The sequence below is a fragment of the Labrenzia sp. 5N genome, assembly GCF_012395805.1.
Lineage (GTDB): Bacteria > Pseudomonadota > Alphaproteobacteria > Rhizobiales > Stappiaceae > Roseibium > Roseibium algicola.
Genome location: NZ_JAAZTM010000014.1, coordinates 342291 through 399449, shown reverse-complemented (window position 1 = coordinate 399449; position 57159 = coordinate 342291). Strand labels below are relative to the sequence as shown.

52 protein-coding genes and 2 tRNA genes (2 of these 54 running past the window's edge) are annotated in these 57159 nt (G+C 59.5%); 26 read left to right on the top strand and 28 right to left on the bottom strand.

The window, feature by feature from the left end; all coding sequences use genetic code 11:
• From HEP89_RS15420 to HEP89_RS15410, 3 genes are all read right to left on the bottom strand, one after another.
• Positions 1-174, bottom strand: partial view of a permease gene (locus HEP89_RS15420; RefSeq protein ID WP_197923223.1) — the start only. Its footprint begins 936 nt before the window's first position; only the first 174 of its 1110 coding nucleotides appear in the window; the start codon lies at positions 172-174; the stop codon falls past the left edge of the window.
• Positions 167-499 carry a metalloregulator ArsR/SmtB family transcription factor gene (locus HEP89_RS15415; protein ID WP_075284283.1) on the bottom strand — a complete coding sequence of 111 codons (333 nt, stop codon included), beginning with the start codon at positions 497-499 and terminating at the stop codon, positions 167-169. The genes HEP89_RS15420 and HEP89_RS15415 overlap by 8 nt, the downstream gene beginning before the upstream one ends.
• A 144-nt stretch (positions 500-643) precedes the next feature.
• On the bottom strand, positions 644-1309 hold the full coding sequence (locus HEP89_RS15410; protein WP_168692424.1) for a TetR/AcrR family transcriptional regulator: 666 nt from the start codon (positions 1307-1309) through the stop codon (positions 644-646).
• A 147-nt stretch (positions 1310-1456) separates the two neighbouring features.
• Between HEP89_RS15410 and HEP89_RS15405 the strand changes: the two genes are divergently transcribed.
• The 5 genes from HEP89_RS15405 to HEP89_RS15385 all read left to right on the top strand — a co-directional run bounded on the left by HEP89_RS15405 (position 1457) and on the right by HEP89_RS15385 (position 7282).
• On the top strand, positions 1457-2365 hold the full coding sequence (locus HEP89_RS15405; RefSeq protein WP_168692423.1) for a shikimate dehydrogenase: 909 nt from the start codon (positions 1457-1459) through the stop codon (positions 2363-2365).
• A 73-nt stretch (positions 2366-2438) separates the two neighbouring features.
• The gene (gene dctP / locus HEP89_RS15400) at positions 2439-3446 is read left to right on the top strand and encodes a TRAP transporter substrate-binding protein DctP (protein WP_031268177.1); all 1008 of its coding nucleotides are present in this window, start codon (positions 2439-2441) and stop codon (positions 3444-3446) included.
• 121 nt (positions 3447-3567) lie between these two features.
• Positions 3568-4101 (top strand): TRAP transporter small permease subunit, encoded by a 534-nt coding sequence (locus HEP89_RS15395; protein ID WP_022997926.1) that lies wholly within the window; start codon positions 3568-3570, stop codon positions 4099-4101.
• Positions 4098-5372 carry a TRAP transporter large permease gene (locus HEP89_RS15390; RefSeq protein WP_168692422.1) on the top strand — a complete coding sequence of 425 codons (1275 nt, stop codon included), beginning with the start codon at positions 4098-4100 and terminating at the stop codon, positions 5370-5372. Before HEP89_RS15395 ends, HEP89_RS15390 begins: the two co-directional genes overlap by 4 nt.
• A 17-nt stretch (positions 5373-5389) precedes the next feature.
• Positions 5390-7282: a bifunctional sugar phosphate isomerase/epimerase/4-hydroxyphenylpyruvate dioxygenase family protein gene (locus HEP89_RS15385; protein WP_168692421.1), complete on the top strand. Its 1893-nt coding sequence runs from the start codon at positions 5390-5392 to the stop codon at positions 7280-7282.
• A gap of 206 nt (positions 7283-7488) precedes the next feature.
• Here HEP89_RS15385 and HEP89_RS15380 read toward each other — a convergent pair whose 3' ends face one another.
• From HEP89_RS15380 to dctP (HEP89_RS15355), 6 genes are all read right to left on the bottom strand, one after another.
• On the bottom strand, positions 7489-8214 hold the full coding sequence (locus HEP89_RS15380) for a ribonuclease activity regulator RraA (RefSeq protein ID WP_168692420.1): 726 nt from the start codon (positions 8212-8214) through the stop codon (positions 7489-7491).
• Between the two features lie 7 nt (positions 8215-8221).
• Positions 8222-9955, bottom strand: coding sequence for an L-arabinonate dehydratase (araD, locus tag HEP89_RS15375; protein WP_077292213.1), 1734 nt, complete (start codon positions 9953-9955; stop codon positions 8222-8224).
• Positions 9956-9959: 4 nt separating this feature from the next.
• On the bottom strand, positions 9960-10124 hold the full coding sequence (locus HEP89_RS15370) for a hypothetical protein (protein ID WP_168684698.1): 165 nt from the start codon (positions 10122-10124) through the stop codon (positions 9960-9962).
• A gap of 10 nt (positions 10125-10134) precedes the next feature.
• Positions 10135-11451 carry a TRAP transporter large permease subunit gene (locus tag HEP89_RS15365; protein WP_022997933.1) on the bottom strand — a complete coding sequence of 439 codons (1317 nt, stop codon included), beginning with the start codon at positions 11449-11451 and terminating at the stop codon, positions 10135-10137.
• Complete coding sequence (locus HEP89_RS15360; protein ID WP_167579666.1) at positions 11441-11962, bottom strand: TRAP transporter small permease; 522 nt, start codon at positions 11960-11962, stop codon at positions 11441-11443. Before HEP89_RS15360 ends, HEP89_RS15365 begins: the two co-directional genes overlap by 11 nt.
• Before the next feature lie 157 nt (positions 11963-12119).
• Entirely contained in the window at positions 12120-13142 is a 1023-nt protein-coding gene (gene dctP / locus HEP89_RS15355) for a TRAP transporter substrate-binding protein DctP (RefSeq protein WP_022997935.1), read from the bottom strand.
• A gap of 132 nt (positions 13143-13274) precedes the next feature.
• Between dctP (HEP89_RS15355) and HEP89_RS15350 the strand changes: the two genes are divergently transcribed.
• Positions 13275-14000, top strand: coding sequence for a GntR family transcriptional regulator (locus HEP89_RS15350; RefSeq protein WP_022997936.1), 726 nt, complete (start codon positions 13275-13277; stop codon positions 13998-14000).
• A 91-nt stretch (positions 14001-14091) separates the two neighbouring features.
• Here HEP89_RS15350 and HEP89_RS15345 read toward each other — a convergent pair whose 3' ends face one another.
• Positions 14092-14679 (bottom strand): TetR/AcrR family transcriptional regulator, encoded by a 588-nt coding sequence (locus HEP89_RS15345; protein WP_168692419.1) that lies wholly within the window; start codon positions 14677-14679, stop codon positions 14092-14094.
• An 86-nt stretch (positions 14680-14765) separates the two neighbouring features.
• Here HEP89_RS15345 and HEP89_RS15340 point away from each other — a divergent pair, with 86 nt between their 5' ends.
• The 3 genes from HEP89_RS15340 (at position 14766) to metK (ending at position 18998) form a co-directional block, all read left to right on the top strand.
• A complete protein-coding gene (locus HEP89_RS15340; RefSeq protein WP_168692418.1) occupies positions 14766-15557 on the top strand; it encodes a crotonase/enoyl-CoA hydratase family protein in 792 nt (263 codons plus the stop codon).
• Between the two features lie 476 nt (positions 15558-16033).
• Positions 16034-17725, top strand: a complete 1692-nt coding sequence (locus HEP89_RS15335; RefSeq protein ID WP_077292207.1) for a methyltransferase domain-containing protein — start codon at positions 16034-16036, stop codon at positions 17723-17725.
• 85 nt (positions 17726-17810) lie between these two features.
• A complete protein-coding gene (metK, locus tag HEP89_RS15330) occupies positions 17811-18998 on the top strand; it encodes a methionine adenosyltransferase (protein WP_062487810.1) in 1188 nt (395 codons plus the stop codon).
• Positions 18999-19055: 57 nt separating this feature from the next.
• Here metK and HEP89_RS15325 read toward each other — a convergent pair whose 3' ends face one another.
• The 4 genes from HEP89_RS15325 to HEP89_RS15310 form a co-directional block, all read right to left on the bottom strand.
• Positions 19056-19745, bottom strand: coding sequence for an SDR family NAD(P)-dependent oxidoreductase (locus tag HEP89_RS15325; RefSeq protein ID WP_168692417.1), 690 nt, complete (start codon positions 19743-19745; stop codon positions 19056-19058).
• Positions 19742-20623 (bottom strand): SDR family oxidoreductase, encoded by an 882-nt coding sequence (locus tag HEP89_RS15320; protein WP_055656727.1) that lies wholly within the window; start codon positions 20621-20623, stop codon positions 19742-19744. The genes HEP89_RS15325 and HEP89_RS15320 overlap by 4 nt, the downstream gene beginning before the upstream one ends.
• Before the next feature lie 2 nt (positions 20624-20625).
• Positions 20626-21228 (bottom strand): TetR/AcrR family transcriptional regulator, encoded by a 603-nt coding sequence (locus HEP89_RS15315; RefSeq protein WP_055655691.1) that lies wholly within the window; start codon positions 21226-21228, stop codon positions 20626-20628.
• Between the two features lie 263 nt (positions 21229-21491).
• Complete coding sequence (locus HEP89_RS15310; RefSeq protein WP_022997944.1) at positions 21492-21932, bottom strand: ketosteroid isomerase-related protein; 441 nt, start codon at positions 21930-21932, stop codon at positions 21492-21494.
• 370 nt (positions 21933-22302) lie between these two features.
• On the opposite strand from HEP89_RS15310, the gene HEP89_RS15305 reads away from it, so the two are divergent.
• The 5 genes from HEP89_RS15305 to HEP89_RS15285 all read left to right on the top strand — a co-directional run bounded on the left by HEP89_RS15305 (position 22303) and on the right by HEP89_RS15285 (position 26347).
• Positions 22303-22377: transfer RNA gene (locus tag HEP89_RS15305), tRNA-Thr, on the top strand.
• A gap of 1 nt (position 22378) precedes the next feature.
• Positions 22379-22442 (top strand) — tRNA-Lys (locus HEP89_RS15300).
• Positions 22443-22836: 394 nt separating this feature from the next.
• On the top strand, positions 22837-23991 hold the full coding sequence (locus HEP89_RS15295; RefSeq protein WP_168692416.1) for a slipin family protein: 1155 nt from the start codon (positions 22837-22839) through the stop codon (positions 23989-23991).
• A gap of 164 nt (positions 23992-24155) precedes the next feature.
• Positions 24156-24710 (top strand): RNA 2'-phosphotransferase, encoded by a 555-nt coding sequence (locus HEP89_RS15290; protein ID WP_168692415.1) that lies wholly within the window; start codon positions 24156-24158, stop codon positions 24708-24710.
• A 167-nt stretch (positions 24711-24877) separates the two neighbouring features.
• Positions 24878-26347: an MFS transporter gene (locus tag HEP89_RS15285; protein ID WP_168692414.1), complete on the top strand. Its 1470-nt coding sequence runs from the start codon at positions 24878-24880 to the stop codon at positions 26345-26347.
• Between the two features lie 9 nt (positions 26348-26356).
• Here HEP89_RS15285 and HEP89_RS15280 read toward each other — a convergent pair whose 3' ends face one another.
• A complete protein-coding gene (locus HEP89_RS15280; protein ID WP_168692413.1) occupies positions 26357-27832 on the bottom strand; it encodes an MFS transporter in 1476 nt (491 codons plus the stop codon).
• A 250-nt stretch (positions 27833-28082) separates the two neighbouring features.
• On the opposite strand from HEP89_RS15280, the gene HEP89_RS15275 reads away from it, so the two are divergent.
• Both HEP89_RS15275 and HEP89_RS15270 read left to right on the top strand, forming a co-directional pair.
• Entirely contained in the window at positions 28083-29177 is a 1095-nt protein-coding gene (locus HEP89_RS15275) for a PAAR domain-containing protein (protein ID WP_168692412.1), read from the top strand.
• A 56-nt stretch (positions 29178-29233) separates the two neighbouring features.
• Entirely contained in the window at positions 29234-30217 is a 984-nt protein-coding gene (locus HEP89_RS15270) for a hypothetical protein (RefSeq protein WP_168692411.1), read from the top strand.
• A 20-nt stretch (positions 30218-30237) separates the two neighbouring features.
• On the opposite strand, the gene HEP89_RS15265 is transcribed toward HEP89_RS15270, so the two are convergent.
• The 4 genes from HEP89_RS15265 to HEP89_RS15250 all read right to left on the bottom strand — a co-directional run bounded on the left by HEP89_RS15265 (position 30238) and on the right by HEP89_RS15250 (position 36765).
• Positions 30238-31524, bottom strand: a complete 1287-nt coding sequence (locus tag HEP89_RS15265; protein WP_168692410.1) for a DUF930 domain-containing protein — start codon at positions 31522-31524, stop codon at positions 30238-30240.
• 106 nt (positions 31525-31630) lie between these two features.
• A complete protein-coding gene (rpoD, locus tag HEP89_RS15260; RefSeq protein ID WP_031268185.1) occupies positions 31631-33619 on the bottom strand; it encodes an RNA polymerase sigma factor RpoD in 1989 nt (662 codons plus the stop codon).
• 530 nt (positions 33620-34149) lie between these two features.
• Positions 34150-36096 carry a DNA primase gene (gene dnaG, locus HEP89_RS15255; protein WP_022997953.1) on the bottom strand — a complete coding sequence of 649 codons (1947 nt, stop codon included), beginning with the start codon at positions 36094-36096 and terminating at the stop codon, positions 34150-34152.
• Positions 36097-36270: 174 nt separating this feature from the next.
• Complete coding sequence (locus HEP89_RS15250; protein WP_168692442.1) at positions 36271-36765, bottom strand: GatB/YqeY domain-containing protein; 495 nt, start codon at positions 36763-36765, stop codon at positions 36271-36273.
• Between the two features lie 245 nt (positions 36766-37010).
• On the opposite strand from HEP89_RS15250, the gene carA reads away from it, so the two are divergent.
• A complete protein-coding gene (gene carA / locus HEP89_RS15245) occupies positions 37011-38195 on the top strand; it encodes a glutamine-hydrolyzing carbamoyl-phosphate synthase small subunit (protein ID WP_031268189.1) in 1185 nt (394 codons plus the stop codon).
• A gap of 151 nt (positions 38196-38346) precedes the next feature.
• Here carA and HEP89_RS15240 read toward each other — a convergent pair whose 3' ends face one another.
• Positions 38347-38784 carry a MerR family transcriptional regulator gene (locus tag HEP89_RS15240; RefSeq protein WP_022997956.1) on the bottom strand — a complete coding sequence of 146 codons (438 nt, stop codon included), beginning with the start codon at positions 38782-38784 and terminating at the stop codon, positions 38347-38349.
• A gap of 870 nt (positions 38785-39654) precedes the next feature.
• On the opposite strand from HEP89_RS15240, the gene HEP89_RS15235 reads away from it, so the two are divergent.
• The 4 genes from HEP89_RS15235 to HEP89_RS15220 all read left to right on the top strand — a co-directional run bounded on the left by HEP89_RS15235 (position 39655) and on the right by HEP89_RS15220 (position 44776).
• Positions 39655-39933: a helix-turn-helix transcriptional regulator gene (locus HEP89_RS15235; RefSeq protein WP_209014716.1), complete on the top strand. Its 279-nt coding sequence runs from the start codon at positions 39655-39657 to the stop codon at positions 39931-39933.
• A gap of 171 nt (positions 39934-40104) precedes the next feature.
• Positions 40105-43467 (top strand): carbamoyl-phosphate synthase large subunit, encoded by a 3363-nt coding sequence (gene carB, locus HEP89_RS15230; protein WP_062487795.1) that lies wholly within the window; start codon positions 40105-40107, stop codon positions 43465-43467.
• Between the two features lie 114 nt (positions 43468-43581).
• Positions 43582-44055 (top strand): transcription elongation factor GreA, encoded by a 474-nt coding sequence (greA, locus tag HEP89_RS15225; RefSeq protein WP_022997960.1) that lies wholly within the window; start codon positions 43582-43584, stop codon positions 44053-44055.
• 259 nt (positions 44056-44314) lie between these two features.
• Positions 44315-44776 (top strand): hypothetical protein, encoded by a 462-nt coding sequence (locus HEP89_RS15220; RefSeq protein ID WP_022997961.1) that lies wholly within the window; start codon positions 44315-44317, stop codon positions 44774-44776.
• Between the two features lie 41 nt (positions 44777-44817).
• On the opposite strand, the gene HEP89_RS15215 is transcribed toward HEP89_RS15220, so the two are convergent.
• Both HEP89_RS15215 and HEP89_RS15210 read right to left on the bottom strand, forming a co-directional pair.
• Positions 44818-45168, bottom strand: a complete 351-nt coding sequence (locus HEP89_RS15215) for a VOC family protein (RefSeq protein ID WP_022997962.1) — start codon at positions 45166-45168, stop codon at positions 44818-44820.
• A gap of 34 nt (positions 45169-45202) precedes the next feature.
• On the bottom strand, positions 45203-45670 hold the full coding sequence (locus tag HEP89_RS15210; protein WP_031268195.1) for an Lrp/AsnC family transcriptional regulator: 468 nt from the start codon (positions 45668-45670) through the stop codon (positions 45203-45205).
• A 201-nt stretch (positions 45671-45871) separates the two neighbouring features.
• Between HEP89_RS15210 and HEP89_RS15205 the strand changes: the two genes are divergently transcribed.
• The 3 genes from HEP89_RS15205 to HEP89_RS15195 are packed head-to-tail and all read left to right on the top strand — an operon-like array spanning position 45872 to position 48820.
• A complete protein-coding gene (locus HEP89_RS15205) occupies positions 45872-46903 on the top strand; it encodes a mitochondrial fission ELM1 family protein (RefSeq protein ID WP_168692409.1) in 1032 nt (343 codons plus the stop codon).
• A 21-nt stretch (positions 46904-46924) separates the two neighbouring features.
• On the top strand, positions 46925-47893 hold the full coding sequence (gene trxB / locus HEP89_RS15200) for a thioredoxin-disulfide reductase (RefSeq protein ID WP_022997965.1): 969 nt from the start codon (positions 46925-46927) through the stop codon (positions 47891-47893).
• A 30-nt stretch (positions 47894-47923) separates the two neighbouring features.
• On the top strand, positions 47924-48820 hold the full coding sequence (locus HEP89_RS15195; RefSeq protein WP_022997966.1) for a LysR family transcriptional regulator: 897 nt from the start codon (positions 47924-47926) through the stop codon (positions 48818-48820).
• 663 nt (positions 48821-49483) lie between these two features.
• Here the strand turns inward: HEP89_RS15195 and msrP are convergent.
• Entirely contained in the window at positions 49484-50446 is a 963-nt protein-coding gene (gene msrP, locus HEP89_RS15190) for a protein-methionine-sulfoxide reductase catalytic subunit MsrP (RefSeq protein ID WP_055655710.1), read from the bottom strand.
• Between the two features lie 170 nt (positions 50447-50616).
• Complete coding sequence (locus HEP89_RS15185) at positions 50617-52680, bottom strand: elongation factor G (RefSeq protein ID WP_168692408.1); 2064 nt, start codon at positions 52678-52680, stop codon at positions 50617-50619.
• Between the two features lie 500 nt (positions 52681-53180).
• Between HEP89_RS15185 and HEP89_RS15180 the strand changes: the two genes are divergently transcribed.
• The gene (locus HEP89_RS15180; RefSeq protein ID WP_145903515.1) at positions 53181-53474 is read left to right on the top strand and encodes a hypothetical protein; all 294 of its coding nucleotides are present in this window, start codon (positions 53181-53183) and stop codon (positions 53472-53474) included.
• A 34-nt stretch (positions 53475-53508) separates the two neighbouring features.
• Here the strand turns inward: HEP89_RS15180 and HEP89_RS15175 are convergent, their stop codons facing one another.
• From HEP89_RS15175 to HEP89_RS15160, 4 genes are all read right to left on the bottom strand, one after another.
• Complete coding sequence (locus HEP89_RS15175; RefSeq protein ID WP_168692407.1) at positions 53509-53988, bottom strand: DUF992 domain-containing protein; 480 nt, start codon at positions 53986-53988, stop codon at positions 53509-53511.
• Between the two features lie 106 nt (positions 53989-54094).
• Positions 54095-54697, bottom strand: coding sequence for a hypothetical protein (locus HEP89_RS15170; protein WP_168692406.1), 603 nt, complete (start codon positions 54695-54697; stop codon positions 54095-54097).
• Positions 54698-54841: 144 nt separating this feature from the next.
• The gene (locus tag HEP89_RS15165; protein ID WP_022997972.1) at positions 54842-56041 is read right to left on the bottom strand and encodes a pyridoxal phosphate-dependent aminotransferase; all 1200 of its coding nucleotides are present in this window, start codon (positions 56039-56041) and stop codon (positions 54842-54844) included.
• Between the two features lie 95 nt (positions 56042-56136).
• Positions 56137-56853 carry an MBL fold metallo-hydrolase gene (locus HEP89_RS15160; protein ID WP_168692405.1) on the bottom strand — a complete coding sequence of 239 codons (717 nt, stop codon included), beginning with the start codon at positions 56851-56853 and terminating at the stop codon, positions 56137-56139.
• 128 nt (positions 56854-56981) lie between these two features.
• Between HEP89_RS15160 and HEP89_RS15155 the strand changes: the two genes are divergently transcribed.
• Positions 56982-57159: the 5' portion of a helix-turn-helix domain-containing protein gene (locus HEP89_RS15155; RefSeq protein ID WP_077292189.1), read on the top strand. The gene runs 182 nt beyond the window's last position; only the first 178 of its 360 coding nucleotides appear in the window; it begins with the start codon at positions 56982-56984; its stop codon lies beyond the right edge, outside the window.

The window sequence follows — 57159 nt, the reverse complement described above, 5'->3', positions numbered from 1 at the left end:
CAGCACCAGCAACGGACCGCCGACGACAATCGTCCAGGTCGACAGAAGGTATTTCGAAACGGCGAGAGACTTCAGGGACCATTTCGAAGCCGGCGTGCTGCAGCAGGCGGTCTTCGGAGCGCAACAGCTTGCGCCGCCGCCACTCGGCCGAAGGTTGTTCATCGCATCAGACATCGGCGGGCTCCTTTTGCGAGGATGGGCACTCACAACCCTTTTCGTCCACGCAGCACTCTTTCAGGATGTAACCGGCAAGGTTTTCCAGATGGCCATAGGCTGCCCGGTTGATGACCGAGCGGCCGTCCTTTTCCTGGGACACCAGGCCTGCCGAGGCGAGAAACTTCAGATGATGCGCAAGCGTTGACGCAGGCATGCCCGTGCGGGTCTGAATATCGCCGACCGTCAAACCACCCTGCCCGGCTTTCACCAGGGTCAACACCACCTGCAACCGGGCTTCCGAGCCCAGTGCCGCGAACCCTTGCGCTGCAATTTCCAGATCCATCTGCGCCTCATTTAATATAACTATATTTCTAGTTATATAGTTTCTTTGGCGCTGTCAATTGCCGCCACAGGCTGAGCAGCCTCCGGATCAGGGGAGGAAACTAGAAGGTGGGTACAGAAGAAGAGCCTTGCTGGCGCTCGCGCATCAGGCAGCGACGAAACGCATTACCGTTTCGCAGACATCGCCCTTGAGGGAAACCTGACCGGATGCCGACTGCAATTCCGGACCAAACAGCATGGAGAAGGTCGTTGCGTTGGAGACGTTGAAAAAGCTCATGGCCGAGATCAGCCAATGGATCCTCAAAGGCGTCAGGCCATCGCGGAAGACGCCTTCGGCCACCCCTTTTGCATAAATGCCGGCAATTTGGGAAATCGCCGCTTCGTTCAGGCTTTTGATCTCGTCCGACTGCTCGAGATAGCGGCCATGATGAATGTTTTCGATCATGACCAGACGGATGAACGCCGGGCTTTCGCGATGATGATCGAAAGTGAAGGCCACAAGCCTCGACAATGCATCCCTTGGCGGCAAATGGTTCAGCTCCAGCTGTTCTTCGCCTTTGCGCACCTTCTTGTAGGCCGCTTCCAGAGCCTTGAGGTAGAGGCTCTCCTTGTCGCCTAAATAGTAATAGATCATGCGCTTGGACGAGCGTGTCTTGGCCGCGATTTCATCCATGCGCGCACCGGAAAGACCGTTCGCGGAGAACTCCTCCAGGGCGACGGCCAGGATATTCGCACGCACTCCCTCCGGGTCCTGCTTCCAGCGACCCCGTGAAGAATTTTTTTCCGGCAGCTCAGATTCATTGATCGACATGCCTTTTTCTAAACCAGCCCGGACCGGGTTACCAGCCTAAATTAACCGGACAGTACATTTCGCTTGACTGAATTAACTGGTTAGTACATTTTGAAACTCAGGAGATGCGGTCTCCAGCCATACAGACCCCGACAACGGGGCTGCCAAATGAGGTTTCTGGGAGGAACCTGGGTGGAAGCAGCAAGCAACATCGTACTGGCCGGCCTGATCGGAAGGGGTATTACCCGTTCCAGGACGCCGGAAATGCACATGGCCGAAGCAGCAGCACAGAGTCTGCGCGGCGTCTATCGCATTATCGATGTCGATACGCTTCCCGAGAACGAACAGAACCTGAAAGCTATTGTGCACGCGGCCGAAGTGACTGGTTTCAACGGTCTCAACGTGACCTACCCGTTCAAGATGGAAGTTATCCCGCTGCTCGACCAGCTATCGCCCAACGCGGCGGCTGTCGGCTCGGTCAACACCATCGTGTTCCGGGATCGAAAGCGCATTGGCCACAACACCGACCTGTGGGGATTTGCCGAGAGTTTTCGCCAGAACATGATCGGCGTGTCCCTGAAGACGGTGCTTCTCATCGGCGCTGGTGGAGCCGGCGTTGCAGTTGCCCACGCGCTGGCGGATTGCGGTGTCCAGCACCTGAAGATCTTCGACGTCGACACCGTGCGCGTGGAGCAACTTGCCCGGCAGGTCCGCTCAAATCGTCAGGGACTGACCGTGGAACCGGTCACGACCGTTGATGCTGCAAGCTGCGCCAACCTGTCCGGCATCGTCAACGCAAGCCCGGTCGGCATGGCCAAGACACCAGGAACACCGTTCCCGCTCGCGCTGCTCAAGCCCGACATGTGGGTTGCGGACATCGTCTATTTCCCGCTCGAAACGGAACTCCTGGCTGGCGCGAGAAGGCTCGGCTGCCGGGTGCTCCCCGGGTCAGGCATGGCGGTGTTCCAGGCTGTACGGGCCTTTGAACTCTTTACCGGTCGGCGTGCCGATCCGGTCCGAATGAAGGCGACGTTCGACGCCTTCGACGAAATGCCGCGGGAGACCGCGGACGCTTAACCCCTTCCGGTTTCGCATCATCACGAAAGCGGAAATGGTCATTTTGAAAATGTTACGCAAACGGGAGGAAGTCATGCGTTTCAAATTCTCATCCCTGGCAGCTACTGCCCTTCTCACAGTCGGCCTCGCCGCCGCGGCCCAGGCTCAGACTATCCGTCTGGCCCATGTCGACCCGGACGAATGGACCGCCTCCAAGAAAGGTGCTGCCGCTCATATCTTCAAGAACATCGTTGAAGGCGAAACCGATCTGACGGTGGAACTGTTTCCGGCCGGTGCGCTGGGCAACGAAGACGAGCTGGTCGCCCAGGCCCAGGACAACCTGACCCAGGTCGTGCTGGTGTCCGGCGCCATGTCCAAGGCTTGCCCGGCCGCGTCCGTTCTGGACATTCCCTACACCTTCTCTTCGGCAACCATTGCCTGGGACGTGCTGGATGGTGACTTCGGTGATGCACTTGCCGAACACTGCCTTGCACAGACCGGCCTGCGCACGCTGGCTTATGGCGAAACCGGCTTCCGGAACTTCACCAACGGCACTCGCGAAATCCGGACGCCAGCGGACATGGAAGGCCTGAAGTTCCGAGTGCAGCCGATCCCGCTTTATGTGGAAATGGTGAAAGGCCTCGGCGGCGAGCCGACCCCGATCGCCTGGACCGAACTGCCCAACGCGCTTTCCACCGGTGTCGTTGACGGCCAGGAAAACCCGGTCGGCGTGATCTACAACAACGGTCTGCACAAGCTGCAGAAATACATGACCCTCGACGGCCACGTCTATGCCGCCGACTTCATCCTGATCTCCGACGAGTTCTACCAGTCGCTCACTCCGGCCCAGCAGGCCGTGGTTGCCCGTGCGGCGCGCATTGCCGGCAACATGGGCCGTTCCATCCAGCAGTGGAGCACGGCTGAAGGCGTCAACAAGGTTCAGGCAGAAGGCATGCAGGTCTATTCTCCGACCGCTGACGAAATCGCAGCCTTTGCCGAAAAGGCACAGCCGGCGGTTGTTGAATATCTGCGCGGCGAACTGGGTGAAGATGCGGTCTGGATCGACCGCCTGCAGGAATCCGTTGCTGCTGCGAGCCAGTAATCCGGTCAAGACCCCGGGCGGATTGCCGCCCGGGGTTCTGGAATGTTGGAAAAGATCAGCTTTTGGCTGTTCAATCAAAGTCAGTTGAATAGCCAAAAGCTGAACAAGCAGGACCTGGAACATGAAAACGGTCAATGAATTTGCCCGGCGCCTCTTTGCGCTCGGAGCCGGCCTGTCGATGGCCCTCGTCTTTGCCATCATCTTCGTCAATTCGCTTCGCCGTTACACGGTCGGCCAGTCGGTATCCTGGGGCGAGGAACTGCCGATCTATCTGACCATCTACGGTGTCATGTTCGGTCTCGCGCTTGCCTATCTGCAAGACAGGCATATCCGCTTCACGGTGCTGACCGATTTTCTCTCCGTCTCCGTTCGTGAAAAACTCTTCGCGGCCGTCGACCTGGTCAGTTTCGCAACCGGTGTTGCCCTCGCCTTTTCCGGGCATGCCTTCGCCGTTCGCCGAGGCAACCTTGACGCTTCGGGCTTGAAATCAGCCGGCAACTGGCTTGCGGAAACCACAGGCATCGACTCGCTGGTCTGGGTCGCCAAGGTCGGCACCTGGCAGTATGCGATCGCTATCGGCGGCGCATTGCTGGCCGTGGCCGCCGCTCTCAAGTTCTTTGAACGCATCTCGGCCATCAAGGCGGTGCAGGCATGATCTACGCAATCCTTCTCATCGGGCTCGCCACCGGCGTTCCAATCGCTCTTGCCATCATTGCAGCCTTGCTGGTGTTCATGGGCTATGGCGAAGCACCCTATTCCCTGCGCGTGGTCGCAACGGAAATGTTCAAGGGAATGAACTCCTTCCCCCTGCTTGCCATTCCGCTGTTCGTGCTGGCAGGCGAGGTCATGAACGAAAGCGGCATCACAAGCCGCATCATCGCCTTCGCCAATGTGCTGGTCGGCCGGCTGCGCGCCGGACTGGCGCTCGTCAACATCTGGGCATCGGTGATCTTCGCCGGTCTTTCCGGGTCTGCGGTTGCCGACACATCCGCCATCGGCCGGGTTTTCATTCCGGAGATGGAAAAACACGGCTACTCCCGCCCCTTCGCTGCTGCATTGACGGCGGCCTCCTCCGTGATCGGGCCCATCATTCCGCCGTCCATTCCAGTGATCATCTACGCGCTGATCGTCTCCGGCGTTTCGGTGCCGGCGCTGTTTCTTGCCGGCATCGTCCCGGGCATTCTGCTGGCGATTTTCCTCTCCGTCTTCGTAATGCTGACCGTGAAGGTCGATCACGGCGATCAGGCAATAGGGCTGACCGCGGAACCGGCCAGCAAGGCTATCTTAGGCGGCATCTTGCCGCTGCTGATGCCGGTGTTCGTGGTCGGCTCCATCCTGCTCGGCGTCGTCACACCGACAGAGGCGGCAAGTTTCGCTGTCGCCTATGCGCTTTTCCTCGGCATCTTCGTCTATCGAAACATCAAGCTGTCTTCCCTGCCACGACTTTTCTCCGAAGCCATGCGCGACAGTGCGGTCATCCTGATCATCATTGCCGCGGTCTCTGCCGCCAACTGGTTGCTGACCTACAACCGCGTTCCGAACATGCTGACCGACTGGGTGCTGTTGAATGTGGACAGCAAGACCACGTTCCTGATTGCCACCATTCTCCTGTTCCTGTTCGTCGGACTGTTTCTGGAAGGCATCGCCGCCATGCTGGTGCTGGTGCCCATTCTGCACCCGATTGCAGTCGGCATGGGCGTGGACCCGGTCCACTTCGGCATCCTTGTCATCTTCAACCTGATGATCGGCCTGATCACCCCGCCACTCGGCCTTTGTCTGTTCGTCGCAGAAGGCATCGCCCAGGTCGGCATGGCCCGGCTGACCATGGCCATCCTGCCGTTCTTCTTCGTAGAAGTTCTGGTGCTGCTCCTCCTCACATTTGTACCGGAAACGGTCATCTGGCTGCCCCGCATAATGGGCTATTGAACCCACGGAAGGTCCCCATGAAAACCGCCATCGCCACAGTCTCCATCGCAGGTGACCTAGCCGAAAAGCTCAGCGCAATCGCGGCTGCAGGCTTCGATGGCGTCGAGATCTTCGAAAACGACTTCCTGGCGTTTGACCGCAGTCCGAAGGATGTCGGCCAGATGGTCCGCGACCATGGCCTGGAGATCTCGCTGTTTCAGCCCTTCCGCGACTTTGAAGGCATGCCCGAGCCACAGCGCAGCCGGACCTTCGCCCGCGCAGAACGCAAATTCGACCTCATGCAGGAAATGGGCGCGGATCTTGTTCTGATCTGCTCCAACGTATCTCCCATCGCGCTTGGTGGCATAGATCGTGCCGCCAATGATCTTGCAGAGCTGGGTGACCTTGCCGCCAAGAGCGGTATCCGCATCGGCTATGAGGCCCTCGCCTGGGGCCGTTTCGTCAACGATCACCGCGATGCCTGGGAAATCGTGCGCAGGGCAGACCACCCCAACGTGGGCCTGATCCTGGATTCCTTCCACACCCTGTCGCGCAAGATAGACCCAGATTCGATCCGGGCCATTCCCGGCGACAAGATCTTCTTTGTACAGCTGGCCGACGCGCCGAACTTCAACATGGACCTGCTCTACTGGAGCCGCCATTTCCGCAACATGCCAGGCGAAGGTGATCTGGACGTGACCGGTTTCATGCGGGCCGTTGCGGCAACAGGTTATGACGGCGTGCTGTCGCTGGAGATTTTCAACGACCAGTTCCGTGGCGGTTCGCCGAAATCCATTGCGGTCGATGGCTACCGCTCCCTGCTCTACCTAATGGACCAGGTACGGCGAACCGAACCCGGCATCCGGATCCCCGTTCCCGAAATGCCCGACAGGGTACCGGTTGCAGGTATCGAGTTCGTTGAATTTGCCGCCGACCGCAAGGAAGCAACCGACTTGTCGGCCATGCTGACGACGCTCGGCTTCCACAAGGCCGGCAAGCACGTCTCCAAGGAGGTCGAACTCTGGCGGCAAGGCGGCATCAACATCGTCATCAACACCGACCCGCGCGGCTTCGCCCATGCGTCCTACATCTCGCATGGCACCAATGTCTGTGACATCGGCCTTAAGGTTGCAGACGCTTCGGCAACTGTTGCCCGTGCCGAGACCCTGGGGGCCAAAACCTTCGAACAGCCGGTCGGGCCGGGCGAATTGAAGATCCCAGCGATCCGCGCCCTCGGCGGCAGCGTCATTCATTTCGTCGACGACAGCAAGGATCTGTCACGGGTGTGGGAAATCGAGTTCGAACCAGTTGGCCAGGGTGGGGCGACAGGTGATGCCGGCCTGCTCCGCATCGACCACCTGGCCGAGACGATGAACTATGACGAGATGCTCACCTGGCTTCTGTTTTACCGGTCGATCTTCGACACGGAGAAGACTGCCATGGTGGATGTCATCGACCCGGCGGGCCTCGTCCGCAGCCAGGCCATCGAAAACGATGACGGCAGCCTGCGGATCACGCTGAACGGGGCGGAGAACCGAAGGACCCTAGCCGGGCATTTCATCTCGGAAGGTTTCGGATCGGGTGTGCAGCATATTGCCTTCGAAACCGCCGACATCTTCAAGACGGTGAAGGCACTGCAAGCCAACGGTTTCACCCCGCTGGTGATATCGCCGAACTACTACGACGATCTGGATGCCCGTTTCGGGCTGGAAGAAGACTTCCTCAACGACCTGAAAAACTCGGGCATTCTCTATGACCGGGACGAGAACGGCGAATATTTCCAGCTGTACAGCCCGACCTACGGCGAAGGCTTCTTCTTCGAGATCGTCGAACGCCGCGGCGGCTACAAGGGCTATGGCGCCGCCAACGCCCAGTTCCGCATCGCCGCCCAGAAACGCCATTTCCGCGCGAAGGGCACGCCGGCAAGGTAGGCTGGCCCGCAAAGAACGCGAGGCTAATTGGGGTTATGTTCAATCGAACTCCGCAGCCCCACACACGCAACCTCATCCTGAGGAAGCGCTTCAGCGCTGTCTCGAAGGATGGGCTGCTCGCTCGGAATGTGCCGCCCATCCTTCGAGACGCCGCATTGCGGCTCCTCAGGATGAGGTTTTGGGTTGGTTAGAGCATACGCCCCCCCCTACCGCCCGGTTTTCTGTCGCCAGGCGTCGTATTTCTGCACGTTCTCTTCCTTCGTCGGCGGATAGAGACCGATGATCGGCGTTCCGGCCTTTACTTCTTCCAGCACGAAATCCTCAAAGCTCTCCATGCCGGTGCATTCGTCCGCAAGCTCGTCGGCCAGATGTGCAGGGATCACCATGACGCCATCCTTGTCGCCGACCAGAACGTCACCGGGGAAGACCGGAGCATCGCCGCAGGATATCGGGACGTTGATGTCCAGCGCCTCATGCAGGGTCAGGTTGGTCGGAGCTGACGGCTTGGCGTAATAGGCAGGCATGTCGAGTGCGCCGATACCTTCCGCGTCCCGGAAACCACCGTCGGAGACAACACCGGCAGCGCCGCGTAGCGCCAGCCGGGTGATCAGGATGGAACCGGCCGTTGCCGCGCGCGCATCCTTGCGCGCATCCATCACCAGAACGTGGCCCGGCGGGCAGGTTTCCATCGCAACCCGCTGCGGATGGTCCGGATTGCGAAAAACCGTGATCGGATTGCGGTCTTCCCGAGCCGGAATATAGCGCAGCGTGAAAGCCTGACCGACCATTTTTTCGTCTTTCGGAGCTACCGGCACCACACCCTGAATGAACTGGTTGCGCAGGCCGCGCTTGTAGAGCGCCGTCGCGACGGAAGCCGTCGAGACCTTTTTCAGTTTCGCGCGGGTGTCGTCGGAAAGTGTGTAGTCGCTCATGATGTCCTCAGTAGATATCGGGTTCGCCGGCGGTGCGGCCGAAGTCGGATTGCAGGAAGTCGAAGTCGCAGCCCTTGTCGGCCTGGGTGACGTGTCGCTGGAAGAGATAACCGTAGCCGCGCTCAAACCGTGGCACGGGGGCCTGCCAGGCGGCCCTGCGGGCCTCCAGTTCCACCTCCCCCACCAGCATGTCGAGGCGGCGGTTGGCGAGATCCAGCCGGACGATGTCACCGGTCTTCAGCAGCGCCAGCGGTCCGCCGACATAGCTTTCCGGCGCGACATGCAGCACGCAGGCACCATAGGAGGTGCCGGACATGCGCGCATCGGAGATCCGCAGCATGTCGCGATGGCCCTGCTTGATCAGCGCCTTGGGGATCGGCAGCATGCCCCATTCGGGAAAACCCGGCCCGCCCTGAGGCCCGGCATTGCGGAGCACCAGGACGTGGTCCGGCGTGACCTCCAGGGTCTCGTCATCGATGGCCGCCTTCATTTCCGGGTAGCTGTCGAAGACCAGGGCCGGTCCTTCGTGGAAATGGAACTTCGGATCGCAGGCCGCCGGTTTGATCACGGCCCCGTCAGGGCAGAGGTTCCCGCGCAGAACGGCGAGCGAACCTTCCTCGTACACCGGGTTGGAGAGAGGTCGGATGACATCGTCGTTATAGACGACCGCGCCTTCCAGGTTTTCACCGAGCGTCTTGCCGGTGATGGTCAGCGCGGAAAGATCCAGCCGGTCCTCGATCTGTTTCATCAGCGCGCGCAGGCCGCCCGCATAGAAGAAATCCTCCATCAGGTAGTCCCTGCCGGAAGGTCGCACATTGGCGATCAGCGGTGTCACCCGGCCAAGGGCGTCCAGATCGTCGAGCGACAGCTCCACACCGGCCCGGCGCGCCATCGCGATAAGGTGGACGACCGCATTGGTGGAACAGCCGGTGGCCATCGCAACGACAGCGGCGTTCCGGCAGGCGGCATCCGTGATGATCCAATCCGGTGTCAGGTCTTCCCAGACCATCTCAACGATGCGACGGCCACAATCGGCTCCCATGCGTTGATGGCCCGCATCAACCGCCGGAATGGAAGATGCTCCCGGAAGGGTCAGCCCCATTGCGTCGGCAATGGCCGTCATGGTCGAAGCCGTCCCCATGGTCATGCAGGTGCCGGCCGAGCGGGCGATACCACCCTGGATCCCGAGCCATTCATCGTCGGAAATGTTGCCGGCCCGGCGCTCGTCCCAGTATTTCCAGGCATCGGACCCCGACCCCAGGATCTTGCCGGCGTAGTTGCCGCGCAACATCGGGCCTGCCGGCAGATAGACCATCGGAACACCCGCCGAGATCGCCCCCATGACAAGACCTGGTGTGGTCTTGTCACAGCCTCCCATCAGCACCACGCCGTCCAGCGGGTGAGAACGGATCATCTCCTCCGTCTCCATGGCCAGCATGTTGCGGTAGAGCATCGAGGTCGGCTTGGTGAAGCTTTCGTCGACCGAGAGCGACGGCATTTCGACGGGAAAGCCTCCCGCCTGGAAGACGCCGCGCTTCACGTCCTGCACCCGCTCCTTGAAGTGGGAATGACAGGTGTTCAGCTCCGACCAGGTGTTGAGCACGCCAATGACCGGCTTGTCACGGAAGTCCTCTTCCGAGTAGCCGAGCTGCATCATCCGCGAGCGATGACCGAAGCTGCGCAGATCGTCAGGAGCGAACCAGCGCGCGGATCGTAAGTCTTTTGGGGCTTTGTGCGTCATGATTTTATCCGGTGAAGGCAAAGGTCAGCCAGATGACGATGAGGGTGAAGACGAGGCCTGCAACCTCCGGCCAGTTGCCGAAGCGGTCGTCGCGGCGTTCTTCGTCCGCGAATTCTCCCGGTGCGATATCCTCATCCTGGCGGGTGAGATCCTTGTCGGTGATTTTCATCTCAACCTCCTCAATCCAGCAGGTTCGGCAGCCACAGGGCCAGATCGGGGAAGAACAGCACCAGGAACAGGCCGACAGCCTGCAGGGCGATGAACGGCAGCACAGCGGCGAAGATTTCCTGCAGCTGGATATCTTTTGGCGCCACGGATTTCAGGAAGAAACAGGCTGGCCCGAAAGGTGGCGACAGGTAGTAGATCTGGATGTTCATGGCAAAGAGCACCCCGAACCAGACCGGATCAAAGCCGAGATCCACCACCACCGGTGCAAAGATCGGTACGGTGATGAAGATGATCGCGATCCATTCCAGGAACGTGCCGAGCACCATGACGATCAGCATCATGACGACGATGACGAGGATCGGTGCGATATCAAGGGATGTCAGCAGGCCGCGCAGGAATTCGCCGCCGCCGATCCGGTTGTAGATGCCGATCAGCGAGACGGCCCCCAGCACCAGCCAGATGATGGACCCAACCGTCAGCACCGTCTGGCGCATGGCGTCACGTGCCATCTTCCACGAAAGCTCATTGCGGACGGCAGCAACCACGAGAGCACCCACGGCTCCGACAGCCGCGGCCTCCGTTACGGTGGCGATACCGGAATAAATGACCCCGAGCACGGCACCGATCAGAAGCCCTGGCAGAACAACCCCTTTCAGGAACTTGACGCGCTGGAACAGCGGCAACCCGGTTTCGGGAATGTCATAGATCGGTGCCAGCGCCGGATTGAAGCGCACACGGATCAGGATGTAGATGATGAACAGGCTGGCGAGGATCAGCCCCGGCACGGCGGAGGCGGCGAAGAGCTTGGTGATCGAAACCTGGGCCGCAAGACCGTAGACGATCAGAACGACCGAGGGCGGGATCAGCGTTGCCAAGGCGCCGGCAGCGCAGATGATGCCGATAGACAGCTTGCGGTCATACCCGAGCCGCAGCATCTGCGGCAGCGCGATCAGGCCGAGCATGACGATCTCGCCGCCCATGATGCCGGACATTGCCGCCAGCACCACCGCGACCACACAGGTCTGTACTGCGACCGAACCGCGGAAGCGCCCGCCCAGGATCGCCATGCTGTCGAACAGTGACTGTGCGATCCCCGATCGCTCGAGGACGTTGGCCATGAAGACAAAGAAAGGAACGGCGATCAGCTCGTACTTGTGCAGAACCTCGCCGACATTGGCAGCAACGATGAAGAAGCCGGCACGTTCGCCGAAATAGAGGATCGCCGTTGCCAGCGACACCGTCAGTGTGGTGATGCCGAGCGGAACGCCCAGCGCCATCAGCGCCAGCAGCGCGACGACGATCAGAAGGGTAATGAGTTCAATGCCCACCGGCGATCTCCCCTTCGGTGCGCTGGCACCAGCGAATGATGTTGGCGGCAAGCTGGAGGATGTAGAGAACGCAGCCAGCAACAAGCAGGATCTTGAGATAGGTCGGCTGGATCGAGTTCAGCGCGGTTCCCGAGTGCTCGGTGCGCTTCAGAACTTTCAGCATCGGATCCCACAGGGCCATGGTCAGGACAAGTACCGCGCCAGCCGCAATCACCATCTGCAACAGGCGCATTACGCGCCAGACCCGTGGACTGACCAGCGTTTCGATCATGGTGATGGATATATGGCGGTGCCGCTGGGTGACATAACCAACGGCAAGCACCCAGGCCGAAGCACAGAGCGTCATGGCAAGTTCCGTCGACCAGACAGTCGGGCTGTCGAACCCGTACCGCATCACCACCTCGAGCGCGGAAACCGCGATACAGGCGAAAAACAGAACGGAACAGCCATGACCGATGAACACACTGACACTGTCCATGACATCGGCATAACGCGCGAATAGGCGTTTCATCATCTCTCCCTGAATCCAGACCTGAAGCGGACAGGCAAATCCGGCCGGGCACAAGGCCAGGTCATCGAGACTGTGCGCGCGCAGGAGCTTTGGCAAGAAAGCTGCGTGCCCTCACCTTGCAAGGTGGAAAGCAAGGGCACGCGTCACTGGCCGGGTCCTAGTTTTTGAAGAGACCGATTTCGGTCATGTAGGAGAGGTTCGCGTCAAGCGCTTCCTTGGCAAGGTCCGACTTCTGGGCGTAGTTCTCCCATTCCTTCCGGGCGATCTCGCGCAGTTGGTCGCGATCTTCCTGGGCCCAGTTGATCACTTCGATCTTCTCGCCAGCCCCATCCCGTGCGGCCAGTTCCTGGTCCTTCTTGTCGACTTCAGCTGCCATTGCGAACATGGCTTCGTACCACCAGTCGCGCAGGGCTTTCTGGTCTTCCGGGCTCAAAGCATCCCACTTCGCCTTGTTGATGGTGAACTGCATCGACGGCATGGAGTGAATGCCGGGATAAAGCGGGTAAGGAGCAACGTCATGCAGACCGGTCGCGTCGTTGTTGACGTAGGCCGAGGCGTCTGCTGCATCGACAATGCCCTTTTCCAGAGCGCCATAGACTTCGGAGAAAGGAATGGATACCGGCGACGCGCCGGCAGCCTGGAAGACCGCGGCGGCAAGCCCTTCCGGAGAGCGGATCTTCTTGCCTTCCAGATCTTCGAACGTGCGGATCGGTACGCGGGCCGGCAGTGCTTCGCGAGAATAAGGCCCGCAGGCAACGACCTGCACTTCTCCCCCGGTCACGGCATCGGCTGCTTTCTGCATCACGGCTTCGCCGCCGCCATCCTTGCAGAAACCGATCATCTGCTGCGGCGTGTCATAGCCGGAGATGAGGTCGCCCATGATGGCGTAGGCCGGCTCGCGGCCTGCAAAGTAGTTCACGGAAGTGAAGTCGCCATCCAAAACGCCGGCTGCGACAGCATCAGGCGTTTCTCTTGCCGGCACCACGGATCCGTTCGGCGTCAGCTGGATCTCGACGCGGCCATCGGTCATTTCCTTGATTTTCGGAAGCCAGGTTTCCGTCAGATACTGGGTCGAAAAGTCCCCTGCATTGAATGAGGTCTGAATGCTGAAGGTCTCGGCCTGCGCCATTGTTGCGATGACGGAGACCGAAGCTGCCAGGGCAGCGGCGGTGAATTTCATGGTGTCCTCCACTCGATTGCGCGGGGAGCTCCTCCTCCCGCTATCTGATGCATTAATATATTAGTGCATTTCTTGCAAGTCTGTTCTATCTTCTCCCGAGAAGAATCGTACGTTTGAATGAGAGGATCAGCGATGACGGTTGAACTGGCTCGGTTGCTGGACGACCCGAACAAAGCGGCAGACGCCGGCAGCGGTGAAAGGATCCGGCGGATCTCCGTCAGCCAGCAGATCCAGGAATCGCTGCGCGCGCGGATCATCTCGCTGGACCTCAAGCCCGGGCTCAGCCTGTCGCGGACGGATCTGGCTACCCACTACGGTGTTAGCCAGACCCCTGTGCGCGATGCGATGATGAAGCTGGAAGAAGAAGGGTTGCTGACCATCTATCCGCAATCCAAGACCGAAGTCTCCAAGATCGATGTCGACCATGCCCGCGAAACCCAGTTTCTGCGCCTGTCGCTGGAACTGGAGGTGACACGCACCCTGGCCAGACAGGAAGACAAATCCTCCATCGCCCCTGCCCGTCAGATCCTCAAGCTTCAGGAAACGGCACATGCCGAGGGCGATCTTGGCCTCTTTGCCACCTTCGACAAACGCTTTCACCTGTCGCTGTTCAAGGCGGTCGGGCTTGCCAGCCTGTGTCAGCTCGTAGCGTCGCGCTCCGGCCATATCGACCGGCTGCGCAATCTCAACCTACCCGACCCCGGTAAACCCGCCAGCATCCTGCGATATCACGGCCTCATCCTGGCTGGTATCGAGGCAAGTGACGAAACGGCCACGGAAACCGCTGTCCGCGAACATCTGTCAGGCACGTTGCAGCAGGTCGATCAAATCGTCGCCCGCAATCCTGCGTTCTTCTAGGCCGAGGCTCAGCAAGGCAAGAGATCGAGTGAAAGCCCAGTGCCCCAGCAAGACTGGCGGAGCCAGGCTTTCATGGGGACGGAACTGATCGTCAGCCTGCCTGATTGAGCATCAGCGATGCTACCAGTGCCCGCGCCGCCTCTCCTGCAGCTTCCGCATAAGCAGGATCGCGGTGAACCAGGATGGTTGAAAACGCGCCATCCAGAAGCAGCACGATATGGCGGGCCAGGTGCGGCGCCCCGCCGACACCTGCAGCCTCGAACTCTTCCGCCATCCATGCCTCGAATTTCTTCTTGTGACCGGCACCAACCTTCATCGCCGGATGCCCGGGCATATTGGCAAGTTCCGCCGCCGTTCGCAGGAAACCGCAGCCTTTCCATTTCGGGTGCCTTGCAGAAAGCGCTATCTGGCGGAAGATTGCCTCCACCTTGTCCGGCAGATCACCTTCGGCCTCCCCAAACCACTTCCGGAACTGATTGAGGTTGGGCTGATCTCGTGAGGCCAGATAAGCTTCGATCAGGTCGTCCTTGCTCTTGAAATGGTAATAAACCGTCTTCTTGGTGATACCTGCCTTCTCCGCGATCGTGTCGAGACTGACGGCACGGATTCCCTCCGCATAGAAGAGCTTGTTGGCAGCGGTCAGGATCCGCTCTCTGGCTGTTTCGGCAGATTTGATCATCGATCAAGTATACTCACCAGTGAATATACTTCAATGCGCGTCATCGCTAGCGTCCTGCCATCGACTTTCAACCAAGGACAAAGCCCATGACTGCCCCTGTTCTTCTGGACCGCCACGGCCCCATTGCGCTGCTTACCCTCAACAGGCCCGAGAAGCTGAACGCGCTCAACTACGCTACGAACGACCTCATCCTGGCACATCTGAACGAACTGGAAGCGGACGACGGCATTCGTGCTGTCGTCATCACCGGCGCAGGCAGGAGCGCCTTTTCGGCGGGTGGAGACATTCACGAGTTTTCGCGCACCATCGCGGAGGGCATAGACGTCGCGGTACGCGAATTTTGCCAGCGGGGCCAGCGCATGACTGCGCGCCTGGAAAACTTTCCCAAGCCGGTCATCGCCGCTGTCAATGGTCTGGCCTACGGCGGCGGTTGCGAGATCACCGAAGCGGTTCATCTTGCCGTCGCCTGCGAAAGCGCACTCTTTGCCAAACCGGAGATCAATATCGGCATCCCGCCGACCTTCGGCGGCACGCAGCGTCTGCCGCGCCTTGCAGGCCGCAAACGGGCCCTGGAACTGCTTCTCACCGGTGACAGCTTTTCCGCGCACAAAGCTCATGAGCTCGGACTGGTCAACCAGGTCGTCACCGACGGCAGCGAACTGGAGGCGGCCTTTGCCCTCGCAGAGCGCATCCTTCGTCACTCGCCGCTGGCTGCTTCCAGGATCCTGACTGCCGTCACGCGCGGGCTCAACACGACCATTTCCGAAGGCCTGCAAATCGAACAGGAGCAGTTTGCACGCATGGCAGCCACGCGGGACGTTCACGAGGGCCTCACCGGATGGATCGAGCGGCGCATGCCGGACTATCAGGGCGCATGAAGCCAGCTGAAAAACAGTGGGCAGCACGCCTGGAGTGTGCTGCCCACGAATGTGTCAGAAAAGTTTTACAAAAAATATTTATTTAATTACAAATACTTAATCAGCACTTTTCGGTTCATTCCCGATTTTTCCGAGACCGGCTGTTGTAATGAAACCGGTGTTTGTTAAGGTCCCGGCACCCAATGAGTGAAAGGCGCACACCGCTTCACCAGCGGATGTACAGGGCTTCCAACAGCCCATCTTCCGCACCTGCAGCACCCATTCGCTGCCTTGTGCGCCTTCCTGAAAAGTCCGGCACTCGACCCTTCGCGCAAAGGGTCGGCTAAATTCCGCCCAGTGCACCTATGCACCTCCCGCCGGGCTTGCAACAGAACCATTCCGACGCTCGCTGCCCGACCTCCGGGCGGTGCATGAGCGCGTGCACGCTGCGGCCTGTTCCGTGCGGCATCGCGCGCCTTAAAAAGGAGACGCTATCCATGCAGGCTCAACAGCTGTCCGCCAATGCCGAATTGCAACTGGACGAGCAGGCTTACGGCCGGGATCCGATCGCAGACCGGGAAACGGATCTCTACCGCGGCGAATACATCATGTCGTTCGTGGAAAAGTGGGACGAGTTGATCGACTGGGACGCGCGCGCCGACAGCGAGGGACAGTTCTTCATGGACGTGCTGCGCGCCCGCGGCAAGGAAACCGTGCTCGATGTCGCAACCGGAACCGGCTTCCACTCCGTGCGGCTGACCCGCGCAGGCTTTAACGTGACCTCGGCCGACGGCTCCGCTGCCATGCTGGCAAAGGCGTTCCAGAACGGCCAGAAACGCGGCATGATCCTGAAGACGGTACAGGCTGACTGGCGTTGGCTGAACCGGGACATTCAGGGCAAATACGACGCCATCATCTGCCTCGGCAATTCCTTCACCCACTTGCACGACGAACTGGACCGCCGCCGGGCGCTTGCCGAATTCTATGCCGCGCTCAAACACGACGGCATCCTGATCATCGATCAGCGCAACTACGATGCGATGCTAGATCAGGGCTATTCCAACAAGCACAAATACTATTATGCCGGAAAGAAGGTGAAGGCCGAACCGGTGCATATGGACGAAGGCCTCGCCCGCTTCAAATACAGCTTTCCCGATGGGGCCGAGTACACGCTCAACATGTGCCCCATCCGCAAGAACTACATGCGCCGCCTCCTGTCGGAGGCAGGCTTCGAGCGGGTCCGCACCTATGGTGACTTCCAGGAGACCTTTGCGGAAAACGATCCGGATTTCTTCATTCACATTGCCGAAAAATCCAGCCTGCACCTGGTTCGCTGGGGTGGCGCGCGCCCTGAAGACGGCAAAACGGATATCCGCGAAGTTGCCGAAAGCTACTACGACAGTGACGACGCCGACACGTTCTACAGCCTTGTCTGGGGCGGCCAGGACCTTCACATCGGCCTTTACGACGACACCAGCAACATTCGCGAAGCGTCGGACCTCACCATCGACGAGATGGCCGGCATGCTGCCCAATCTGGGTGCGGATGCCAAGGTTCTCGACATCGGCTCCGGTTATGGCGGTGCGATGCGCAAGCTGGTCAAGGCCAGTGGCTGCAGCGCGGTCTGCCTGAACATTTCCGATGTCCAGAACGACACCAACCGGCACCGCAACATCCAGCAGGGCTTCAAGGACAGGATCCGCGTCGAGCACGGCGTCTTCGAGGATATTCCGGAACAGCCGGAAAGCTTCGACATTGTCTGGAGCCAGGATGCGATCCTGCACTCCGACCAACGCCACAAGGTACTGCAGGAAGTCCACCGGGTGCTGAAGCCGGGCGGCTATTTCATCTTCACCGATCCGATGCAGGCCGATGATGCCGACCCGAAAGCTCTCCAGCCGGTTTATGACCGCCTGCAGCTCAACAGCCTCGGGTCGATGCGCTTCTACCGCGAGACGGCAGAAGCACTGGGCTTTGAAACAATCGAACAGCGGGACATGACGCAGCAGCTGCGCAATCACTATTTCCGGGTACGCGAGGAGCTTCTCGCCAACTACGACAAGCTGCGCAACGAAGGCGCTTCCGCCGACTATCTCGACAAGATGGCGCTTGGGCTCATGAACTGGGTCGATGCTGCGGACGCCGGCCAGCTGGCCTGGGGCATCCAGCTGTTCCGCAAGCCTGTCTGATCCCCTTCCTTCCCGATCTCCCGGCCCGGGCGCCATACACCGCCCCGGGCAGGACTATCCTTTCCAAAACGACAAGGAGCGCGCAATGACGCAAAGATCCTGGCTATTCACCAGTGAATCCGTTTCCGAGGGACACCCGGACAAGGTCTGCGACCGGATATCCGACACCATACTGGACGCTTTCCTGGAACAGGACCCTGACGCCCGCGTTGCCTGTGAAACGCTGACCACCACCAATCACGTCACCATCGCGGGGGAAGTTCGTGGCCCCGACCAGGTCCTCGATACGGTCGAGAGCCTGGTGCGTGAAGCCGTCCGCGATATCGGCTATGAACAGGAAGGTTTCCACTGGCAGACGCTGGAAGTGGTCAACCGCCTGCACCGTCAGTCGGCCGACATCGCCATGGGTGTCGATGAAGGCGACAAGGGCGAGGAAGGGGCCGGCGACCAGGGCATCATGTTCGGCTATGCCTGCAACGAGACCGAGGAGCTGATGCCTGCGCCGATCCTGTTGTCGCACAAGATCCTGCGCACCATGGCCGAAGCCCGGAAATCCGGGCGCGAACCGCGCCTTGGCCCGGACTCCAAGAGCCAGGTGACGCTCCGCTATGAAAACGGCCGTCCGACCGGCATCGATGCCGTGGTCGTTTCCACTCAGCACGGCGAAAATGTCAGCCAGGAAGAAGTGCGCGAAGCGGTGTTGCCGTTCATCCTGCATGCCTTGCCCGTCGGCTGGACCGTTCCCGATAACCGGATCTACATCAACCCGACTGGCCGCTTCGTGATTGGTGGACCTGATGGCGATGCCGGCCTTACGGGGCGCAAGATCATCGTCGACACCTACGGCGGTGCAGCTCCCCATGGTGGCGGCGCCTTTTCCGGCAAGGACCCGACCAAGGTCGACCGGTCGGCTGCCTATGCCTCGCGCTATCTCGCCAAGAACGTGGTTGCCGCCGGCCTTGCCGACAAATGCCTGATCCAGCTCGCCTATGCCATCGGCATGCCGGAGCCGGTCGCCGTTTATGTCGACACGCAGGGAACCGGCAAGGTGGATGAAGTCGCTCTCGGCAAGACCTTGCGCGAAATGGTGCGTCTGACACCGCGGGGGATTCGCGAGCGTCTCGGACTTTCGAAGCCGATCTACGCGCGCACTGCTGCTTACGGCCACTTCGGCCGCGCACCGGAAGAAGACGGCGGTTTCGGCTGGGAGAGAACCGATCTCGCCGACGAACTTGCACGGCACTTCGGCGCCCGTGCGGATGCGGCAGAGTAAGAAAACAGCGAAGCCCCGGCACGGCATCCGCCGCGCCGGGGCTTTCGGTTTACCGGATCAGAACTTTTCGACGCTCGGTCGCAGTTCCAACTCGGATGTCCAGGCGCTTTTGTCCTGACGCGAGATCTCCAGATACGTCCGTGCGATTGCATCCGGATGAAGGGTCTTGTCCGGGTCGTCATAAGGCGCGCCACGATCCGGATTGTAGATCACCCCGTCGATGACGAAATGAACCACGTGGATGTTTTGGGGCGACAATTCCCGGGCAAGTGACTGGCACAAGCCACGCAAGGCGAACTTGCCCATGGCAAAGGGCGCTGATTGCGGGAAGCCCTTGATGCCGGCGGAAGCACCGGTGAACAGCATCACGCCCTTCCCCTTTGGCACCATCCGCTTTGCCGCTTCATGTGCGACGGCCAGCGCACCGAAGGCGGTCACATCCAGTGCGGCATGCACATCCTCAAGATCGAGTTCGGCAACCGGTCCGCGGACGCGGCCACTGGCGTTGTAGACGACAAGGTCCGGCGTTGCCCCCGCCTCGTCCAGGCCCTGGAACAGGCGCGCCACACTGGCCGCGTCGGCAGCATTGCAGGCATGGGCTTTTGCTCCGGTTTCAGCGCAAAGCCCTTCCAGCTTTCCAGGAGATCTGGCAGCCAGTGACACCCTGTAGCCTTCCTTGGCGAACGTCCGTGCCAGAGACGCGCTGAGGCCCGGCCCGGCACCGACGATCAGGGCATTGCCGCTCACGATGCGGCTCCCAGATAAACCGGCTTCAATCCGCTCACCAGCTGCGCCTGGATCGGTGCGGTTGCCTCGTTGATGGCGGTGACACCCATATCCTGCCCGACCTGGGTGCGGATCGGCCGCGATCCATCCATTGCGATCAGCTCAAGGATCTTGGTTGCGACGTTGCCCGCATCGGTGATGGCTTCACCCTGATCGAACATGCCCTGGAACATGCCAAGCAACCTGTCGCGCCCCTTGGAATAATCGCCATATTGCCCAACCCGCACCGCATCACCCGGAGCCGGGGCGGAGGTCACCAGGTCAGTGCCATGGCCACTCGGCTCAACCAGCACGGACTCGACCCCGAACGGCTCCAGTTCGTAATGCAGCGACTCGCAGTAAGCTTCCATCGCCCACTTGCTGGCGCAGTAAAGGCCGAAGAATGGCATGCCGAACCGGCCTGCAACCGAACTGAGACTGATCACGAGACCGGACTTCCGCGCCCGCATCGCGGGAAGCACCGCCCGCGTCAGATGCATGACACCATAAACATTGACGTCGAACAGATCCTTTGCCTGCTCCATGGTGAAGCCTTCCGTCAGACCAACGGGCATGACGCCTGCGTTATTGACCAGAACGTCGATCGGTTGCTCTGCCTCGATCGCCGCGACGGTCCGTTCGACACCTTTCTCGTCAGCAACATCCAGATCGACCGGAACAAGCTTGCCCGGAAGACCTTCGGCAAAAAGCTTGAGCGCCTTTGCCGCTTCCGCGTTTCTGCCGTCCAGATCCCGCATGCCCGCATAAACGATATGGCCTTCCTGCACGAGTTTCTGGGCGGTCAGAAACCCGATGCCCCGGCTCGCACCGGTAATCAGGATTGTCTTTTGGGTGGTCATTTTCATTTCCCTTCTTTCTTGAAGATTGTGCGCATGAACAGCGCCAGGGGTTCGTCGCTGCGGCTTGCCTTCATTCTCGTCAGCGCGCCGCTCCACGAATTCATCAACCAGTCGGCAGCCTGTGCCGGGGAGAGATGAGACAGTCCGATCCGGGAGAGATCCGTCTCCCGCAGGCAGATTTCCAGTTCACCGGTCAGTGCCTGCCAATGACGGTCCAGCTCCGCCTGAAAGACCGGTTTCTGGTCGGCCAGCTCCGTCGACAGGTTGCACATCAGGCATCCCTGGGCGTAGCCACGGTCCTTCATCCCTTCCCGGGCACCGGAGAAAAATGCTTCCAGACGTTCCACCGGCGAGCGTTTGCGGTCCGAAAGGCAGGCCTTTGCAAAAGCGAGCTGATCCCGGTGGTAGTGACGCGCCACTTCGAGACCGAAGTCTTCCTTGGTGTCGAAGTAGTGGTAGAAAGACCCCTTCGGCACGCCACTTTCCCGTAACACGTCATTGATCCCGATTCCGTCGAAGCTGTTTTCCCGGATAAGCGTCATACCCACATCCAGAAGACGAGTTTTCGCGGTCTCGTAGGCAGCTTCGTTGCGTATTCTGGCCAAGGGGTTTCCTTTCGTCAGGGACTTCTGACACCGCTAATCCGACTGATGCAGCGCCTCGTCAGCGGTGTTCGTTGAATAAGAAATAGACCGGTCTAATTATTATCGTCAATAAAACGAACTTCACGGTTGCGTGTGCGCAACAATCAACGAGGGGATCGCCCTTCTCAGAAACAAAAAAGCTCCCCGCGGATGAGCACGGAGAGCTGATTGATCAAATGAATTTTGCCTGTCCGGCTCTGCTCGCGCAGAAGCAGGGTTTTGGTTCAGGCCTCTTCCGGCACTTTTTCACCCGCACCTTCCGTCACCTGGTCGATCCAGTCCTGAAGGTTGTAATAGGTGGTGATGCGGGCGATTTGACCATTGCGGATCTCGAAAAAGCTGCCCGCCGGCAGCTTGTAGGTCTGGCCGTTCGCGGGCGGCAATCCGCTGTCGGTGCCGATATAGCTGCCATGGACGATGAACTCGGCAGCAGCCCGTGTCCCGTCTTCACTGACGAACAGCACGATGTCGCTGAGGCGTTCCTTGTAGCAGCGCGTCATGTGAACGTTGAAGGACCAGAACTTGTCCTTGCCGACACGGCGTTCGCCCTGGTTGACATCATGGATCAGGTCGTCGGCAACCAGGCTTTCCATTTTCTTGGTATCGCCTGCATTGAAGGCGGCAAAATAGGTATCGATCAGAAACCGGGACTGTTTGTTGGCCATAGGTCCTCGCAGGGCGGAAACACAATCTGGCCGGGAGTTTGCCTTCGCCGTCTTCCCGGCGCAAGAGGTCGAGGAGATTGCGGTTTACGGTTCTTCACCGAAACCGCTTCAAACCAACCAAAGTCCCCGCCCAGGGCGACAGCCGGCACTCTGGGCAAAAGTGACAAAAATACAACATACTGTATCACATTAGCAACAAACATCGCTTCTCTTGAAATTGCCGGTTGCATTGGCACCCGCTCTCGAAGTATCAACTCGTCACCGGTCACCATACTGGCACAGACATCAACGGTTCGGCCATTTTTCGCCACCCGCATGATCAGGCCCTGCCCACTCATGTACGGATGCTGTTCTGGAGGATCGGACAATCGCGCATGAAGTTTAACGGTTGAACGCCGGGAGTGTACCCCGGAAGCAACAGGTTCGACTCCTGTGATGTGCTCCATGGATAGCTCAGTGGTAGAGCATCGGACCTTTAATCCGACTGTCGCGAGTTCAACTCTCGCTCCAAAAACACGGCCTCCAACGCCGAACTGGCCTGTCACGCCAGCAGCTATGCAAGCTGTTCCATTGGGGACCCGGAGAGGTCTTGCGAACGCGGACTGGCCCTTTTGCCTTCGGGTGAAAGTGCCCTGACCGCCGACGCCAGGTCGCTTCGCCCGGCCTTTGGCAAAGGCTCTGCCGCCGCTTTGCCGGAACCGCCTGTTTTCGAACGGGTTGGAACCCGCATTGCCGCTGCTACGCCCTCTGGCCAAGGGCCCGCCGGGAGACCTCGTGCTCTCTTCGGGTCTCATCGTTTCACCCCGGACGCTTCATGACGAGCGACCGGTTTCCTCAACCTCCAACCATCTTCAACACCGGAAAGGACAACCACGTGCCTTAGCGCATTGGAAGGATTATCGAAATGACGACTTTTCTCGACAAGATCCGCGGGCGAACCCGCGTAGTGATTTCTGAAACGGAACGGGCCCTCCACATCTGCAAGGGAGAGCTTCAGGGTATTCTCGGACCCGGTGAACACAGCCTCGAGAATGGCCGTGGCACCCTGGTGATCGAGCGCCAGTCGATGGCAATGCCCCAGTTCCGGTCGGCCTACGAGAAGGCGCTCTTCGATAAGCTTCCGCAAGTTACCGAAGAGCACTTGACCGTTATCCGGACCGGACCGGGTGAAGTGGCGATTGTGGAACGGGATAACCGTATCCACACCGTGCTTGGCCCGGATGAGCGGCTTGTCCTGTGGACGGATGCCGGCCCGTGGACCTTCGAGGTCATCGACACGGCTGCCGACCCGGCCCTCACGCAGAAGCTCATGCGCCGGCTCGGGGATGCCCGTCAGACGCAGCAGTTCGTGATCGTGCCGGTGACCGACGGTAGCGTCGCCCTCCTCTTCATGGATGGCGTGCTCACCAAGGTGCTTGAAGCCGGGGTGCATGCCTTCTGGAAGGCAGGCCGAACCGTGACGCAGAAGGTCATCGACCTCAAGCGTCAGGCTCTCGACGTCACCGGTCAGGAAGTCTTGACCCTCGACCGCGTTACCATCCGGATCAACCTCTCCGCGGATTACCGTGTGGTTGACCCGGTGAAGGCCGCAACAGAGGTGAAGGACTTCACCGACACGCTCTACCGGGCTTTGCAGCTTGTATTCCGCAAGCAGCTCGGCGCGCTCAAGCTCGACCAGATCCTTGAAAAGAAGGGGGAGGTCAACGCGGAAGCGGCCGCCAAGATCAAGGCCGACATGGCTGAAATCGGTGTCGAGGTCTCCGACATCGTCCTCAAGGACGTGATCCTTCCGGGCGAAATGCGCGAGATCCTCAACAAGGTGGTGGCAGCTGAAAAGGAAGCCGAAGCCAACGTGATCCGGCGCCGTGAAGAAACGAACGCAACCCGTTCGCTTCTCAACACAGCCAAGGTCATGGCCGAAAACCCGGTCATGCTTCGGCTCAAGGAGCTCGAAGCGCTTGAAGCCATCGCCGGCAAGGTCGACCGGCTCACGGTCCACAACGGAACCGGAGGCCTCATGAACGACCTCGTCCGGCTTCGGGACGACAACGCGGCATGAGCCAGAACGGCGCGGGGCAACCTGCGCCGTTTCTGTTTCAGAGCGGCCCTTGCAGGCCCTGGCTGTCCAGGTCCTGTTACCAGGCCACCTCGATTGAGGGTGCGCTCGCCCGCTTTCGCAGGGATCGCAGAATTTGAAAACAGTATAATTTTAAAAAAAAGACAATGAAAACAGACACAAAGATCTCGAAACGCCTGTCTTTCTGGCTAAGACACAAACCGGAAGACGCCGGTTTGATGCTGTCAGACAGCGGTTGGGCTGACGTAGCTGATGTCCTTGGCGCCTTCGGAGCCCTCGGCCTTGATTGCAAAAGGGATCAGCTGGAAAGAGTGGTCGCGACCAACGACAAGAAACGCTTCGAGTTCTCCGAAGACGGCAAACACATTCGCGCACGTCAGGGGCATTCTATTGACATTGAACTGGGCCTCACCGCTTTACAGCCTCCGGAGTTCCTGTTCCACGGAACGGCAACACGCTTTCTGCCACCCATTCTGGCCGAAGGCCTGAAACCTATGGCCCGGCACCATGTGCATCTGTCACCGGATCGCGACACCGCGCACAAGGTCGGAAGCCGACACGGCAAACCTGCAATTCTTCAGGTCGCGGCCAGCGCAATGCAGGCGGAGGGGCACACGTTTTACAGAACAGAGAACGGCGTCTGGCTGACGGATGCGGTTCCCGCACATTTCCTGTCCATGACAGAAACCTGTCCAAAGTAGGTCTCTTCGCGAATTCGGCATTCCTGGTTACATCGTCCGGGCCGGCATGAACCAAGGGCCTTCGATGGCTCCCCCCTCACGCATACCGGCGCCAAAAAAAAATAAATTTCTTTCTTTATTTCCGAAGCTCAATATATAAAGAAAACACTTTCTTTATCGAGGTTGCAATGTCCATCAGCTCGCCAGCGCTCCCGCCCGTCAGCCCGTCACTCTTTTCACCGGAACGTGCGGCCGGCACACTGGCGCTGGTACTCGGGGTAGGATCTCACGCCATAAACGGCTTTGTTACCACCGCTGTCCTGCCGGACATCATCCGCGATCTTGGCGGGCAGGACCGTGCCTTCTGGGTATTTTCCTCCTTTGAAATGATGGCAATCCTGGCGGGCTGCCTCACTGGCGCAGCAAAGGTCCGTTTCGGTGCCCGCAGTCCCTTCCTGCTGGCGTCCCTCCTGCTTGCGGGTGGATCGGTGCTCGCGGGTCTCTCGACATCTCTGGAAGGGCTGATTGCCGGACGCGCCCTGCAGGGCTTCGGCGAAGGCATGATCATCGCACTGTGCTATTCGCTGATCCCGGATCTCTTCCCCAGCAACATTGCCCCGCGTGTCTTTGCCTTGCTGGCAGGAGTCTGGGCCGTTGCAGCGGGTATCGGGCCGGTTTCGGCCGGCTTGCTGTCCGAACTCTGGTCGTGGCGCGCCGCCTTCCTGATCAACATACCCTTCGTGCTGCTGCTGTTCGTCCTGATGAACACGGCCTTGCCTGCGCACGCAGTCCGTCCGGCCACGGCAAGCGACCCCACGGCCAGAAGATTGCCGGTCCGTTTGCTGGTTCGCCTTGCCCTGCTGGCAGCAAGCATCTTTCTCCTGACCGTGATAGGCGAGCTGCATGCGCCCCTGCCGCTTGCCCTGACGATTGCAGCCGGGCTGGCAACCGCAGCGCTGCTGCTGACCTTTGACGCCGCAAGCCCGCATCGCCTTTTCCCGCGCGATGCCTTCCGGGCGCAGACCCTGATCGGCCTCGGCACCTGGATCGTGTTCCTCATTTCCGTTGCTGCTGCGGTGCGGGCGGTTTACGTGACGACGGTCGGCCAGGTCTACTGGGGCCTCAGCGTGACGCAGGCAAGTTATGTTGCCGCCGGGCTCGCCTTCTCCTGGTCGATCTTCGCCGTCATCTCTTCCCGTGCACCGTCGCGTCAGCGCGAGCTGACCTATCTGACGACCGGTCCGTTCCTGATCGCCGGTGGCTTGACCCTCACTGCTCTTGCGATCTCGACCGCATCGCTGCCTTTGTTTGCGCTCGCTGCCGTGGTTGCCGGTGCTGGCCACGGGCTGTGCAACCAGATCCTGATGCGTTCGCTGATGTACACCGCCGAGGGAGAAGACCAGAACCTGGTCTCCAGCATCCTGCCGACCATTTCCTCTGCCGGTATTGCCATCGGCGGTGGCCTTACCGGACTGATCGCAATTGTCACCGGTCTTGTTGCACCGGGATCGGAAGAACTGCTCACCCGGGAGGCCGTCGCGCGGTCCGGCGCCTCCGTCTTCTACATCAATGCGGGCCTGACACTGGTTCCAGCCCTGGCGATGCTGGTGCTACGTCACAGATTGACTGCACGGGAAAGCGCCATCGCAAACGAATAACCGCCCCCCTCACCCAAGGCAGGCACCGCGCGTCTCGATCCGGTAGACCCACGTCACCACCGCCCCCAGCAGCGAGGTAACCACGAGGCCAGCCAGCAGCACGTCCGTACCCAGGTCCTTGAGCAGAATCGGAAACAGGAAGGCAGTCAGAACCGCACCGATCTTGGCGAAGGACGCCGCAAGGCCCGCCCCCGTGCCGCGATAGGCGACAGGAAACACCTCGCCGGCAATCAGGTAGGTCTGCGCATTCGGTCCCATGTTGGTCATGAAGTTGAACAGCATGAAGCCTGCAAAGATCAGGGGGACGTCCCATCCAGGCCCTGCATGGTTGCCTGAAGCCGCAATCGCCAGACCAACGGCGCAGCCGATGAAACCGATCACCTGAAGGCGGACACGGCCGATCCGGTCAGTGAACATCACGGCAAAGACAATGCCGACAATCAGCAGGACGTCGATCAGGGCGGCGCCTTTCGCTGCAAGCAGATCATTGTAGACCAGATCAGAGAGCGATTGTGCGTGCTCGCGCTTGTTGCCAATTGAACTGGCCAGGATGACCGGCGTGAAAATGCCGATGCCATATGTACCGAGATCCTGCAGGAACCAGGGAACCGACGCAAAGATCGTCGACTTGCGCAGTTTCCGGTCTGTCAGGAACCGGCTCCACTTGACCTTGTGCGCATGCGGCGAAGCGGCTGTTTCGGCCTTCAGCGAAATTTCACTTGGATATCTGGGGCGCCGGTTCAGCAATCTCAGCAGCGCGGTTTCCGCTTCTGCCACCCGTCCCCTCACGATCAACCAGTTGGAGCTTTCCGGAACAAAGAAGCGGCCGGCCAGGATCAGAAGAGCAGGCGGAACGGCCGTCAGATACATCCAGCGCCAGGCTTCGGGGTCCGGAAACCAGGTGAGCGTCAGAAAGGCAAGCCCTGTACCCGACAATGCCCCGACTGCCTGAAAACTGAAGGCTCCCAGAACCATCCTTCCCCGTGCCCGCGCCGGAATGTTCTCCGAGATCACCATATGCGCCGTCGGATAGTCACAGCCGAGCGCCAGGCCGACACCAAAGAGAGCTATCAGGGTAATCGAAAGGTTCGGCGCTATCGAAAGCACCAGCAGAAAGGCGATGAAGAGCGCCATCTCGACGATAAACATCGCCCTTCGTCCAAACCGGTCCGCAAGCCCGCCCAGTGCTGTCGCACCAATCAGGATGCCGAACAGGATCGCCGAACTGACAAGCCCGTGCTCCACCGCCGTCAATTTGAATTCCCGCCCGATCAGCGGCAGGGCGATGCCGGTCATGAAGACAACCATGCCTTCAAAGAACTTGCCGGCACAGGCCAACCACCAGATACGCCACTGCATGCCGGTCAGGATGGAACTGTCGACATCCGTACCATCGCGCCAGATCGGTGTCTCCTCGATGTAGGCCTGCGGACTATCGAGGCTTGCAACTGATGCGGTGGAGAAGGTCTGCCGGACGTCGCTCATATAATCCCTCCGTTTGCCAATCGGGAAAGCAGGAGAAGGATAGACTGACGGTTATGAAATTCTGGTGATTGTCGTAACGTAAACTTTCATTCCAAGAAAACTGCCGCCTCAACTCGGGTGACCTTTGCCTGTTCTGCAGCAACGAAGGTCTTCTTCATGCCCGAACCGTCTCCTGGTCGCGATAAGCAGTATTGACAGTGTGAAACAACTTTCCGATGATCCGGCAGTTTTTATTAAGACCGGTTCATTTATGGGTTTTCCTGCCGCTCGTCTCACCGACATGCATACCTGCCCCATGTGCATGGGGGTTCCCGCGCCAATCGTATGGAAAGGCGCCTATACCGTGCTTACCGGCAAGCTGCCGCAGGCACGTGTTGGCGACATGTGCGTTTGCGTCGGCCCGCCGCCTCCAGCTGGTGGTGACCCCATCATTACGGGTGCGTGGACGGTTCTGGTCGAAGGCAGCCCTGCTGCGCGAATGACCGATCTGACCGCAAAGGCCGGAACGATCATAACCGGCCTGCCAACGGTTCTGATCGGAACGCAAGGCGGTGGTGGCGGAGGCGGAGGAGCAGGCGGCGCAGCGCCTCCGGCAAAAAGTCCGCACAAGTTCTCTGCCGGCGCGGAGACGGGTATCGAGAAGCCCTACAAGGAACGATACAACTCGAAAGGCATCAAGACGCCGGAAACCGAGAAGCGGTCGCTCAAGGACCAGCTGAAGGAGAACGCTGAAGTCAGCGCCGAATACGAGTATGAGCTGTTCAGCAAGGAAAAGACCTTCTGGGAGTCGGAAGGCGGTCATTTCAAGACCGAGGCGAGCGCGGAGGCAAAGCTCGGCATATCCGGCGATATCAACGGGGACTTTGCCGCTGGAGCTTATGCAAATGCGAAGGTTGCCGCCATCACCGGAAAGGCCGAAGGCAAGACGCTCAACGGGCTTGTTGGTGGCAAGGTGGAAGGCGAAGCTCTGTCCGCTTCAGCCGAAGGCGGTGTCGGCTTCCGAAAATCCGAAGATTTTGCAGGAGTGGAAGGCAAAATCGGAGGTGAACTCGTTCTGGTACAGGCCAGCGCCGAAGGCACCATTAACATCAGTCCCAAAACCCTGTACGACAACACCCTCGGCCCGTTTTTGAGCTGGGTGAGCGGAGATCCGGCGAAACGAACGCTCGACAGTGCCTATGACCACGGCCTTCGAATCGGAGGTCGCGGAGAAGCCGGTGTCGGGGCTGCAGCCGGGGCCAGCGCGCAGGCAGGAAAAATCGGTGGCGCCTATGGCGTGACTGCGGAAGCCAAGGCAGGGGCTGGTCCGATGGCGGGCTTCAAGGTCTTTGTCGGAGTTTATTAGACAGGTGGTTTTGCACTCGAGACCGCCGGCAGGAACACCCAAGGGTGATGATCGGAATGACCACTGAGGACTATGTCGCCGCCGAACTGACCGCAATCAGCCCGGCCCCGTTTGCGTTCCAGCTTCTGCTTCCCGGAAGCTGGGAGGTGAAGCAGGTCAACGAGCAGCCCCTCACGGTGGACAGCCCCACCATCATTGCGGTTTTCGAGCCTCCCCAGGCGACGAATATCTCCGTTCAGGTGATCGGCATTCTCCTCAACAACGAGATCTCGGCCGCACACTGGCTCGAATACTACTGCTCCCTGTCGTCCTGGCATGTCGACACCCTGCAGCCGATCGATGCTCGCCGCGCACGCGCAAGCTGCTTCGTCAGAGCCGAAGGCCACGAACTGCGCGGCCTCGTCACCGTCACGGTGAATGGCAATACGCTGATCCTGATCCAGGCCTTTGTGCCTTCCAGCGAGTTTGCTGCCCTTTCGGACGTCGTCAACATGGCCGTCAGGTCCTTCCGCACCGAGCAGGTCAGGCAGCCGAACGTGATCGAGGACTGGAGCAACTTTTCCCTGTTCCAGGACATCGGTTTCTTCTTCCCGGCGTCCTGGCATGTCAACCAGCCGCAATCCGGTCTGGCCGATCGCATGGCCATCGACTTTGCCCGCACGGGCTCCAACGGCGAGATCCTCGGGTTCGCCAGACTGAAGGCGATCAGCGCACAGCAGCCGGTAGACCTTGTTCAGGAACTGGGCAAGACCCGACGGGAGTTCGAAGGTTCCGACATCATTTTCGACGGGGGTGCGACGTCGAATGCGGTGGCGCTCGACCCGCCGTTTATCGAAGCCACCGAAGTGACCGTCGGTGCCCGCACGAGTGAAAGCAATGATCCGCTGGAATTCACCGCGCTGGCGATGAAGACCCCGTCGCACGTCATCATCAGTTCCATACTCGGCCCCTCTCGCAAGACCTCGTTCTACAATTGGGCGGTGAACATGCGCGCGCACGAAATCGCCAACGCGTCGCTGCAATTCAAGAGTCAGTCCTGAGGTCAGTCAAACTGGCGGGGTCAGAACCCCGTCAGTCCCCGTTCCAGCCACTGGCTTTGCGGGATCTCCTTGCCGATCTTGAAGGAGAACCGCTCCACACGCGTCACGCCGCTGTCCGTCTCGCAGCGGAAAGCCACGTCGAACCAGCGGCCAAGACTGCGGAAAGCGGCGATACGCGGCTGCAGAACGTTGCCGCCACGAGGCCGGAAAGACGGCAGCAGTTCCGGCGGCAAGGAACTGACGGAAGCAATCTGCTCTCTCAACTCGGTCATGCACAAGAGGTTCAGCCGCTGGCCCTCGGTCATGCCGCGCATGGCCGTGCGTGCCTGCGGATCATCCAGAATATCGCGGGAATAAAGTTCCCGAGCTGCAATCATTCCGGCTGGAGGTCCTTCCGAGCCGCCTGATGTTCGCCCTCCTCCTGCCTGGTCGCGTTGAGGCGAAGCCACCGGTTTCGGTGGTTTGGGAGCGGGCGTCTTGTTGGTTGCGATCGGTCCGACAATTCCGAAGTCTTCGGCGGGCTGCTCTCCGGTTTCAGCCGTGTCCGTTTCCGCGCCGGTTCCAACGGCCTCCTCTGGCAGGGCCTCCGGCTGTTCGGGTGTTTCCGCAACGTCTGAGGCCTCCTCAGGAGCTTCGCTATCATCAGCGGCGTCTTCAGCGGCGGTATCCTGTGCTTCTTCCGAAGCATCCTCCTGCGGCGCTTCGGTTTCGGCAGCCTCGGTCTCCTGACCTTCGCCCTCACCTTCGCCTTCGCCGGCGTCCGTTTCGCCCGCCTGGGCCTCATCCGTCTGCGCGTCGGTTTCCGCCTGCTGCTCACTCTCCGAGGATGCGCTTTCCGCGGATGCCGGCGGCGTTTCCTCTTCCCCTTGCAGCCCCGTGTCTTCTTCGCCGAACTCGGTCACTTCCTGCAGAACGGACGGCTCTGGCGGTTGTTCGGGCGTCTCGGCAAGGTCTTCGCGAGCGGACGCTGGCGGTGGTGGAGGCGGCGGCGGGGCTTCCTCGGCCTGCTCCTGTTCCGGCGGCTCGGGTTGTTCGGGAGTTTCCACCTCTTCCTGCTCCGGTTGCTCCGGTTCAGGTTGCTCAAGTTCCACAGGTGGCGTCTCTTCCTCCTGCGGCGGCGGGGGCAGCAGCTCGACTTCGACCACGTCCTGCAAGGGCTGGGTCGTATAGCCGGATACGCCTTCCAGCAGCATCAAGGCCACAAGCGCGTGCAGCACGGCGGAGACCACAAGCCCCCACAGGAAAAGCCGCCGGTCCGCAGGCTCGATCCCGACCATGTTCCGGTCCATGTCGGCGGTGATGGCCAATAGAGCGCCCTTAAAGCAAAGTTGCCGGTAGATTTCAGGTTCGAAGTTTCAAAAAAACCCGGCGTCTCCGCCGGGTTCTTTGATGTTTCAAGCTCTTCCCGGCAGCTTAGCTGTCCAGGAACGAACGCAGCTTGCGAGACCGGCTCGGGTGCTTCAGCTTGCGCAGCGCCTTCGCTTCGATCTGGCGGATACGTTCACGGGTAACCGAGAACTGCTGCCCGACTTCTTCCAGAGTGTGGTCGGTGTTCATGCCGATACCGAAACGCATGCGCAGCACGCGTTCCTCACGCGGAGTGAGCGAGGCGAGCACGCGGGTCGTCGTTTCGCGCAGGTTCGACTGGATGGCCGCATCGATGGGCAGAACCGCGTTCTTGTCCTCAATGAAATCGCCCAGGTGCGAATCTTCCTCGTCACCAATCGGTGTTTCGAGCGAGATCGGTTCCTTGGCGATCTTCAGAACCTTGCGAACCTTCTCCAGCGGCATCTGCAGCTTTTCAGCCAGCTCTTCCGGGGTCGGCTCGCGTCCGATTTCATGCAGCATCTGGCGCGACGTACGCACGATCTTGTTGATCGTTTCGATCATATGCACCGGAATACGGATGGTACGGGCCTGGTCGGCGATCGAACGAGTGATCGCCTGCCGGATCCACCATGTCGCATAGGTGGAGAACTTGTAGCCACGCCGGTATTCGAACTTGTCCACCGCCTTCATCAGGCCGATGTTGCCTTCCTGGATCAGATCCAGGAATTGCAGGCCGCGGTTGGTGTATTTCTTCGCGATGGAGATCACGAGACGCAGGTTCGCCTCGACCATTTCCTTCTTCGCGATACGTGCCTCGCGCTCGCCCTTCTGCACCATTGCAACGATGCGGCGGAATTCGGTGATTTCGAGCCCGGTTTCGGTGGCCAGCGTCTGGATGTCCTGACGCAGCTCGCGAACGGTTTCCTTTTCCTTCGCGATGAAGTTTTTCCAGCCACGCGTGGAAAGATTGGCAACCTTGCGCAGCCAGTTCGGGTCAAGCTCGGCACCCTGATACTGCTTCAGGAAGTCCGTGCGGTCGACATTGTAGCTGTCGGCCAGACGCAGCAGACGGCCTTCATAGCCCATCAGGCGCTTGTTGATGTCATAGAGCTGGGCAACCAGGGCGTCGATACGGTTCTGGTTGAGCGACAGGCTCTTCACATCAACGATGATGTCTTCTTTCAGCTTCTTGTAGCGGCGCTCCTGGCTTGGCGACAGGGTCTTGTTGGCCAGCTTGTTTTCCACCAGCTGATCCTGCAGGCGGCGAAGCTTCTTGTAGTTGTCGGCGATGTTGTCGAAGGTTTCCAGGACGCCCGGCTTCAGCTCGGCTTCCATCGCGGACAGGGAAACGTTGGATTCGAACTCGTCGTCGTCATCCTCGCCGTCACCGTCTTCGCTTTCGTTTTCGGTGTCTTCAGACGCACCGCCGGAGTTTTCCGAATTGCCTTCGCCCGGGGCCACATCGTCATTGGCAACGGCCGGGCCGGCCTTTGCATCAGGGCCGGCATAGGTTGCTTCCAGATCGATAATGTCGCGCAGAAGAACCTGGGCTTCGTTCAACTCGTCACGCCAGATGATGATGGCCTGGAAAGTTAGCGGGCTTTCGCAAAGACCCGCAATCATCGCCTCGCGGCCAGCCTCGATGCGCTTGGCAATCGCGATTTCGCCTTCACGCGACAGCAGCTCGACCGAACCCATCTCGCGCAGATACATGCGCACGGGATCGTCGGTGCGGTCGGCGGGCTCTTTCGTGGTGCTCTTGGCAAGCGCCGTCGTGCTTGCGGCCACCAGATCGCCGCCATCGACTTCTTCCGGGCCTTCTTCGGCTTCGTCGGAATCGATCACATTGATGCCCATATCGGAAAGCATGGACATGGTGTCTTCGATCTTTTCCGAAGACACCTGCTCCGAGGGCAGAACCTCGTTCAGTTCATCATAGGTGACATAGCCGCGTTTCTTGGCGGCTTTGATCATCTTTTTGACAGCGGCATCCGACAGGTCCAGCAGAGGGCCGTCAGGGCCGTCCGTGCTCTGCTCCTGTGTGTCGTCTGCTTGTGTCGCTTTGGCTACCATATCGTGCTCCAGTTCGCGGCCGGTCCGGCCACGCCGCGCCCTTTGTTTGGCTTCAACCCAATTCACCCCCAGCGCGCCAGCATGTGGTGCGGCGGCGTCTGAAAGAATCACTGCGGTTAGGTTTGTAAGCCGTGTCCCTTAAGTCCCAATTAACCGTACACTTTTCGACATTGGCATATTTCAGCATCGACGCAGCACACGGCCTTTTCTGTCGGCATCCGGAAACGGATGCGTAAAAGGTGTTCGTTCGGGTTGCAGCTATATTAAGACTTTTGCCGCGAGCAGGCTTGAAAGCTGCGGCGCTTGAGGGCTGCAAAGGTTCTATTTAGCTCGGCTCACGCGATTCGCAAGTGTGATTCGTCACCGGTCAATTGGAAAATGCCATTTTTGTGCTCCTGCGCACACCAAAGAGGGCATTTTCAGGCCCAATGCCGGTTCGTCGCCAGAAAACGGGTCGCTGCTCCAAAAGTTCCCTTTTCCGCAACTGAAGGTCCACACATCCTCGTTTAAGCCACCGGCAAGCCATTCCATCAATGAGCTGCCACGGCCACAGGAGGTGCCGTGCGGATCTTTTTGGCGCGCTCGGCAAGGTCGGCTTCATCGCGCGCACATTCCTCTCGCCTCCGGCTGAGGTCCTGCGTCAGGGCCTGGATGCGCATCCAGGAATGCTCATCGAGCTGCTCGTCCGCGGTAGCAAGCTCGGAGGAGAGTTCGTCTTCCAGCGCATTGAGCTCCAGGACATCGAGAAAGTGCAGATAGGCCGCTTCGATGAAATCCTCCGGCGGGTTGGATTTCAGAAGCGGGAAGCGATGGATCAGCGCGGAAAACTCCGCACCACGTTGCTGCTGCATGCCGATGGTTTCGAGCATCATTTCGCCCATGATGTTCCGAAGCGGTTCCTCGAATGCGCTGGTCAGGTCGGAAATGGGTGTCGCTTCCAGATCGTCGACGATCCGGCACAGAATGTCCCGCAATTGCCTGTGGAGGTCATTGGCAAACGGCAACCTGGAAAACCGCTCGAAGTTCCTGTCGAGCAGATGCGGGAAGCGCATGCTCAAACCGAGCACCAGCCGTTCGGTGCCGAAATCGTGGCTGGCAGCAACCCGTTCGCGTGCCGTGCCGAGCGGAGACGCCGCGTCGGCTGAACCACCACCCTTGCCGCCCTTGCCCCCCTGCCGGGACTGGCGTGCCTGCTCGAAGAACAGGTTCGACAGCTTGAACTTGAGATCGAGCTGATACCGTCGACGCACCCGCTCGTCGCGAATGGTGGCAATCAGATCATCGAACCGCTTCTCCAGTGCCGCCTTGCGTTCAGGCGTATCGAGCCGCGAAACGGAAATCTCCCGCTCCCAGACCACATCGAACAGGGACTGTGCCCGTTCGACTTCGTCGTGAAAGCCTGCCACCCCGCGCTGCTTGATGAGGTCATCGGGATCCATGCCGTCAGGCAGGAAGCAGAACTGGAACGAATAGCCGCTCTTGAGCACCGGAAAGATCCGGTCGATGGCGCGATGTGCTGCCGAAACACCTGCTGCATCGCCGTCAAAGCAGATCACCGGTTCGGGAGCGAATTTCCAGAGCCGCACCACCTGGTCTTCGGTAAAGGCCGTGCCCAAGGACGCTACCACATGGTGGATGCCCGCCTGCCAGAGGGCGATCGCATCGAGATAGCCCTCCACCACCACTGCCTCGCCGCTTTTGAAGGCGGGTTCGCGTGCGCGATGGGCGTTGAACAGCATGACACCCTTGTGAAACAGGGGTGTTTCCGGCGAGTTCAGATATTTCGGCTGTCCGTCCGGCGACAGGGTCCGCCCGCCGAAGGCGACCACCCGGCCGCGGTCGTCCTGGATCGGGATCATCAAACGTCCGCGGAACCGGTCGTAGGACGGGCGCCCGTCTTCCGGCTTGATGATGAGCCCTGCCTCGATCATTGCGGCTTCCGGGATCTCGCGCGCTGCAAGATATCCCTTCAGCGCATCGCGGCTTTCAGGCGCAAACCCGAACCGGAACTCGCGCAGGGTATCGGGCGTCAGGCCGCGTTTTTGCGTATAGGCACGGGCAGTGTCGCCACGCGGGCCCGCGAACTCGGCCTGAAAGAACTGCGCTGCCATTTCGCAGATATCGGCAAGCCCTGCCCGCTTCTTCTCGCGCCGCGCCGCCTGGGGATCGGGCGCAGGCAGACCGACGCCGGACTGTTCGGCAAGGCGCTCGACGGCCTCCGGAAAGCTCAGCCCTTCGGTTTCACACAGGAACGTAAAATGATCACCGGACGCACCGCAGCCAAAACATTTGTATCGGTTACGGCGATCGTCGACGTGAAAACTTGGGCTCTTTTCCTGGTGAAACGGGCAACACGCCCAATAGTCGCCCTTGCCCGGCTGCGTCTTGCGCCTGTCCCAGGTCACACGCCGCCCGACGACATCCGACAAGGTCAGACGGGCACGAATTTCATCGAGTAGGCGCGGTTCGAAACGCATGGAACAGTGTACGGGTCCGGATTACAGAAAACGGCATCCTGCCACCGGCACACTCGGGCGCCGCCGGTCAGTCCGCCAAAATAGAATGTCTTGAAGGTCGTTTCCAGTGGGGCCGGGCCTCATGCCCGGCTTCTGGACGATTTTTGCATCAGCCTCACCGGCTGCAACAGTGGCTCAGTCCTGTTTACCAGTCCCGGAGCTGCCCTGTTCACCGCCGTCAGCCCGCAACATGTCCTTCACCAGGCAGGACGCCTGCACGAAGTCCATTTTCCCGGGATAACGGCTCTTCAGTTCGTTCATGCAGCGGCCTATGTCACGCAGACCGTGCGCGTCGATATCCTTGACCGTCTCTTCGCAGATCTTCTGCATTTCCTCGTCGCTGAGCTGAACGGGCAGAAATTCACGGATGATTTCCTGCTCTTCTCGCTCCTGCTCGGCCAGGTCGAGCTGCCCGCTGCTTTCGAACTCTTCTGCGGAAGTTTCCCGCTGACGGATCATTTTTTGAAGGATCTCAATCACTTCGGTTTCGTTTACGCCGTCCTTGCCGTTTTCACGGGCAGCAGCCTCACGGTCCTTCACAGCGGTCTGCACCAGACGCAACGTGGCGCACCTGCGCTTGTCGCCTTCGTCCTGTGCCGCTTTCAGGGCAGCGTTGATTCTTTCGCGCATCACATCGCGCATGGTTCACCCCACCCCTGCCGCGCTGAGGCCCGGCGCTCAGGGGCGCCATTCCATTTTCTCAGCCAAGCCATTGAATTTTAAAGATCTTTTTTCAGAGGATCAATATTGACGATCCAAGCCGCTTCCCATAGAGTCCCGCGCTTAATGCAGGCGGCCTTTTGCGGGCTTTCCAGCCCGCCGCAGACGCCCTTCCTGCAGCGCATGATGTCACCAACAAGATCTGGAAACAAGACATGACGACTGCAGACGCATGGTCCGAGACCCCGGCGACCGCCTTGCTTGTGCTCTCCGACGGCAGTGTAATCGAGGGACAGGGCCTCGGCGCAACCGGCCAAGCCGTTGGTGAGATTTGCTTTAATACGGCAATGACCGGTTACCAGGAGATCCTGACCGACCCATCCTATTCCGGTCAGATCATCACCTTCACATTTCCGCATATTGGCAATGTCGGCACCAACGATGAAGACATCGAGACGGTCAACATGGCCGCAGACAGCGGCATCCGCGGTGTTGTGCTGGCAGCCGCCATCACCGATCCGGCCAACTACCGGGCGGCAAAACATCTTGATGCGTGGCTGAAGAGCCGCAACCTGATCGGCATCAGCGGCATCGACACCCGCGCGCTGACCGCGCTGATCCGTGAAAAAGGCGTGCCCAACGGCGTGATCGCGCATTCGCCGGACGGCAAATTCGATGTCGATGCCCTGAAAACGGCTGCCAGAAACTGGCCCGGCCTGGTGGGTATGGACCTTGCCAAGGACGCTTCCACCACCCAGTCGCACCAGTGGCACCAGACGACCTGGAAATGGGACGAGGGCTACGGCGAGGCAAAGGCCGGCAAGTTCAAGGTTGTTGCCATCGACTACGGCATCAAGCGCAACATTCTGCGCCTTCTGGCTGACGCCGGCTGCGAGGTCACGGTTCTCCCTGCGACCGCGACGGCGGATGACGTACTGGCGCAAGCACCCGATGGCGTATTCCTGTCAAACGGCCCCGGTGATCCGGCCGCAACGGGCGACTACGCGGTGCCGATGATCAGGAAGATTGTCGATGCGGGCGTTCCCACGTTCGGGATCTGCCTTGGCCACCAGATGCTCGCACTGGCGCTTGGCGGCAAGACCCTCAAGATGCACCAGGGACACCATGGCGCCAATCATCCGGTATTCGACCATACCACCGGCAAGGTTGAAATTACGTCGATGAACCATGGTTTCGCGGTGGATGCGGACAGTCTGCCGGACAACGTTCAGCAGACCCATGTGTCCCTGTTCGACGGATCCAACTGTGGTCTGGCGATGAAGGACAAACCCGTGTTTTCCGTCCAGTATCACCCGGAAGCATCCCCCGGCCCGCGTGACAGCCACTACCTGTTCAAGCGGTTCACCGACCTGATGGAAAGCGCGAAATCGGCAGCCTGACCTACTCAGGCCCTGGGAAATGCAGACAAGCGTTCGGCCGACGAACCAGCCGGCCAACGCCACTCCGCCACCGGAATGCAGCATTTTCTCAAATAAAAAACCCCGGCGTGCAGTGCACGCCGGGGTTTTTTGATAACTGATGCCGGAAGCTTTATCCGATCAGTTCGTCAAATGCCGTCAGGATCTGACCGACCTCTGCGATCTGCTCGTCAAGCATCTGCTTCTGCTCCACCAGGATTTCCTGTTGCGCAAGGCAGATTTCCTGAAGTTCCTTGAACTGGTCTTCCCGTTTGCCGTTGCCTTCCACCAGCTTGATCACCCGGCGGATTTCGGCAAGCGTGAGGCCGATCTTCTTGGCCTGCAGGATTACCCGCATCCGCGAAACGTCACGAGGACCGTAGAAACGGCGTGCGCCCTTGCGAACCGGATTGAGAAGACCCTTTTCTTCGTAGAAACGAAGCGTCCTGAGGGTTACATCGAACCGCTCGGACATTTCCGAGATCGCGAGAGCGCGATCGTCAAGCATCACTTCTTGTCCTGGCCCGGCAATATCCGGCACCACGACCATCTTGGTTGCTACATTGTTCATACTTTTAAGCCCGATCTTGTCTTTTTTGTTCCAAGTCTGGCTGGGTCTTGCTGCGCTCCCGACTCGCCGGTCCCACCTCCGGTTCATCAGGTCCCACTAGCACCGCAATTACAGCCCCCGCAGCTTGAAGCGCAATGCTCTTCGCTTCAGAAGCTCCCAACGCCAAACTCATAGGAGACTAAGCAGTAGTCTAATACACCGGATCGACAGTTAAAATCTACGCCAAATTTAGGAATATTGCCCGGTTTTTACGGAAGTTTCAGTTATGCGAAAACTAAAACTAAAAACCTACGAGAAAGGACACGCAACTACGAATGTTTATTCAGGGGCACTTTAGCCAAAACACGAACAAATATTAATTATCGATAATCTGAATATAAGAACTAGACTTTTCTTGAATATATAAATCCACAATAAATTTTCTTTACCTCACGGCAACGACCAAGGGAAAATTACTTAGTTCGCTTACTCCTAACCCTGAGGATTATTACAATTAGTGAATTTCCCTTAGATATTATGTAGGTAAAAAAGTTCACGAATCGTGATCCGCGAGACGAAAAAGAACGCTACATACGCAACAATACCCGCTATGCGCGAATATCAATTCAGCCTTACTCCTCATTAAAAGATAAGGAAAAATCTAAGCTTATCACTTATTTGACCAACCGTTACGGCACCGAACAAGTATATCAATTTTTTGTCCACATGGTCAATTTTACCATCAAATTCAACCACCTCCAGCGACGCAAAAGAGCACATTGTGCACTTCTCGATTGACAAGCGATGAGCAAGGTTATTTTTGTCAGAAGTACCGGACGAGCGAACCCGCAAGGGGATGCCCGCAACCAAGGTATTCTGGAATAAGACGAAATGGCCGTTTCAAAATCCAAAGACACCATGCCCGGCATGACCCCGCAGCAGTTCCGCCATTGGCGACGAGCACTCGGGCTCAAGCAGAAGGATGCGGCAGACCGTCTGGGCCTGAAGAAGCGCATGATCCAGTATTACGAAAAGGGAAATCGCGACGGGCGACCCGTTGAAATTCCCAAATCCATCCGCCTTGCCTGCTATGCATTGTCGGAAGGGATCGGCGACTTTGACGGCCAGACAACGATCCCGTTACCAGCCGAAATTGCCAAGCCGGAATAAAGTCGTGATTTTAGCTCGCAAAAGGTCGACTTTCACGCCCTGGCGGGGTTCCCTCCTGCGCAGCTTTTCCCTATAAGACGCGCTCAGCCAACATAGTCATACCCTCATGTCCGAGCCAGACCGAATAGCGAGCCCGCTGTCCGGAAAGGCCGCTGCGAGCTGCGAGCCGAGATGCCAAAACGCACAGATATCTCTTCCATCCTGATTATTGGTGCCGGTCCGATTGTCATCGGCCAGGCATGTGAATTCGATTATTCGGGCACCCAGGCCTGCAAGGCGCTGCGCGAGGAAGGGTATCGCATCATCCTGGTCAACTCGAACCCGGCGACGATCATGACCGACCCGGACCTGGCTGACGCGACCTACATCGAGCCGATCACTCCCGAGCTGGTGGCCAAGATCATCGAGAAGGAACGCCCGGACGCGCTTCTGCCGACGATGGGTGGCCAGACCGCGCTGAACTGCGCACTCGATCTGGAACAGATGGGTGTTCTGGAAAAATACGGCGTGGAAATGATCGGCGCCCGCGCCGATGTCATCGAAAAGGCTGAAGACCGCGAAAAGTTCCGGGCTGCGATGGACGTCATCGGCCTGGAAAACCCGCGCGCGGCCATTGCCTCCTCCCCGGCAATTCACGACGAGAACGGCCGGATCGTCGGTTACGACCGCAATGCCGGCTATCTTGAAGCCATGCGCGCCATTGACGAGATCGGCCTGCCGGCGATCATCCGTCCCGCCTTCACCCTGGGTGGCACCGGCGGCGGCGTTGCCTATAACCGGGAAGAATTCGAAACCATCGTCCGCTCCGGCATCGACGCGTCTCCGGTCGGTCAGGTCCTGATCGACGAGAGCCTGCTCGGCTGGAAGGAATATGAAATGGAAGTTGTCCGCGACACGGCGGACAACTGCATCATCATCTGCTCCATCGAGAACGTCGATCCGATGGGCGTGCATACCGGTGATTCCATCACTGTCGCGCCGGCCCTGACGCTGACCGACAAGGAATACCAGATCATGCGCGACGCCTCGATTGCGGTGCTGCGCGAGATCGGCGTCGAAACCGGTGGATCGAACGTGCAGTTCGCGGTCAATCCGGACAATGGCCGCCTGGTCGTCATCGAAATGAACCCGCGCGTGTCGCGGTCTTCCGCCCTGGCCTCCAAGGCAACCGGCTTCCCGATCGCCAAGATCGCGGCCAAGCTTGCTGTCGGCTACACGCTGGACGAACTGGAGAACGACATCACCGGCGGCGCGACCCCGGCATCGTTCGAACCGACCATCGATTACGTGGTCACCAAGATCCCGCGTTTCGCCTTCGAAAAATTTCCGGGCTCCGAAGCAACCCTGACCACTGCCATGAAGTCGGTCGGCGAAGTGATGGCCATTGGCCGGACCTTCAACGAAAGCCTGCAGAAGGCGTTGCGTGGTCTGGAAACGGGCCTGAACGGCTTTGATGAAACCGAAATCCCGGGCCTTGATCAGGGCGACGACCGCAACGCCCTGCGCGCTGCCGTCTCGACACCGACACCGACCCGGCTTCTCAACGTCGCCCAGGCCATGCGCCTTGGCATGACGGTCGAGGAAATCTACGAGGCCAGCGGCATCAACCCCTGGTTCCTGGAACAGATCGAAGCCATCCTGGAAATGGAAGCGAAGGTCCGCAAGCTCGGCCTGCCGAAAGATGCAGCGAACTTGCGCAAACTGAAGGCCATGGGCTTTTCCGACGCGCGCCTGGCAAGCCTTGCCGATCTCGATGCGTCGGACGTTGCCAAGCTCCGCAAGCAGCTGGACGTGCACCCGGTCTACAAGCGCATCGATACCTGCGCTGCCGAGTTCGCATCCCCGACAGCCTATATGTATTCCACCTACGAGGCTCCCTTCATGGGGCAGCCCGCGTGCGAGGCGAACCCGTCCGACCGAAAGAAGGTGGTAATTCTGGGTGGCGGCCCGAACCGGATCGGTCAGGGTATCGAGTTCGACTATTGCTGCTGTCATGCCGCCTTCGCGCTGGAAGACGCGGGCTACGAGACCATCATGGTCAACTGCAACCCGGAAACCGTCTCTACCGATTACGACACGTCCGACCGCCTCTACTTCGAGCCGCTGACCGCTGAAGACGTGCTGGAGATCATGCGCAAGGAGCAGGAGAACGGCACGCTGCACGGCGTCATCGTCCAGTTCGGTGGCCAGACCCCGCTCAAGCTGGCGCAGGCGCTGGTGAAGGCGGACGTGCCGATCCTCGGCACTTCACCGGACATGATCGATCTTGCCGAAGACCGTGACCGGTTCCAGAAGCTTCTGATCAAGCTCGACATGAAGCAGCCGGAAAACGGCATCGCCTATTCCGTCGAACAGGGTCGCCTCATCGCCGGTCAGCTCGGCCTGCCTCTGGTGGTTCGCCCGTCCTATGTCCTGGGTGGCCGTGCCATGCAGATCATTCGCGACGAGGAAGCCCTCAACTCCTATCTGCTCGGCACCCTGCCGGAGCTGGTCCCGGCGGAAGTGCGGGCAAAGTACCCGAACGACAAGACTGGCCAGATCAACACTGTGCTGGGCACCAACCCGCTGCTGTTCGACCGCTATCTCGACGGCGCGATCGAGGTGGATGTCGATGCCCTTTGCGACGGCAAGGACGTGTTCGTCTGCGGCATCATGGAGCACATCGAGGAAGCCGGCATCCATTCCGGCGACAGCGCCTGCTCCCTGCCGCCGTTCTCGCTCGGCGAAGAGATGCTTGAAGAACTCAAGCGCCAGACCACGGCATTGGCTCTGGCACTGGAAGTCGGCGGCCTGATGAACGTGCAATACGCCATCAAGAACGGCGAGATCTTCGTTCTGGAAGTCAACCCGCGCGCATCGCGCACCGTGCCCTTCGTCGCCAAGACGATCGGTGCGCCGGTCGCCAAGATCGCCAGCCGCATCATGGCGGGAGAAAGCCTGGCTTCCTTCGGCCTCAGCGAGAAGAAACTCGACCATATCGCGGTCAAGGAAGCTGTCTTCCCGTTCGCCCGCTTCCCCGGCGTCGACACGATCCTCGGACCGGAAATGCGCTCGACTGGCGAAGTCATGGGCCTCGACACTGCCTTCGGCAAGGCCTTTGCCAAGTCCCAGATCGGCTGCGGCACAGGGGTTCCGGACAAGGGCACCGTGTTCGTTTCCATGCGCGACGAAGACAAGGCCGGCGTGCTTGATGCCGTCCGCAGCCTGGAAGCCGGCGGCTTCACGATCATCGCCACCGGCGGCACCCAGAAGTTCCTCGAGGACAAGGGGATTGCGGTGAAGAAGATCAACAAGGTTCTTGAAGGCCGCCCTCATATCGTTGATGCTATCAAGAACGGTGAGGTCCAGCTCGTCTTCAACACGACCGAAGGCGCACAGGCCATCTCCGACAGCCGGTCGATGCGCCGGGCGGCTCTTCTGAACAAGGTACCGTATTACACGACCCTTGCAGGATCAGTGGCTGCCGCGAAAGGCATTGCCGCCCATAAAGCTGGGAGCCTTGAAGTAAGACCTTTACAATCCTACTTCGGCTAAGGCTATTATACTCGTGACCGGCCGGGAAAGCGCGCCTTTCCCGGCTTGGTTTGTTTTTGTCAAAGCGCGGTCCTCGAGATTAGGGGGACCCAATAAGCTGAAGGTCTGAGACCAATGGAAAAAGTTCCGATGACCTCCGCCGGGTACAAGATGCTCCAGGACGAGCTGAAGGAACGTACCGCGGTAGAGCGCCCGCGCATCGTCGAGGCGATTGCTGAAGCACGCGCGCATGGCGACCTGTCGGAAAATGCGGAATACCATGCGGCTAAAGAAGCCCAGAGCCTGAACGAAGGCCGTATTTCGGAACTGGAAGACAAGCTGTCCCGCGCTGAAATCATTGATGTGACCAAGCTGTCCGGCGACATCGTCAAATTCGGCGCGACCGTCACCCTCATCGACGAGGACACCGAAGAAGAAAAGAAATACATGATCGTTGGCGACGTCGAATCCGACGTGAAGCAGAACAAGGTCTCTATTTCTTCTCCGATCGCCCGCGCCCTGATTGGCAAGTCCATCGGCGACAGTGTCGAAGTTGCTGCCCCTGGCGGTGCCCGGTCTTACGAGATCGTGGACGTACGCTTCGTCTGACCCCAGCCTTTCAGTGTTGAGCCTTCCCGGTCCGGCCTCTATTTGCAGGGACCGCCCCCGGTCCTAGCTTGCCTGAAAATTACCCCTGGCCGTTTCAATGTCCGGGTTCCCTTTGAACCCGGACCTGCCCGGCGCCGCTCCCCGGCAACGTACGCGCGTTCTGCGACTGTCCTTAAGTCGCAGCAAAAGCAGAGCTTTCCCTTTGACGTCCACGACACAGCCGTTAAGCTGACAACCGGAAAGTGTCGGAGGATTTGCAATGGTCTTTAACGCGATTGCTGTATGGTTGTTGATCGCGTCGGTGCCGTTATGGATATACCGCTGGTTTCTGTTTTCCAGGCTCACGGCACGCGAACGCCTGATGTTCAAGCGCCTCGTCGCGCAACGCCACGAAAGCTCCTTCGTGTTCGCCGTGCGGATGGCCGGCTACCTGATCGCTCTGGCTGTTGCCGTCTTCTTCGTCGTCTTCGGTCTGCAATATCTGAAGTATGGCAACTTTGGCATAACGACCTACAGCGACACGATACGCAGCAGGTTCTATTCCGGCATTGAGCCTGTCGACCAGGCGCTCGACAGCTACCACTATGACCAGATGCTGCCCGTTGCGGCACTGACGACCATCCTGCTGGTGACCGTCGCCTTTACCCTGGTCACCGCCGCTCTCAGGGACATCTCCCTGATCCGGCGTCTCCAGAAAAAAGTGAAAAAACTGGCTTCGTGAGTTTGTTGGCGCCCTTGCCTGCCGGATCGGCAGGCAGCGCCTCACGCGTGCTGCAAGATATTCACCAGGCGGCCGAAAGGGTCGCGCACATAAAAGCGCCTGACGCCCCATGGCTCATCTGCCGGGCCGTATTCGATGCCGAGGCCTTTTGCCTGCACTTTTTCCAGCACTTCTTCAAGGTTATCGACTTCGACCGAAAAATCGGGCACGGGCGTTCCCGCACCGCCTTCCGCCGCAATGCTGACCTGGGCCATCGCCCCCCGTTCGCCTGCAAAGGTGACGATCCAGCCGTGATCCATCGCCAGGTCCATGCCCAGCACGTCGCCGTAGAAGCTTTGCGCTTTGCCGGTATCCGGCGATGCGATGTTGGCAACGACACGTTTCACAGCCATGGCGTCTTGTTCCTTCTTGCAGCCGGTTCGGACTTCAATCGATTGGAACGACAGGCTCATCCTTTGTTCGGCGGATTGTCAACGCCGTACGAACGCTGTCGACGTTGGGCGCAGCGGTCAATTCGCGAATGATGAAATTCTGGAAGGTCTGCAGATCCGGCGAAACGCATTTCAGCAGGAAGTCGACCTCACCCGAAAGCATGTAGCTTTCGCGCACCAGCGGCCAGTTCTGAACCGTCTGTTCGAAAGCGATCAGATCCGCCTCGGTCTGGCTGTGCAGCCCGACCATTGCAAAGGCTGTCACGTCGTAACCGAGCTGTTTTTCATCAAGCAGGGTCCGGTAGCCCAGAATGAGCCCGGCTTCCTCCAGCGCGCGCACCCGGCGCAGGCAGGGAGGAGCGGATATGCCGACCCGACGGGCCAATTCCACATTGGTCATCCGTCCGTCATCCTGCAATTCCTTCAGGATCTGCCAATCAATGGCATCGAGCCGCGCTTTCAAACCTGTCTCCTTCGCGCTTCGCATGACGCGCCATGCTGTGGGCATTCGGGTCTTTCACAAGACTGTCGCCTTGCCCGATACCGGAATCCCAAGCTAACCTCTATTTGTGTGCCGAGTTATGATTTTTTGCGCGTTTGTGCAAGACTATAACAAAATTGCGCACGATTTCGAAAGATTACGATAGGGGAACTTCTCCAAAACATGCCTTTTTCGCCGGAGAAAGCCCCTTCTTCCCTCTGGATCCTCACCGATGGAAAGGCGGGCGATGTTGCCCAGTGCCGCGGTGTCGCCGAAGCCCTCGGCGCACCTCTTGAAGAACGCCACATAGCGCCGCGTGCACCCTTTACCTGGTTGATGCCCTTCGGTCCGATCGATCTGCGCGAGCGGGAGACCCGCCCCGGCAGCCCGATTGCCCCGCCCTACCCTGATATCGCCATCGCGTCCGGCCGCCGGGCGGTCCCGTATCTGCGCCGGGTCAAGCGCCTCTCGGGAGGCAAGACCTTTACCGTGTTCCTGAAAGACCCGCGGATAGGACCAGATGCAGCGGATCTCATCTGGGTACCCGAGCATGACAAGCTGCGCGGACGGAACGTCCTTGTAACACCGACGTCCCCACACAAGTTCTCCGCCGCAACACTGGCCGAACTCCGCAGCCGGCAGGTTGCCGAGATAGATGGTCTTCCACGGCCCCGTGTTGCTGTTCTTGTCGGCGGGGACAGTCGGCACCACAGGTTTTCCGAAGACGACCAGAACCGCCTTTTGAGCGGCCTGCGAGAGCTTGCACATGCGGCACATGTGCATTTCATGATCACAGCCTCCCGCCGCACGCCGGCCGGATTGGCCTATGGTCTTGCAGGATTGGCCAAATCGGGAAATCACCTCTACTGGACAGGCGATGAGCCCAACCCTTACGGCCTCTATCTCGCCAAGGCAGATGCGATCATCGCCACTGCCGATTCCACGAACATGATCGGTGAGGCCACAGCCACCGGCAAGCCGGTCCATGTATTCGAGCCGAGCGGCGGTCACGACAAGATCACCCGGTTTTTGGGGACTTTGCGACGCATGGGTGTCATTCACCCCTTTCCAGGTCCGCTGAAAACCACTACCTACGAGCCGATAGATGCCACGCCGGTGATCGCTCAACGCATCTTGAGCGATTTTTCGGCCGCACGGCAAACCCGGAACAACGCCCCGATGGGCCAACCTGGCAACGCAAACGCCGGGACATGAAAACAGGATAAAGGTGCGCCCATGAGCACGGAACACAGCAAACTTCTGATCATCGGCTCCGGCCCGGCCGGCTACACGGCTGCCATATATGCTGCCCGCGCCATGATCGAGCCGACGCTGGTGGCCGGTATTCAGCCGGGCGGCCAGCTGACCATTACCACCGATGTCGAGAACTACCCCGGCTTCGCGGATCCCATCATGGGGCCGTGGCTGATGGAACAGATGCAGAAGCAGGCCGAAAACGTCGGCACCAAGATCCTTTACGACACCATCGTGAAGGCTGACCTGTCCCAGCGCCCGTTCCGCCTGGAAGCCGACAGCGGCACGGTGTTCACGGCGGACGCCCTGGTGATCGCCACCGGCGCGCAGGCCCGCTGGCTTGGCCTGTCTTCGGAACAGGATTACATGGGCGCCGGCGTTTCCGCCTGTGCGACCTGTGACGGCTTCTTCTACCGCAACAAGGAAGTTGTGGTTGTCGGCGGCGGCAACACCGCCGTGGAAGAAGCGCTGTATCTCGCCAATCTCGCCTCGAAGGTGACGCTGGTTCATCGCCGTGACAGCCTGCGGGCGGAAAAGATCCTGCAGGACCGCTTGTTCCAGCACCCGAAGATCGACGTCATCTGGGACCACCAGGTCGACGAGATCCTCGGCGGCGGCATGCCGAAAGCAGTTACCGGCGTACGGTTGAAAAACACCGCGACCGGCGAATTCCAGGAAATTTCCACCGACGGTGTCTTCATCGCCATCGGCCACGCACCGTCGGTCGAACTCTTCAAGGATCAGCTCACGCTGAAGTCCAACGGCTACCTGGAAACTGCCCCGGATTCGACCAGGACATCCATTCCGGGCGTCTTTGCGGCCGGTGATGTCACCGACGACATTTATCGGCAGGCAGTAACCGCTGCCGGCATGGGCTGCATGGCAGCCCTTGAAGCCGAGAAGTTTCTGGCCGAACATGAAGTGACGTCGACAAAGCAGGCCGCCGAATAGGCTGCCTGACTGTCCTGCGGAGGGGCACGCATGGATTGGGACAAATTGCGCATTTTTCATGCGGCCGCACAGGCTGGCAGTTTCACGCATGCAGGTGACACCCTGCATATGAGCCAGTCGGCTGTCAGCCGGCAGGTCAGTGCGCTAGAGCACGATCTGGGCGTTCCTCTGTTTCACCGGCACGCCCGCGGCCTTTTGCTGACCGAACAGGGCGAACTGCTCTACCGGACTGCCAACGACGTGCTGATGAAGCTGGAAGCGGTTCAGTCGAGCCTGACGGACAGCAAGGAAAAGCCATCCGGAGCCCTGCGTGTGACAACCACGGTAGGCCTTGGTTCCACTTGGCTCACCTCACGGATCAGAAGCTTCATCGATCTCTATCCAGATGTCGACCTGCACCTGATCTTCGACGACGACGAACTGGACCTCGGCATGCGCGAAGCGGATGTGGCCATCCGCTTGCGCCAGCCGACCCAGCCGGACCTGATCCAGCGCAAGCTGTTTACAGTGCATTTCCATGTCTATGCGGCACCGGAATACCTCCAACGGTTCGGAACGCCTGTGTCGATCGACGACCTCGACAAGCACCGGCTGATCACCTTTGGCGAACAGGCCCCGGCCTATCTCCGCTCCATGAACTGGCTGGAAACAGCCGGGCGCGTCGCGACAAGCCCGCGCAGGTCCGTCCTGAAGGCCAACAACATCGTGGCCATCAAGCGTGCCGTTCAATCCGGCGTGGGCATTGCCATTCTGCCGGACTACATCATCGACAAGTCGTCGAACCTGGCGCCTGTCATGACCGACCAGGACGACAAGGTGCCCTCCTTCGACACCTATTTTGTCTACCCTTCGGAACTGAAGAACACCGCGCGTGTTACCGCGTTCCGCGAGTTCCTGCTGGCAAATGCAGAAGGCTGGGTTTTCTAACCCTGCCCTCCTGCCGTCTATCTGCCCGATTGCGATTGGCTCAACCAGCCCCGGCTCGACCGGGACGCAACCCTGCTTGCATGCACGACCGGCCTACAGGGGCTTTTGCAGATACTCTCCCCCTAAAAAAGGTCTCAGAACTCGGCCTGCGCCGTGGCAACCGAGCGGCCCGATCGTCTCCATTCCCCTGGGAAAGCACAGGACTGGACAGACTCAGGTTTCAATCGCCAAATCAGCTCAACATTTAGGCATCAAAATTACTGCACACGGGGAGAGCATTTGCATTTATTTCGGTGAACCAATCGATTTTTTCACTCGAAATTAAAATTTTTTTTGAAGCTGCCGGCAAAAACCGACTAATTCAATCTGTTGTAATTAAAGAGGTTTTGGTCTGATTTTTGACCATTCAGTCAAGCCCTGCGTAAAATGCATAGCAGATCTGCGCCCCTGCCTCTTGTTTACGCAGCTTGTGCACTGCATATAAGCATCACTGTTGGTCACACGGACATCACGTCCTCCTCCCAGTGATGTTCCGACCAGCTGTTCCCCTCTGGAAGGTGATTCCACTGTTTTCAGTGAATCAAAATAAACTGCCGGGTCTTTTAAGACCCGGCTCTTTTTTTGCCCAGGCCATGCTGCGACGCAGCATGACGTAATGTCACTTCACATGAACAGGCGTTCGTTGCCCAGGTCCTTGTAGAGGCCGGCCACCTGCTCCTCATAGCCGTTGTAGAGAAGCGTGTTGCGGCGCTCGTCCGTTCCAAGCAGCCGCTCGGAAGACTGCGGCCAGCGGCGATGCGGCACGGACGGGTTCACGTTCGCCCAGAAGCCGTATTCAGAAGACTGGATTTCCTCCCAGAAGCTGACCGGACGCTCATCGGTGAAGGAGATCTTCACGATCGACTTGATCGACTTGAAGCCGTACTTCCACGGGACAACCAGCCGGATCGGTGCACCATATTGCTTGGCAAGCGGCTTGCCGTAAACGCCGGTAGCGATGAAGGCGAGTTCATTGGTCGCTTCTTCCAGCGTCAGGCCCTCGACATAGGGCCAGGGATACCAGCTCTGCTTCTGCCCGCTGGCAACCGACGGATCGAGGAAGGTTTCAAAACGCAGGTATTTTGCGCCGGACTGCGGCCCGGCCAGCTTCACCAGCTCGGCAAGCGCGAATCCCGACCAGGGCACGGCCATCGACCACGCTTCGACGCATCGATGCCGGTAGAGCCGCTCTTCCAGAGGCATTTTGGCCAGAAGGTCATCGATGCCGATCTCTTGCGGATTGTCGATCATGCCATCCAGCACAACGGTCCAGGGGCGGATCTTGAGTTCCTGTGCCGCCGGCCAGATCTGCTTGTGCGTGCCGAACTCGTAGAAATTGTTGTATTTCGCCGTGAACTCCTCCGGGGTCACGTCCCTGTCGAGCGTAAAGGTCTCATTGCGTTTGACCGGATAAAGGCCCGCGCTCGGGTCTTCTTCCGCAAAGGCCGGGCGAATTCCAAGGCCCGTACCCATCAGCGCACCAGCCCCGGCAAGGCCGGCAAGGATCTGCCGGCGGTTCATGAAAACGGCCTCCGGTGTTGCTTCCCGTTCCGGAAGCTCCCAGCTGCGTTTCTTCAGTATATTCATTGTCAGTCTCCCGTTTGTTCCGAAGGAAACCGGAATCGGCTTTCAATGGCAAATAACGCCCTGGTGACTGAGCGCAACAACATGGTGATCAACAGTACAGCGCTTTAGTAGGGCGAACACAACAGAGGGGCCAACCGGCCCCTCTGTCGTCGCTTTCAGTGCTCTACCGTTCACGCGGCCTGTCTGCCGGACCTCTGCAGGGCAATGTCCGCCGCCTTGCCGGAAAGTTCCGCCATATGGTCGAACTCGGCGGTGTAGCTTGCAACCCCGGCGGTCGCCGAACGCAGTTCGATGATCAGGTCACCGATTTCCGCCTCCGGCATCAACGCCTGCACCTCATCCCAGCCATTCCACTCGGGACGGGCATCGAAGCCAAGCAATTGTCCGCGTCGTGCCGAGACGATCGCATTCACCCGCGCGGTCGCATCGCTCGGGCAGGCAATCACCACCTTGTGGATCGGCTCCAGCAGCACCGGCTTGCACTCAGGCAGACCTTCCCGGATTGCCAGTATGCCGGCCATCTTGAAGGCCTGGTCGGAACTGTCCACGGAGTGATAGGAGCCGTCCGTCAGACAGACGGACACATCCACCACCGGGAAACCGAGCGGGCCTTGCCCCAACGCATCCAACACGCCGTCACGCACGGACGGGATATATTGTTTCGGCACGACACCCCCGGTAATCGTGTCTGAAAACTGGACGCCCTCGCCGCGCGGCAGCGGAGATATCTCGATCACCACATCGCCGAACTGACCATGCCCGCCGGACTGTTTCTTGTGACGGCCACGAACCTTGGTGCCTGACCGGATCGTCTCGGCATAAGGCACGTGCGGTGTATTGGCGGCGATATCCAGACCGTATTTTCCGGCAAGCCGTTCCTGGGCAACACGCAGATGCATTTCGCCCTGCCCTGCAAGCAACGTTTCGGCCGTTGTCTGGTTTTGCGAGACGATCAGCGAGCGGTCCTCTTCAACCAGTTTCGCCAGTGCCGCGGAAAGACGGACCTCGTCCTTGCGCTGTTTGGCGGAAATCGCCGTCGCCAGAACAGGATTGCGCCGTTCGAGCACCTGAAGGCTTTCGATCTTTCCGTTTTCAAAACTCAGGAGGTCGCCCGTCTGGACATCATCGAGCCTCCCGAGCCCAACCAGATCGCCCTTGCCGGCCGTTGCGATCTTGTTCGCCTGCTGGCCGAAGACAGAAAACAATCCGGACACCTTGATTTCGGCGTCGCCATTGAGGAACAGGGTATCGCCGTCGGAGACCACGCCTTCCAGAACGCGGGCAATCGACTGCTTGCCGCCGTGCTGGGTGTGCAGCGTCTTGACGACCTGCAGCATCGCGCGCGACGTCGTGCCAAGCACCCGGCGCGACAGCAAATCGACACCTGGAACCTCGTGGCGCAAGGCCTTCAGCAGCCGGCTGACACCGTTGCCGTGTTCTGCGGAGCCGAAGAAAACCGGACAGATGAGACCGTCCTGCATTTCGTTCACCAGATCGGCGAACACCTGATCGCGATTGGGGGCGATATCCTCGAGCAACGCCTCCATCAGGTCGTCGTCGTGATCGGCCAGGTGTTCCAGCATGGTGAAACGGGCTTCGTGCTCACGTGCGAGATCCGCATCGGACATGTCGATCTGCGTGCTTTCCTCCTTCTCGTGATAGACATGCGCCCGCTCCAGCGCGAGATCGATGAAACCCGTCGCCAGGCCGTCTTCCCAGATCGGGATCTGTCGCAGCACCAGCGGCACCGCAGATGCCGGTTGCAGCACGCTCAGGACATCACGCACCCGCCGCGTGCTCTTGTCGATCTTGTTTAAAAACAAAACCCGCGGAATGGCGCGGGCTTCAAGGGCTTTCAGGATCAGCTGCAGGGCTGGAACCTTGCGCTCGTCGTCCTCCGCCACCACGACGGCCAGATCCACCCCGGAAAGCGCCCCGTCCATTTCGCTCAGGAACTCCACCGATCCAGGGCAGTCGACGAATACGAAGCGATCTCCCAGGAATTCCGCGTCCGCAATGTTCAGTTCCACACTCATGCCGTGGGCACGCGCTTCCGGCGAAGCGTCACCCACCGTATTTCCGTTCGCGACGGATCCTTGCCGGGCCACCTTGTCCGTTCGCGCCAGCAAGGCTTCCAGAAGACTGGTCTTGCCGCTGCCGAACGGACCCACTAGGGCGATACAGCGCGGAGCGCTGCCCGCAGCAGATCCTTTTCCGTTTGAAGTGATTGCCATGCTGAGCCTCCCGTTAGTTCGAGGATACCTCGTAACAACGCGGCAGGGCCGGCTGGGGGACGCGGCCTGCCGCGTCTCGCCCGGATGGGATCGAAGGCCTTTTGCCCGGTACTCAACAGCACCAAGCCCCAAACTGCGGCCGATCGACCAGGGGCGGTCAGCCATCGTCGCGCCGATATCGGCGGCAACGCAAGGGAATCTTACGCGGCAGCGCAGCAATTTGCCCTTGTCTCGGCTCAGTCTCCAGGCAGATGACAGCTCGTTAAAAGTGCACAAAATTCCAAAACACCGCCGATCCCAGAGGCTTATAAAGGCTCTCCCGACCGAGATCTCCAGACCGGCAAGCGGTGGAGAAAATTTGAGCTTAAGACTGAAAAAAGTCCCGCCTTCAGACCTTCCCAACCATGTGCCATTGCCCTGCCGGAATTGGCAGATAGTGAAATTGAGGCGCGGAGGCCTATGTAACCAATTGGAACCGGCCTCGGACAAAAGGAGCACGCGTGACCAAAACCCTGATACTCTGTTCAGCCCTGCTAGCTGCCACGTCGGCAATACCGGCGCATGCGCAATCGACCCAGCTGCGCAGTCCTCCCATGATGACCTCGCCGCGGCTGCCTTCTGCCGGTCAGCAGCTGAACCAGAACCTCAACCGCCAACAGTCCGGCTTCTCCACCCGGCAGCAGATTGACGGTGCGGAGCGTCTGAACCGCACCGAGCAGATCAACCGGCAGAACACCCGGCCAGACAAGGAAGAAACTCCCTGTGCCGGCGCGAACGAAAGCTGCCGCGACTAAAGCGGAGAAACAGGACAGTGACAGCCGCTGAGGCTTAGTTGATCAGTTCCAGCGTCATCTTGCTGACACCCAGTGTCAGGTTCGTGCCTGTCTGGCTTTCCAGGCTGAAAGGGTTGAGCGCGATGGAGCGGTCGAAACCACCCAGCAGCGCGTTCGCCTTGATCCCCGCACCAACACTTGCCCCGGCGGTCAGCCCGCCGTAGGTGCCTGCCAAAAGGCCCGGCTTCCGGTTTGCGGAAGGTGCCAGCACACCCCAGACCAGCGTGGCCTGTTTGGTCTTGCCTATGTCCAGCCCATAGTCGCGGACGGTCCCCTTGTAGTTTTCCACCGCTCCGCCGTCGACCGGTGAAAAGCTGCATCCGAGTGTTGCTGAAGAGCCAACAATGAAACTGTGCTCGCCTTCCACCAGGCAGCTCAGTTTGCCGATTTCAACCTTTGGGCTGTCTTCGGAGGCAAGGGCCGGGATGGCAAACACAATGGCCATGGCGGCAAGAACCGGTTTCAAAATACGCATGTAGAGAACTCCCGTTCGGCTGCGAATATCCGCTTTTAGCAAAGGCGCGGATCACGCCCGTGATATGACGCGCCAAGACGTCAAAATCGCGGCAATGGCAAAAGGGTCAGGTGTAACCGTCGGCAGTGTCGGTACCGCCCGCCAAAGCCGGGGCAAGCACACCACCGTTCGACGACCTGTCCGACACACGGGCAAGCAGAAACCGGCGACCGGCAATCAGAAGGGTCAAGGTGACGACCACCGGAAGAAGGCTGTTTTCCGGCGCCTGGAAGGCCCAGACCGTTCCAGCGAGTGATACGGCAAGCATCAGAAACGATAGTCGGTACTGCGTTGATCTGGGCAAGTCGGGGACACCGGCAAATCCACCGCGTGAGAACAGGGTCAAGACCCCGCCGGTAAGCGTCACGGTCAACAAAACGGCACTGTACGAATAGCCTGTCAGGAATGATGCCAGAGTGCCGTCGCCAAACCGATACAGGCAGACCAGAAGCGGTGTCACCAGCAGGATATGCAGATTTATACCGAGCAATACGGGGTGCATGGGCACCTTGACCAGCACAAAGCCGGCAAGAACGAAAACCGCAAGACTGCAACCACTCCAGCCTGCAAGCTCCAGATCACTCGTCTGTCGCCAGAGCACAATGAAGACAATCGACGGCAGGCTTTCAAACAGATCAAGAAGCAGTTGTTTCTGATGTGAATTTGCCATCGCTCGACCTCCACCTGACGGGGAAAGGCTAGAGCGTTCGAACTGTGCTGTAAACCGCGCATTCCTCAACCGGAAAATGCAGCCCACAACAGAAAAGGGCGGCCGTCGGCCGCCCTTTCGCAAGTCTTTCGATGCCCGAAAAGCTTATTTCAGGTTCCCGCAGAAACGCTGGATGCGCGTGCAGGCTTCTTCCAGAGCTTCGGTCGAGGTCGCATAGGAAATGCGGAAGTTCGGACCAAGCCCGAAAGCCGAACCGTGAACGACGGCGACACCTTCAGCTTCCAGAAGCTCGGAGACGAAGTCCTCGTCGCTCTCGATCACCTTGCCGGAAGGGGCCGTCTTGCCGATTGTACCGGCGCAGGACGGGAACACGTAGAACGCGCCTTCCGGCACCGGGCACGAAATGCCGTTGGCCTGGTTAAGCATGGAGACAACCAGGTCCCGGCGTCCCTTGAAGACTTCGTTGTTCTTCGGGATGAAGTCCTGGGTGCCGTTCAGCGCCTCGACCGCCGCCCACTGGGCGATGGAGCAAGGGTTGGAGGTCGACTGCGACTGAACCTTGGCCATGGCCTTGATCAGGTCTGCCGGGCCGCCGGCATAACCGATACGCCAGCCGGTCATTGCATAGGCCTTCGACACACCGTTGACGGTCAGCGTGCGCTCGTAAAGAGCAGGCTCCACCTGAGCAGGCGTGGTGAACTTGAAGTCGTCATAGACGAGGTGCTCATACATGTCGTCGGTCATGACCCAGACATGGGGGTGCTTCATCAGCACATCGCAGAGCGCCTTCAGTTCAGCTTCCGTATAGGCCGCACCGGACGGGTTGGACGGAGAGTTGAAGATCAGCCACTTGGTGCGCGATGTGATCGCCGCATCGAGTGCTTCCGGGGTAATCTTGAAGGTCGACTTGTCCGCTTCCACGATCACCGGTTCACCGCCTGCGAGCAGCACCATGTCCGGATAGCTTACCCAGTAAGGGGTCGGAATGATGACTTCATCGCCCGGGTTCAGCGTTGCAATCAGCGCGTTGTAAAGCACCTGCTTGCCGCCGGTTCCCACGGTGATCTGGCTGGTTTCGTAAGTGAGCCCGTTTTCCCGCTTGAACTTTTCGACGATGGCCGCCTTCAGCTCCGGAATACCATCGACAGCAGTGTACTTGGTCTTGCCGTCGGTGATGGCCTTGATGGCGGCTGTCTTGATGTTTTCCGGGGTATCGAAATCCGGCTCGCCAGCTCCGAGACCGATTACATCGCGGCCTGCGGCTTTAAGCTCGCGTGCCTTGTTGGTGACGGCGATGGTCGCAGAAGGTTTAACACGCGCCAATGCGTCAGCAAGAAAGCCCATAATGTCCTCCAGGGGGAAACGGGATTAACAGCGCGCGGACCCTAGATCCGTGCGCTGCGGAAAACAAGACCAAATCCGGAGAAGAACGGGAGTTTTCAGGCCGCTTGCGCCAGTTTGCCGGCGTATCTTTCAATCACCTCGGCATCAAGCGGTCCGCCATGGCCGAGATAGAAGCGTTTTGCCCCCTTGGACAGCAGAAATTTCAGCGAACGGCCGACCTGAAGCGGGTCTTCTTCGAAGGGAGGCGGCTTGGGCCGACCCTTCAGCGCGATTCCGCCCAAAAGAATGCCGGACGCCGCCAGATCCCCCGCGAGGACAGCACCATCGTCAAGCAGTAGCGACAGCGATCCGGGCGTGTGGCCTGGCGTCGGCATGATGACACCTTGCACGCCATAGGCTGTCAGATCCAGTGTCTGGTCCCCTGACAGAAGAATGTCCGGCTCCACCTTCGCAAACGGCCGTTCGATCGCGCCTGAAAGCTTGAACAGCCGACCGAAGAACCCCGAAGGCTTCAGGATGGGAGCCTGGCCCCGGCAATAGGGTAAATCACCTTCATGCAGCACGATTGGCGCGCCCGACAGTTTCTGAAGACGCTTGGCGCTGCCCGCATGGTCGATATGGCCGTGGGTCACCACGATCAGCTTCAGATCGGCAAGGCAAAGCCCGACCTTCGCCAGCCCCTTCTCTATCTTGGTCTCACTGCCTGGCAACCCGGTGTCCACAAGCACGGCACCACCGGCAAAGGTCAGCAGAAACGCGTTGACCATGCCGAATGGCAGGATCGGGATAGTGTGGATCTGGATCTCGGACATGTTTGCCGCCGTTCTCTTCCTGGTGATAGGTTGGCTCTTCACCTAGGCGGACGCGGAAACACGTTCAATTAGGCACCTTTTGGTAACCCGGACGGGCCATTGGCTCCGGCGAACCGGTGGAGACGGACATGAGCGAACCGATCGCATCCCTCTGGCGCCTGCCTGGCACGCAGGACTGTCCCGTTGCCGACACGCTGAAAAGCATCGGCGGCAAACACACCCCAAGGGTTCTGCATTGCCTGACCGCTAAGGATCATCATTTTCTGGAACTACAGCGGACACTGAAACCGATCAGCCGCAAGGTGC

What these genes read in the sequence shown, in the direction of transcription:
- HEP89_RS15415 (WP_075284283.1), bottom strand. Translation starts at nt 499, where the DNA reads ATGGATCTGGAAATTGCAGCGCAAGGGTTCGCGGCACTGGGCTCGGAA.
- HEP89_RS15410 (WP_168692424.1), bottom strand. Translation starts at nt 1,309, where the DNA reads ATGTCGATCAATGAATCTGAGCTGCCGGAAAAAAATTCTTCACGGGGT.
- HEP89_RS15405 (WP_168692423.1), top strand. Translation starts at nt 1,457, where the DNA reads ATGAGGTTTCTGGGAGGAACCTGGGTGGAAGCAGCAAGCAACATCGTA.
- dctP (WP_031268177.1), top strand. Translation starts at nt 2,439, where the DNA reads ATGCGTTTCAAATTCTCATCCCTGGCAGCTACTGCCCTTCTCACAGTC.
- HEP89_RS15395 (WP_022997926.1), top strand. Translation starts at nt 3,568, where the DNA reads ATGAAAACGGTCAATGAATTTGCCCGGCGCCTCTTTGCGCTCGGAGCC.
- HEP89_RS15390 (WP_168692422.1), top strand. Translation starts at nt 4,098, where the DNA reads ATGATCTACGCAATCCTTCTCATCGGGCTCGCCACCGGCGTTCCAATC.
- HEP89_RS15385 (WP_168692421.1), top strand. Translation starts at nt 5,390, where the DNA reads ATGAAAACCGCCATCGCCACAGTCTCCATCGCAGGTGACCTAGCCGAA.
- HEP89_RS15380 (WP_168692420.1), bottom strand. Translation starts at nt 8,214, where the DNA reads ATGAGCGACTACACACTTTCCGACGACACCCGCGCGAAACTGAAAAAG.
- araD (WP_077292213.1), bottom strand. Translation starts at nt 9,955, where the DNA reads ATGACGCACAAAGCCCCAAAAGACTTACGATCCGCGCGCTGGTTCGCT.
- HEP89_RS15370 (WP_168684698.1), bottom strand. Translation starts at nt 10,124, where the DNA reads ATGAAAATCACCGACAAGGATCTCACCCGCCAGGATGAGGATATCGCA.
- HEP89_RS15360 (WP_167579666.1), bottom strand. Translation starts at nt 11,962, where the DNA reads ATGAAACGCCTATTCGCGCGTTATGCCGATGTCATGGACAGTGTCAGT.
- dctP (WP_022997935.1), bottom strand. Translation starts at nt 13,142, where the DNA reads ATGAAATTCACCGCCGCTGCCCTGGCAGCTTCGGTCTCCGTCATCGCA.
- HEP89_RS15350 (WP_022997936.1), top strand. Translation starts at nt 13,275, where the DNA reads ATGACGGTTGAACTGGCTCGGTTGCTGGACGACCCGAACAAAGCGGCA.
- HEP89_RS15345 (WP_168692419.1), bottom strand. Translation starts at nt 14,679, where the DNA reads ATGATCAAATCTGCCGAAACAGCCAGAGAGCGGATCCTGACCGCTGCC.
- HEP89_RS15340 (WP_168692418.1), top strand. Translation starts at nt 14,766, where the DNA reads ATGACTGCCCCTGTTCTTCTGGACCGCCACGGCCCCATTGCGCTGCTT.
- HEP89_RS15335 (WP_077292207.1), top strand. Translation starts at nt 16,034, where the DNA reads ATGCAGGCTCAACAGCTGTCCGCCAATGCCGAATTGCAACTGGACGAG.
- metK (WP_062487810.1), top strand. Translation starts at nt 17,811, where the DNA reads ATGACGCAAAGATCCTGGCTATTCACCAGTGAATCCGTTTCCGAGGGA.
- HEP89_RS15320 (WP_055656727.1), bottom strand. Translation starts at nt 20,623, where the DNA reads ATGACCACCCAAAAGACAATCCTGATTACCGGTGCGAGCCGGGGCATC.
- HEP89_RS15310 (WP_022997944.1), bottom strand. Translation starts at nt 21,932, where the DNA reads ATGGCCAACAAACAGTCCCGGTTTCTGATCGATACCTATTTTGCCGCC.
- HEP89_RS15295 (WP_168692416.1), top strand. Translation starts at nt 22,837, where the DNA reads ATGACGACTTTTCTCGACAAGATCCGCGGGCGAACCCGCGTAGTGATT.
- HEP89_RS15290 (WP_168692415.1), top strand. Translation starts at nt 24,156, where the DNA reads ATGAAAACAGACACAAAGATCTCGAAACGCCTGTCTTTCTGGCTAAGA.
- HEP89_RS15285 (WP_168692414.1), top strand. Translation starts at nt 24,878, where the DNA reads ATGTCCATCAGCTCGCCAGCGCTCCCGCCCGTCAGCCCGTCACTCTTT.
- HEP89_RS15280 (WP_168692413.1), bottom strand. Translation starts at nt 27,832, where the DNA reads ATGAGCGACGTCCGGCAGACCTTCTCCACCGCATCAGTTGCAAGCCTC.
- HEP89_RS15275 (WP_168692412.1), top strand. Translation starts at nt 28,083, where the DNA reads ATGGGTTTTCCTGCCGCTCGTCTCACCGACATGCATACCTGCCCCATG.
- HEP89_RS15270 (WP_168692411.1), top strand. Translation starts at nt 29,234, where the DNA reads ATGACCACTGAGGACTATGTCGCCGCCGAACTGACCGCAATCAGCCCG.
- rpoD (WP_031268185.1), bottom strand. Translation starts at nt 33,619, where the DNA reads ATGGTAGCCAAAGCGACACAAGCAGACGACACACAGGAGCAGAGCACG.
- dnaG (WP_022997953.1), bottom strand. Translation starts at nt 36,096, where the DNA reads ATGCGTTTCGAACCGCGCCTACTCGATGAAATTCGTGCCCGTCTGACC.
- HEP89_RS15250 (WP_168692442.1), bottom strand. Translation starts at nt 36,765, where the DNA reads ATGCGCGAAAGAATCAACGCTGCCCTGAAAGCGGCACAGGACGAAGGC.
- carA (WP_031268189.1), top strand. Translation starts at nt 37,011, where the DNA reads ATGACGACTGCAGACGCATGGTCCGAGACCCCGGCGACCGCCTTGCTT.
- HEP89_RS15240 (WP_022997956.1), bottom strand. Translation starts at nt 38,784, where the DNA reads ATGAACAATGTAGCAACCAAGATGGTCGTGGTGCCGGATATTGCCGGG.
- HEP89_RS15235 (WP_209014716.1), top strand. Translation starts at nt 39,655, where the DNA reads ATGGCCGTTTCAAAATCCAAAGACACCATGCCCGGCATGACCCCGCAG.
- carB (WP_062487795.1), top strand. Translation starts at nt 40,105, where the DNA reads ATGCCAAAACGCACAGATATCTCTTCCATCCTGATTATTGGTGCCGGT.
- greA (WP_022997960.1), top strand. Translation starts at nt 43,582, where the DNA reads ATGGAAAAAGTTCCGATGACCTCCGCCGGGTACAAGATGCTCCAGGAC.
- HEP89_RS15220 (WP_022997961.1), top strand. Translation starts at nt 44,315, where the DNA reads ATGGTCTTTAACGCGATTGCTGTATGGTTGTTGATCGCGTCGGTGCCG.
- HEP89_RS15215 (WP_022997962.1), bottom strand. Translation starts at nt 45,168, where the DNA reads ATGGCTGTGAAACGTGTCGTTGCCAACATCGCATCGCCGGATACCGGC.
- HEP89_RS15205 (WP_168692409.1), top strand. Translation starts at nt 45,872, where the DNA reads ATGCCTTTTTCGCCGGAGAAAGCCCCTTCTTCCCTCTGGATCCTCACC.
- trxB (WP_022997965.1), top strand. Translation starts at nt 46,925, where the DNA reads ATGAGCACGGAACACAGCAAACTTCTGATCATCGGCTCCGGCCCGGCC.
- HEP89_RS15195 (WP_022997966.1), top strand. Translation starts at nt 47,924, where the DNA reads ATGGATTGGGACAAATTGCGCATTTTTCATGCGGCCGCACAGGCTGGC.
- msrP (WP_055655710.1), bottom strand. Translation starts at nt 50,446, where the DNA reads ATGAATATACTGAAGAAACGCAGCTGGGAGCTTCCGGAACGGGAAGCA.
- HEP89_RS15185 (WP_168692408.1), bottom strand. Translation starts at nt 52,680, where the DNA reads ATGGCAATCACTTCAAACGGAAAAGGATCTGCTGCGGGCAGCGCTCCG.
- HEP89_RS15175 (WP_168692407.1), bottom strand. Translation starts at nt 53,988, where the DNA reads ATGCGTATTTTGAAACCGGTTCTTGCCGCCATGGCCATTGTGTTTGCC.
- HEP89_RS15170 (WP_168692406.1), bottom strand. Translation starts at nt 54,697, where the DNA reads ATGGCAAATTCACATCAGAAACAACTGCTTCTTGATCTGTTTGAAAGC.
- HEP89_RS15165 (WP_022997972.1), bottom strand. Translation starts at nt 56,041, where the DNA reads ATGGGCTTTCTTGCTGACGCATTGGCGCGTGTTAAACCTTCTGCGACC.
- HEP89_RS15160 (WP_168692405.1), bottom strand. Translation starts at nt 56,853, where the DNA reads ATGTCCGAGATCCAGATCCACACTATCCCGATCCTGCCATTCGGCATG.